Source organism: Chryseobacterium sp. R2ACT005, from assembly GCF_049949215.1.
GTDB lineage: Bacteria > Bacteroidota > Bacteroidia > Flavobacteriales > Weeksellaceae > Chryseobacterium.
Window position 1 is genome coordinate 5,131,124 of sequence record NZ_CP188192.1, and the last position, 57,671, is coordinate 5,188,794.

Below are 57,671 nucleotides of genomic sequence, written 5' to 3' on the forward strand. Positions count from 1 at the left end.
TCGTAACAGTAGTCTGGGAATAGAATACGCCCGAGAAGATGAAAAACACTAATAACAATAGGGAACGGATCAAAATCATTTTTTCTTTTTTATTTCATTATATCCTACCTTTAAGGATTCCTGCTGGTATTTTATTTCTATTTGCTGTTTGACAATATGAATATTTAATTTTTTTGTTTCCGAAGGGTTAAGCGTAAACTGAAATTTGTCGTTCGAGACTTTATAACGTTTATCAAGACCATTGCGATAGACTTTAACGGTCCAGTCTCCGGGTCTGAGGTAAGTAAAATCAAAATCTTCACCTATAAAGCATATTTTACGGTAGATCTGATCCTTACCTGTAGCTTCTATAATAATACTTTCTTTCTTCTTTTTCTCTTTTTTAGCAAGCAGTTCAGTAAGTCCGGTCTGATCTTTATCTTCTGTTTCTACAAACTGAATATGACCCTGAACATTAGCCGCTGTCGTTAATCCGAAATTAAAAATATTTTCCTTATTACTTAAAGAAAGAGCTGCCGGAATAGCCAATGTGGGAATATCATTGATCTCAGTTGTTGAACGGTCGATTTCCAGAAAATAATTTCCGGGAATCACATTTTTGAATAAATAATTTCCTTCCTGATCGGTAACTGAAAGGTAGCTTCCCAACATGAGTCTTATCCCTTCCGTCTTTTTTATTCCAAGATTACTGATATTTCCGGATAAAGAAATATATTCAGCGGTTTTCTGTACCGGAACATTGGGACGCCAGGTATAACGCATGGAGAATATAAAATCTTTATCCCCAATTTCTCCCCTCTGCAATGAATATCTGCCGGAAAGATCAATTTCATTTCCGGGAAACAGCTGCTGGTGGAAGAGAAGTTCAAATAAATTTCTGTCTTTAAAATATTCTTCCGGCATATAATTGTTCTGATAAAAAATACTTAAACTAGCCTTATCAGAAAAACGACTGTAAATTCTTGCCCCATAATAGAGCTGTTTCTGGTTCTGCAGCTGGTATCTCGAGCTGATAGCATAGCTTCCGAATACATTAAAATAGGTCCTGAATTTTTGAAATGAAAGATTGGCAGAATAAAAACTTGAATTCCCGCTGAAACCTGTCAGATAATTGTCTGTTTTACCAAACTGTCCTTCAATATTAACCTGAAACATCCCGAGCTGCTGATCAATACTCACTTTGAAAAAACGTTCATAGTAATCAAACTGTTTTGGTTCTAAACGATCCTGATACTTTTGATAACCGCTATTAACGATAACAGATCCATTGGAGCGGTATTTATATTGTACTCCATATTGCAGATACTGTCTGTAAGGAGCTGCTAAAAACAGCGTATCTCTCTGGAAATTTTTAACATCCTGTGTGTAGTTGACAAAAGCACTGAGCTTTCTGGAAATTTTGTAGCTAATGTTCCCGTTAAAGGTATTTGTATTCGTAAAATATCCTGCAAATTCCGGACTTGCTTTTACATACATTAAACTTCCGTTGAATTTTTCAAAAATAGCATCAGCCTGAAGCATGTAAGCTGTTCCATCCGTTTTTTTTGTGGTACTGTAGGCCAATTCTCCAGATACATTAATGTTTCTTGATATCTTGAATTTTCCTTTAGCATAAGGAAGATGTGCATCCGAATCCAGCCTTAGATCTCCATATCGGATTTCCTCCTTTCTTGGAGTTTTGTAAAGATATCCGACCGAAATTTCTGATTCCTTCCAGATTTTGAAACTGGAATAAAGGTTAAATTCATCCTTAATATCTCTGAAAAATCTTGGATGATTATAGAAGCCGCCCAGACTGAATTTGTTAAAATCATAGCGGATTTCTGCCCCGCGGCCATATCTTGCAAACTCCGTTAAATAAGATGAAGAATACGTTTTATCACCAAGATGAATAAAAAACTTATCCCGTTTATAATTCACAAAATATTCTTCATATTGGGTAAATGTATTGAGATCTACAGGATTGTGGGTTACCGCCCGGAATTCGATTTGGTTTTTGTTGTCTTTATCCAGAGTCCCTTTCCCATAAATTTCTCCCTGAAAGCCATCATTGTAAACCCCCATATTCTGCATTCCGATAAAAGATAATGAAACGGCAACAGGAAGTCTGTGGTAGATATCTTTTTCAGATGGTTTTACGGATATAATCTGAGTACTTACATAAACATTTTGAACTTCCTTAAGATTACCTTTTGAGTATACCGAAAGATTAAGGTTCTGAAATTCATTTTGACTGAGTTCAGGGTTTGTTACTTTGTGTATTGTAATGATTTTTGATTCATTGGGTTCCAGTACTAATGAAGTATTATTGTCAAGAATGGCATTTTTACTTTCAAGATGAATATCCTCTGTTATATTACCATTATTTTTTAAGAGAAAAGAAGCCCGGATCGTTTCTCCGGCCCTTACAAACTCAGGTGAATTCAGAGGAGTCAGGGAAATATTTCTATTTCCTGAAACTGTTATTTTTGATGTTTTTGTAAAGGATATTCCGTTATTGCGGTCAGTAATGTTCAATGTTACAGAATAATTTCCCTGGCTCGTTTCCGTTGCAATACGCAAAGGAACCAGATAAGCTGACATTTCACGGGCAGCAATCTGAAATTCTCCTTTTGCTAAAATGGGTGTTATAGACGGACTTGAAGTGGAAACTGATATCTCATAAGTCCTGTTTTCATCCGAATTATTTTCTAATGTAAAAGGAATAGAAGTTGACATTCCCGGTAATATACTATCTTTTTTACTGGACAATCGGTTCGATTGCTGTTGAGAAAAAATAAATATCGGGAATAATGATATGATAATAAATATAGTCCAAGTTCTAATCATTTTTTACTTCTAATTCCACATTGAGTGCAAATGCATTCTCCTCTTCATCCGTAGCTATTATGGCGGCTTTGTATTTGTCCGGCGGTATTTTACTGATATCGATGTAAAATGTTTTGGAGGTGTCAGGCAGCAGTCCCATCGTTAAACTTGAATACGTTCCTATTTTTTCACCTGTTTTACGGTTATAAATTTCAATGGCTGTTGTCGGTTTACAGTAAAGATTACCATTATTGGCTACAGTAATCTTCACGGTTTGCTTTCCCTCCTGTTTCTCTACTTTTACACTTTCAAACTTAAGGTCCGGTTTGGCCTTTTCTGTTTCAAAATCTGTAATGACCTGAATCGCGTAACGTATAACAGAGGTGATGTTCACTCCTGCCTTACTGTCGCTGGGCTTTATATCCTCTACCGGTTCTACAATAATGACACTCCAATAGCTTCCGGGATCTCTGTTTTGATTGGGAACTGTAATCTCATAAAAAACTTCAGTTTTCTCCTTACCTTTCAGGGTAATCAGGTTGGTATTGAGTTTAATCCATTCTCCATTGGTCCGTTTATTTGTACGCAAAGCCGAATAATTGATAGTTCCGTCAGCTTGGTAAGCAAAGTCCTGTAAAAATAATTTTACACTCTGAGGATTATTGCTTGTGTTTTCAATGGCTACTTTTCCCTTGTAAACCTTTCCGTTTTCAATTTTGTAAGAATGTGTAAGTCCATTGAGAATCACAATGCCCGCATGTAAAAAGCTAAACTGCAAAATCAAGGTGATCAACAGAAGAATACGCTTTATCATTATGTAAAGTTTGGAGTTAAATGATGAGTAATACAAAAACAGGAAGAAACTGAATGACAACTTCTTCTTGTTTTTGGAATAGAGAATAAAATTTTATTTAAATTCTAATTGTCGGATATCGTATAAGTAACGGTAGCTGCTACAGTGGCTGTTGCCTGTAAATCTGCGTAGGCTGCTACCCCTCCAGGACCACTTCCTGCAGCAATTGCGTACGTAAGATTGTGTCCGTTGTTGGCACCATTTCCTGTATAAGCACTTCCGATTCCTGAAATGATAGTCTGGTTGGCAGCGCTTAAAGTCAACAGACCTGCAGATGTTCCCAATGTTCCTGCTCCTGCTCCGGTAGCTGCTGCTGCTGTTACCTGAAGATCAACTCCGGGAATGATAGCATTCATGGTTACACTTATATTACGGGTAGGATCTGCAACAGATTTAATGGATGAATAATTAAGCCATAAAGTAGTGTTGGCTGTTGCTGGAACGATAGGATTTCCTGCTTCAGTAGGTGCTGTAAACTCAAGGGTAATGTTTTTGGTGGCAGATGGTTCAATATCTACCAATGCAACTTCGGGAATAGAAATGGTAACCGTATGGTTATCTGCAGCGAGGTCTTGGGCGCTCAGATTCCCGGATAGAGCCAATGCAAATACAGACATTGCAATAGTTAAATTTAGTTTTTTCATGATGCAAATAATTAGTTAAGTGAATATAACAAAATTCAGTGCATTGTGAAAAAAATATATTATAATTTTTATATTATTGCTTATTTGCACTATGTAATGCATTATATTTAAAGAATAACTCAAAAAAACCTGTACGTTTTTGGTACAGGTTTTTATTAAATTGTAAGCGTTTTTCTATGCCCAGTGTGGATCAGAAACAGAAACCTTTCCCGTTTCTACTCTTCCGGCAAAATGCCACAGACATTCATCTGACGTTAATTTCAAATCATACCAGCCTTTAAATTTATCAAGATCAATAATTATTTTTTCTTCTGTTTTTTGTACAGAAATTGTTTTTTTATTTTTTGTGTACAAATCTTCCAGATTGATGGAGAAATTTTTCTTTTTGTTATTTCTTATAGTCAGTTCCACTTGGTTTTTTGCGGTCATATTCTCTAAAACTATCTCCATTTCTGGTGAAATACTTCCCTGAAATCTCCTGAAAAAGCCATTGGGACCGAAAATTTCATAATAATAAGCTCCGGAATGTACAGCATGGGATAATTCCTGCTTTGAATATAAGGCATATGAAAAATAATAATCCTTACTGTCGAATTGAGTCCTGTCATACACCAAAAGCGGAACGCCATTCTCTTTTAAATTGGACATTTTTATCTGTTCACCTTCTAAATTGACATGGAAATGATACGGAAGCGGATTTGATGGCTTCAGACCTCTTTCCTGAATTTCAAGTAAATTACCGTTAAGTTCATTTTCAGAATACCATTTCAGATCAGGAACAGGTTTGTTTTTGGCTGCATTGATGGTTTTAGCATAGTCTTTCTGATCCAGATAATTTATTTGTGGAACTTTTACACTGGAAGAATTGAAGGCAGACGTAAGATCACCGCATACCGCTCTTCTCCAGTCACTGATATTGTCAACATGCACATCCTTTTTGAATTTTTTCATGATAAATTTCTCCAGAAACTGCAGTACAGAAGTGTGATCCGATACTTCGGAATTTACAAATCCTCCTTTCGTCCATGGGGAAGCGATGATCATTGGAACCCTGTAACCCAATCCAACGGTTCCTTCGATTTTTTCATAATTTTTTAAAGAAGGATTGCTCATGTATTCCTGAGATTGATCCACATATTCCACGCCTTCTTTGCCGTTCATATCAACAGGCTGGCTTGGATTTACGGGTGGCGCGAAAGGGAGTACATGATCGAAATATCCGTCGTTTTCATCATAATTGATGATGAATATGGTTTTTTTCCAGGTTTCAGGATCTTTGGTCAGAATATTCAGAACTTCAGAAATATACCACGCGCCATACCATGGTGATCCCGGGTGGTCTGAGAAATGTTCAGGAGCTACCAGCCAGGAAACCAGCGGGAGTTTCTTCTCTTCCACATCTTTTCGGAACTGAAACAGTACGTCACCTTCAGGAACAACCAGCCTTTCTCCGTTTTCATCCTTTCCGATTTCCAGTTTCCAGTAATCAGGATCATTGGAGTTGGTGGTGAAGGCTTTTTCGTGAAGGTTTTTTTCCTCTTTTGAAAGTTTTGAATAATTATCCGGATGGTATTTCACCTGATCTTCCTGAACTTCAGCGAGCATAGTTTCCAGCCTTTCTTTCTGTTGAGGATTTTTTTCAATTTCCTGCTTCAGATACGCTATGATATTAGGAATATTCTGATAATATCCTTTTGAAAATTTAACGTTGAATTTTGAAAACCATTCAATAGGGTTATCGGTAAAATTACTTAACCATGCTTCCTGTTCTCCGGACATTCCTTTTGGAAGACTGATTTCATTCTGATAAATTCTCCACGAAACATTCTGTTGTTCTAAAATTTCCGGGAAACTTTTCCATTTGGCCTGCCTTGCTTTGTCATAATCAATATTTTCATTCACAACATTAGCCTTTACCTTTCCGTTCTGCTGCGCTCTCAACGTTCCGGACCATAGAAATAATCTGTTTGGAGTAGTCCCGGTAAGTGAAGAGCAGAAATATTGGTCGAATATGGTAAATGCATCTGCCAGCTGATAATAAAACGGAAGATCTTCACGGTTGTAATATCCTAATGTCAGCGGAATATTTTTGTAATCTTTATTTCCTGAAGCTTTAGCCTGAAGCCACTGGTCGTATTTTCCCTTGTTCAGTGCTTTTTGCTGATCAGCCCATGAATGAGGCAGTGAGCTCATCCAGGTTGATTTGGTATTTCTTAAATCCAGGCGGGCTGGGGATGCATATTTCCCGTCATCATTCTTTTGAAAGAAAACGGAGTGCCCATCCTGTTTTACAAAGGCTCTTTTATCTAAAAAACCTCTCACTCCTTTGAGAGCACCGAATGCATGATCAAATGAACGGTTCTCCTGCATCAGGATTACAACATGCTCTGCATCATAAAATGTAGACTGGGCAGCCGGATCAATGGCTAAAGCTTTTAAAATGGAAGGATGCAGAACACTTGAAGTTCCCAATCCGGCTAATAAAAGACTTGATTTTTCTAAAAATTCTCTTCTGTTCATGTTCAATCGAAATAAGAAAGAAACCGCAAGTTAATAGGATTTTCCTGCGGTTTCTTTGTTTTATATAAAATTAATCAGATTTCTATTGTAACCACCAAGGTTTAGAGTTAATATTATCATTCCCTCCATACTGAGCAGCTAAAGCAGATTTTAAATTACTGCTGTTATAGTTGTACTCAGACTGTGGATATCTGAATCTAAATGGTGCAGCAACTCCAGCTTTTAAAGGATAGTTTGGATATCCGGTTCTCAGATAATCATAATAAGAAGTCCATTGTGCCTGGTGAAACATCGTCATGTATTTTTGAGTCATGATTTTTTCCAACTGTGTCTGTAGAGGATCAGCATTATTATAAACTACTAAAGGCGTTGCCAGATATTGATTCACATCAAATCCTGAGAAATATTGTCCCGGATTTTTCACATAAGTCTGATAAAAATTGAAACTGGCTTTGATTGCATTGTCGTAATGTGTTTTTGCAGATCCGGAAATCCAGCCTCTTGCAGCAGCTTCAGCCAGGATAAACTCAAGTTCTGAATAACTTAATACAGAAGCAGGTTCATTGGTAGGATCTTTATAAAAACGATCGTTTACTTTGGAAATATTCTTAGCCGTGATCAGAGCGGCATTGTCAGAATATGGAGAAGTAGGATTTCCACCGTTATATGCTGTATAATCAGTAATAGCTTTTCCTGCTTCTTTAGCTCCTGTAGTCTGTGCAGCAAAAGTAAACAAACGTGGATCATGCCTGTCTTTGAACATATTGATGAAATAATCCGCCATATATAAGCTGGAACCATATCCGCTGTTGTTAAACATTGTGTATCTGCTGTCGGCAGCATCAGCAAACTTAAGTTCACCATTATCTGCAATGGAGGTCATTAAAGACTGGCTTCCTGCAATAGATGCAAATTCTGTAGCAATATTATAACTTCCTATCGTAGTTTTTTTAGATAAAGTGATCAGAATTTTCAGACGGAAAGAATTGATCAGTTTTTTCCACTTCAAAGCATCTCCGTTGTAGACAATGTCACCCTCAATTTTATCATTGGTATTAATGAGATCATTGGCTTCTTTTAATTCTGATAAAATTCCGGACATAATCGCTTCCTGAGTGTCATACTTAGGCTGTGTAATTCCTGATTCACCCTTAGCAGCTTCAGAATAGGGAGCGCTTCCTACTTTTAAGCTGATATTGAAGAAATGATAAGCTCTCAAAAATTTTCCGATTGCCAGATAATTTTTATTTCCTCTCTTTTCTGCTTCCTGCATCATTTTTCCTGTATTCAAGAGGCCTTTTGTGTAAACTTCAAAAGAAGCATCATTCCATTTCATATACTGGTATGAATTCTCACCATCAGTACCAATCATCATTCTTGACGCATACATATTCTCACCATTTACCTGAAATGTATATTTTTCAACGTAAGTAAGAAGGTTTTTCGGATCAATGCTTGCCTGGTCATTAGGGTTCTCATTGATCGTATCAAGGCTGGTTTCGCATGAAGCCAGTGTCAGAAGTCCTGCCGCAAATAGAGACCTCATCAGCCACTTTGCCGTTTTACCCTTTTGCCCTTTTATATTGTTTATATTATTTTTCATTGTCTTGACGTACTTTTTAGTTAAAACTTAAGATTAAATCCGATTCCGAACCATCTGCTGGACGGATCCTGGATATCATTAGCGATATCTCCACTTCTACCTGATCTGATCTGGAAATCCGGATCGGAGTAAAGGTTCTTCGATTTTTTCCACATGGCTAAGTTGTAGGCAGAAATATTGGCAGTGAAACCTTTCACCATCCCTTTCGGATTAAGCAGCGAAGAAAAATCATACTCCAATACTACAGATCTCAGCTTGATGAAAGTTCTGTCAAAAACGTTGGCAAACTCTTCACTTTCATCCTGCGTTACCCTTGCCTGGTATGGATAATTCTGTGCCCAGTCCTGGAAACTGATAGCTTTTGTGTGCGGAGTATAAAGACCGGTAGCAGGATTGTAATTAACTCCATCCGGCACAAAATAATATGTTCCCGGATTGGCATATTCAAGATCTCTGTACGCTACAGAATTAGGATGTTTTCCTCCCCACCACATCTTCTCAACAACCTGCGACCTCATCACACCTCCGATGCTTCCATCAATTCCTATATTTAAAGAGAATTTTTTGTATTTAAACGTGTTGTTGAAACCAAAAGTCCAGTCCGGATTGAAATGTCCCAGGTTACTTGGGGTATTGGCTCTTGTCGGCATTCCTGAATTGGCATCAAGAATTACTTTTCCGTCCGGAGACTTTTGCCATGTATAGTCATAATAACTGTCCATTCTTTCGCCTAACTTAATATTTTTGTAGTTCGGCATATTATCATAAATGGAAGTAAGCTTTTGCTCATATGTACTCCAGTTGATCAAGGTTTTCCAGGTGAAATCAGAGGTTTTTATGGGAACTAAACCTAACGAAACTTCAAATCCTTTCGTAGTATATTCATTTCCGTTTACATATTGTGAAGTGAAACCTGATGATTCAGCAGCCGGGAATTCAAGAATGTTATTATAATCTAATGTTCTGAAATAAGTAGCATCTAAAGTAATCCTGTTGTTCAGGAAGCCGGCACTTAATCCTAGCTCATAAGATTTTGTCTGTTCAGGTTTCAGAGAGTTTTCTACATTCAGCGTGGTAGGATAATAAGAAGTAGGATTTCCGTTGAATGTAATTCCCTCATTATTCAGATAATAATTTCTGATGGAATAAGGCTGGAAATCATACGCCACTTTAGCCCATGAAGCAGAAAGCTTCAACATATTGATAGACTCAGGTAATTTTACCAGGTTTGAAATAACAGCACTGATGGATGCAGAAGGGTAGAAGTAAGATCTGTTGGCCTTAGGAAGGGTAGAAGACCAGTCATTACGTCCTGAAATATTGATGAAGAAAGCGTTGTACAATCCGATATCAATCGTTGAATAAGCACTATAAATCAACTTTTCCTTCAGATAGGTATAATTTTTAAGCGCTCCGATAGAGTTTTCAAATGTGTATACTTCAGGAGTTCTCAATCCGTCCGTAGATCTTTCATTGTTATTGTTTTTGAAATAAAAAGCTGAACCTCCGGCATTGATTGTGAAATCAAAGTTTTCAGATATCTTTTTCTTGTAAGTAGCCAGAACATCATAGTTAAGATTCCATGTTTTATTATCTTTCAGAATATATCCTCCACTTCTTGGCGCACTGTAATTGAAATAAGAATAAGGACTTAGTATTTCCGTTTTGCTGTGGTTTTCCACGAGGGATATTTTCCCTTTTACTGAAAGATCCTGAGTAGCCTTATATTCTAATCCTGTCTGAGCATTGATGATATTCGTTCTGTTCTGATTTTTATAATACTCAGCGCCGAACCATGGGTTGTTGTACCATGCATAGTTCCAGTTGGCCTGTGCTCTTCCTTCTTGTCCGGGAATCCACATATGATTTTTCAGTGCCTTTCCATCTACGTCGCCTCCCATCCAGATCAGAATGGTATACATATGTCCGCTTGGGTTGTAATCGTAGTTAGGGACATTAGGCGTAAAAGCCTGATTGAAATTGAATTTCGTATTAAAGATTAATTTATCCCCCAAATGGTTTTCAGACGAAAAGTTGAGCCCATATTTTTGAAGATAAGAATTCGGAACTCTGTCATCGTAGTTCATGAAGTTTCCTGAAAACCTGTAGATATCTTTATTATTTCTATAGCTTATGGCGAAATTATTGTTGTTGATAACCGCAGGCTTTAAGAATGTGCTTAAGTTATCGTGGTATTTCCAGTCAATGGGAACTCTTTCATACCTTGATTTATTATCATATTGAGTTCCTGTCACTGCTCCATACCATGGAACTACCTGTCCTGTTACTTTATCTCTGATCGGGCTGTTCCATTGGGCAATTTGTAAACCAGGAACGAATTTTGGTCCCCAGATCATATCCCCGTCATTCACCCCGCCATCGGCTCCGTCCCAGAATTCGTACTTTCCATGAGATCCGTTTCCGTATTCCGTTTGGGTTTTTGGAAGATTGGTAAATCCTGCCGTAATCATGGTGTTCTGAGAAAACTCTACAGAGAATCCTTTCTTCTTAGCTGTTTTTGTTGTTATCAAAACGGCTCCGTAACGGCCTCTTGAACCATACAGTGCAGAAGCGGTGGCACCTTTCAGTACATTGATATTCTCAATATTGTTTGGATCTAAATTCTGAAAAACTTCCTTTTCTACAATTACTCCGTCAATCACAAAAACTACATTGGAATTTCCTCTCAAGGTAAATTGTGGTGCCTGCTGCATTCCTGTCGGATTGGAAACACTCAGACCGGCAACCTGTCCTGAGAATAAATTACCAATACTCGGTGTTGTAATGGTTTCAAACTGTTTGGTTCCCACTTCCTGGGTAGAATAACCGATTTTTTCTTTCTTCTTGGCAATACCTAATGCGGTGATGACAACCCCTTCAATCTGCTTTTCGTTTGGCTTTTTTAAGACAACAGAATACTGTTTTTTTGAAGAAACCTCAACGGTATAAACAGAAAAATCAGGAGCAAAAAACTCAAGAATGTCTTTCGGGTTTGCAGAAATGGTAAAATTACCATTTTCATCTGTAGTGGCAGTCTTTCCTGTATTTTTATCAGTGATGTTTACACCGGAAACACTAGAGCCGTTTTCTGATTTTACATTTCCGGAAATATTGATTTCCTGTGCGGAAAAATATAGAGGAAGTAAAAAAACGGCAAAAGTAGCTAGAGTCTTCTTCATTTTTTTTGAAGGCAAATTTAGCGGAGCACTGTTACCTGTACTTTAATGATGTATTAAAATAAAAATACGATTTAATATTTTTTAACATGAAGAGTTAATAGAAAGGTAAAATGAAAAATATCCTTTGTATGGGAATTTTTGTTTTATTCTATAAGTATTACTATAAGGTAGGAAGCTGGAAGAGCGAGGCTGGAAGTTACTGTGGTGTTGTCAACTTCTTGCAATCCTTAGTAATAAATTTTGAAAAAACTTCGGTCTTATGAAAGAAATAAATTGCGAAACCAAGACTCCGATAACTTCTATCTTCCAGCTTCCTTCTTCTTTTCTTTTTTAAAACCTGCTCAGGATTCCCCAGTGAATTTTGGTATCATTAAACTTAAAAGGATTTCCAAACTCGTTACCATTAGACAGCTGAAAGCTCATCAGACCGATAGGAATGAAGAAATTGAAACCGAGTCCGACACTGTAGAGTTTGGGCCTTACATTCAGTGATTTATTATTAAGCTGTCCATATTGTCCAAAGATGTCGAAGAATGCCTGACTGCCAATCAGATACCGGTATTCCAGACTTCCATAATAGTAGAAATCGGCTGCCAGTGATTTTTCATTGAATCCCCGCATGGAGTTCCAGCCCCCGAAACGGTATAATTCGTTGGTGGTGAACTCTACTTTAGAATCCATCATGGCACCTTCTCCCTTAATGTTCAGGAAGTGGTTTCCGGAGATATGGTAATTGTGTTCTCCAAAGAAATAAAACTGGTTTTGGTTGGCTTTGATATTGTCTTTAGAATAGGTGGTTGTTAAAAAATCGTAACCAGCATTGATCCTTGTCTTATAAAGGAAAAGGTCAATATCAGTAGGCTCTGTCATTTCAAACCATACTCCGAGTCCCTTTTTGTTATAATCTTTCCCCTGCACATACAGCGTGTCAATAATGGTAGAGGATTCCAAAGTTGCCCTTAAACCTATTTTGTTACGGTTGTTGATATGGTAATAGAAGGCAGGCAGGAATTTTACATTGGCAAATGTAGAATCCTGGCGATAGATATTCACTTTTGCATTCATCCCGACATTCGATTTGAACAGATATGGGATATCCACCTGAAGATCGAAAGTCTGCCCTCTATCCGGGTTTCTCTGCCAGTATAAATTGACGGTTTCAAAACCGTTGAACATATTCCTGAAATTTACATTCATGGTTCCGTTTAACGTAAACTTGGAGGTTTTGTCATTCCCGAAACCGATTACTCCGTCAAAAGTATTGGTCTTTTTCTTTTCCAGGAACAGGTAAATACTTGTAGAGTCTTTTGTAAATAAAGTTTGCGGCTGCCGTTCAAGAGTCAGAAAAGGATGGCTCTGAAATGTTTTATTGATGGCCAAAAGATTTTTATCATCGTAGTTTTTGCCTTTAAATTCCTTTTCAAGATTTTTGATGAATCTTTTAGGAACTTTTTCATATCCTTTTACGACAAAATTATTGATCGTTCTTTTATCGTTCTTGTTAATGTCAAGTTCTACGATGGGGTAGCCGTTTTTCTGTCCCTTATATTTGGATTTGATTCTGCTGAAAGAATATCCGTCATCAATATAAGTTTTGTTGATGCTTTTCTTGGTGGAATCTAAGTTTTTAGTGAAAAAATCTTTCTGAATCTTTAGCTTCTGAACAAGAGAATCAGTAAGGTTTACATAGGTTTCATTGAAATTCTTGCCTTTGTCAAAGAAAATTTCAGTGCTGTCACCCTTTACTTTTACATCCTTAAGTTTGGTAAAGAAATAATTATTCTGAGCTAATGAATCCAGAAACTTTACTGCGGAAGTAGAATCTTTTACTTTTTTCCTGACATTGGTTTCTGTATCAATCAGCCAATACTGCTTTTTCTGCGCTTGTGTAAAAACGCAGAACAGCACAAAAAATATTTTTAAAAGTAATTTCAATTTATCATTCTGAATGTGAAGAGGATTGAGAAATCTTCAGTACAAAAGATTCTTCACTGCATCGCATTCTGTTCAGAATAACTATGCGCCCTATCAATCAACTAATTTTTATCCAGTTTATTATATTTTTTCATTAAATTCTCATAAGTTCCCTGTGGAAGAATCCATTTCAAAGGAACCCCGATTTTCTGCCCGAATTTACCAAAATAATAATGAGCTTTCCACTTATTTTTTGCTAAAAGTTTTTCAATGTATTCTGCAACTTCCAAAGGTTCAGTTCCATCGTTCACATGAGAGTTCATCAGAGCATATACTTTATCAAAAACATTTTTATAAGGTTGGGATACCTGGGCAATAACTCTGTTGTCTGCAATATTGGTTTTGATATCTCCCAAATGCAGTGAACATACTTCAATATTCCAAGGGTATACTTCATACCTCATTGCTTCCGTTACTTTATCCAGCGCAGATTTTGAAGCCGAATAAAATCCGCGGAAAGGCAGACCCATCTCACTTCCGATGCTGGAAACATTGATGATCTTCCCAAATTTGTGTTCACGCATTTTCGGAAGAACAGCGCTCATCATCTGTACAGGTCCGGCAAGATTCAGGCTGAACAATTTTAAAATATCTTCTTTCGTAGAATCTTCAACGGCTCCTACCATTCCCATTCCAGCATTATTGATCAGAACATCAATTCTGGATTCTGTTTTTAAAACCTCAGCGATAGCATTCTGAACGGCTGTGTTATCGGTAACATCAGTGGGTATAGATCTGAAATACTCACTTTCTGTATGCTTTCTGCTTAATCCGTATACTTTATGCCCTTTTTTACCAAAATATTCGGCCAATGCAAACCCGATTCCTGATGAGGTTCCTGTAATAATGATGGTCATTGAATTCGTATGATTTTTAATGTTTTTATTTTTCTTCTGATACCAGTGAGACGTTTTTAAAGGTCTGTGTTCAAAAGTAAAATCTATTTTCAGCAAATGTAAAAAAAGAAAAATGAACTCAGTTATTTATTATTCCTGAAATAATTTTAATGATTTACTGATCTATTGCTATCGGTTCATAATAAACTTAAGACAAACTTAATCTCAATTCTGCATGCAATATCAGAGAAATGATTACTTTTAATTACTTATGTAATTGATATACAGTGTTTTACTTACGTCGTGTGGTAGGTGGTGTCTTAAAAAAGCTAAAATTTATTAATAAAAACATAAGGAAACCTTAATGGGGCGGGGGAGCGGACTGATCTAATTTTGCACCTAATCAAAAAGGAGATCATGAATGTATTTAAAATCCCTGTCTCAGTAACGTATTTAACGGGAAGGGTATTACTTATTGGTGCAATATCAGCTTCACCGATGTTCCTCGCTCAGAAAAAAGACAGCTTAAAAGAAAAATCCATCGACGAGATTGTTGTTGTAGGATACGGAACACAGAAAAAAAGTAAAGTTTCCGGTGCTGTTTCGGAGGCTTCGCTGGATAAGCTTACTTCCAGATCTTTGTCTGGTGTAGGAGAGGTTCTTCAGGGTAAAGCTCCCGGAGTAACTGTAGTGAACGAAGGTGGAGATCCTAACGGCTCACCTAAAGTAAATATTCGTGGTCTGGGAGGAATCAATGGAGAAACTCCTCTTTATGTGGTAGACGGAGTAGTTTTTAATGGAACACCCTCTATTAACCCAAATGATATACAGGATATTTCTGTACTTAAAGATGCTTCTGCAGCCATTTATGGAGCAAGATCTTCCGGAGGGGTTATCCTGATCACCACTAAAAAGGGGAAAAAAGGAAATCTTACAGTAGATTTTGATGTAAAATATGGGGTGAACCAGGCATGGAGGCTAAAAGAGTCTCTGAATGCAGCGGAATTTCAGGATGTAATGTACAAAGCATATGAAAATGCCGGGAAACTGGGAAGCTTACCCATTGCTTTTAATCCTAACCAATATCCGGACGGAAGAATTACCAGAACAGACTGGATGAAAGAAATTTTCAGAACAGGAACTATTCAGGAATACAATGTTAACCTAAGCGGAGGAAGTGAGAAATCCAGATATTTTGTGGGAATGAACCATAGAAACCTGGAAGGGATCTTACTGAATACGCAGGCAAAACGATATAATTTCAGAGTCAATTCTGAACATAAAGTAAAAGACTGGCTGACGATTGGAGAAAATATGTATTATAATTACTCTGACGGCAATACAGCAGATACAAAAAATGGTTATACGGGAGCTTTAGTGGCTGCAATGTACTATCCACCGAATGTTCCGGTATACACACCAAGCGGAGCTTTTTCCGGATTACCAATTGATGTGGCAGGAGGTTATGGGGATATGATCAATCCGGTAGCTTATCTTAAAAGGATCAGTATCAGAAATCCTACGCATGAGATCTTGATCAATCCATATGCTGAGATTACGTTGGCTAAGGATTTAAAATTCCGTTCTAACTTTTCGCAGACTTTTAAACTGGGTGATGTAAAAAACTTTACCTATAGAGTATTGGAAGTCGGGAAGATTTTTGATACGAATAATTTAGAGTACCAGTCCAATAACTCATCTACAGCACTTGCAGAGCAATTGCTTACCTATAAAATTGCTGCAGGAAAACATAATTTTGATTTCCTGGGAGGGTTTACGTTCCAGAAAACAATTGATGATGGTTTTGTAGCAAAAGCCTATGATTTCAGAAGTGAAGCTGAGGTTTTCCAACATCTTCAGAATGCTGCAGATACCAATAAAGATGTTTCCAGTTACAGATTCAAGCAATCTTTGGTTTCTTATCTGGCGAGAGTAAATTATGACTATGCAGGAAAGTATATCATAAGTGTATTGGGAAGACGTGATGGTTCTTCACTGGTAGCAAAACAGAACAGATTTGCTAACTATTATGCGGTTTCCGGTGCATGGGTAGTTTCGAAAGAAAATTTTATGAAAGATATTTCATGGCTTTCCAGTCTTAAACTGAGAGGAAGTTATGGTATTCTGGGTAACCTTGGAGGGATTTCTCCACAAGCTGTTAATCCATTAATGACCAGAGATAATAATGTGATTTTCGGACAGGATCCTTCTCAAAATATTGCTTATTACGCCACTACACGTCCGAACCCGGATCTGAAATGGGGGAAATCTGAGCAGACTAACTTTGGGGTAGATGCTTCATTCCTTCACAACAGCCTTTCTTTACAGTTTGATTATTTCGTAAAGAATTCCAAAGATCAGATTTTCAATGTAAGCTTACCAAGTACGGCAACATATAATAATCAGTATGTGAATGCAGGATTATTTCAGGATAAAGGATTCGAGTTGGGAATCAATTACAACAAAGTAGTTTCTGATGATTTCACATTCTCTGTCGGAGCTACAATGAGTCAACTAAAAAACACGGTGAAGCAGCTTGCCAATGTGGATGAGATCTTTATCAATGATAATGGAGTAAGAGGTGTGCTGAAACCAACCCGCGTGAAAGTGGGTGATCCTCTCTATTCTTTCTATGGTTACAAGACCGGAGGAATTTTCCAGACTCAGGAAGAGATCAACAATTATAAAGATGCCAACGGAAACCTTATCCAGCCGAATGCAAAACCAGGTGATATCAAGTTCCTGAAGAAAGAAGGTAACACAGGAGTGCTTAATAATAATGACTTTGTTAATCTTGGTAGCCCATACCCTAAGTTTTCTTATGGATTTTCTTACAACATGACATGGAAAAACTTTGATCTGAACTTATTCTTCCAGGGCGTATACGGAAATAAAATATTCAACGGGATGAAGTTTATTTCTTTGAACCCGGGTGGTACAGGGCAGAACTACAACATGGATAAAGATATCCTGAATGCATGGACTCCTCAGAATACGAACACCGATATTCCAAGACTGGTACACGGAGACCCAAGCGGTAATTATTCCAAAGTATCGGATTTCTATGTGGAAGACGGATCTTATCTAAGGCTGAAGAACCTTACCATTGGTTACTCATTACCAAAAGAATTGTACAGCAAGCTGGATGTGAATAAGGTGAGAATCTATATGACTTCCAATAACCTGTTTACGATTACGAAATATACAGGATTTGATCCTGAAGTAGGAATGAATTCTTATGGTGTAGATACCGGAAGATATCCTCAGGCACGCTCATTCATCTTTGGGGTGGAGATCGGGTTATAATTTTTAACTAACAAAAAAGTAAAAAATGAAATTTTTCAATAAAATATTTTTAGTATCAGGAATATCCGTAATGCTTTTATCATGTACAGGAGAGTTGGATGTTCAGCCGGAAGGAACACCTACTGAAGCCAGTTTCTGGAAAACGGAAAATGACCTGATTACCGGTGCTAATGCCATGTATAAACCTTTGTTCGACGGTGAATTTTACGGAAGAGGACTATTTTGGTTTATCAACGCCAGTGATGATATGGTAACCGGAAGAGCAAAGAGCGAAGCGGATAACGCAAAAAACTTCAGCAGTAATTACATCGCAGCGGGAGATCTTGAAACTCAATGGAACAAAAGATATAATGTAATTGGGGTGGCCAACCGTGTGATCCGTAATATTGATAACATCCAGACTTCACAGACCATTAAAAATAAATACCTGGGAGAAGCTTTGTTCATGAGCAGCAGAATGTATTTTGAACTTTCTTATTCTTACGGAAATGAAAAAGCGGGAGTGCCTATTATCGACCGTTCTAAGGATCCTGATCCAAACCCGATTCCGAGAGCAGCCAATGTGATGGAGAATTACACCTACATTGTAAACGACCTGAAAAGAGCAGCAGAATTATTACCTACTCAGGCAGAACTTCCTGCAAAAGATTATGGCAGACCACATAAAGCTGCAGCATGGGCACTTTTGGCAAAAGTATACTTGTTTATGAAAGACTGGAAGAATGCAGAATTCTGGGCTAATGAAGTGATGACAAAAGGAAACAGAGCTTTGCTGGGTAATTTTGCTGACGTCTTCAAAGCTGAAAACAATTACAGCTCAGAATATATCTGGTCTGTCCCCGGGACACCTAAGTTTACAGCATGGGGAAGTATTCTTCCGGGCGTAATGCTTGAAAATAAAGGATGGGGCGAATATAACGGATGGGGATATTTTCAGCCTACAAAAGAACTTTATGACGAATATGAAACAGGGGATCTTAGAAGAAGTGCATCCATCCTGAAAATAGGTGACAAATTTACCTTTAACGGGAAAGAAAGAATATATGCTTCTACCAATTCACTTACCGGATATCAGTTCAATAAATATATGGATGCTTTCAAATATCAGCTTAACAGCGGTCATGTGAGTGCCAACGGAGATTATCCGTGTACGGATCTTGCCGTTCCGATCATGCGTTATGCTGAGGTTATCCTTATCAAAGCAGAAGCTGCATTGATGCAGGGGAAATCTGCAGACCAGGAAATCAATATGATCAGAGTACGTGCAGGTTTATCTCCGAAAAACGGATGTACAATGGCAGATCTTAAACATGAAAGACGCTGTGAGCTGGCAGGTGAATGGGCAGACAGACACAGAGACCTTGTACGTTGGGGAGATGCACAGGCAGCTTATGCCAAGCCTCTGCATGGTATTAACGGACAGGAGGTTTGGGCAGCAAGAAATTTTAATCCAGCTGTACATAATGTTTGGGCAGTTCCGCAGGCTGAAATCGTAAACAGTCATGGAATCATCAAGCAAAATGAAGGCTGGTAACATCTTAATCTTATATATTATCCACTATATCATTGCAGAAACTTCTGTGATGATATAGTTTTTTACAGAAATTATGAAACGGAAACTATCAAAAATTTTGGCTGTACTGGCCCTGGCTGTTTTTTCTGAAAATCAGGCACAGAATTATTTAAACTACAATGTTGGCAATGCACATTCACATAATGATTACATGCAGGAGATCCCTTTCTGGCAGGCTTACTATGCCAACTTTGGTTCCATAGAAGCAGATGTATTTCTGGTAAAAGGAAATCTTTGGGTAGCTCATACCGAAAAAGAACTTTCTGCAGACAGAACACTGGAAAACCTTTATCTCGATAATATTTCAAAACAGATTAAGCTGAACAAAGGGAATATCTATCCGGATGCCGGCAAGAAACTCCAGCTGCTGATTGATATTAAGCAGGATTATAAAACATCACTGGATGCTTTGGTGGCTACATTAAAAAAATATCCTGAGATCACGGGAAATTCAGGAATTAAAATTGTGATTACCGGCGGAAGACCCCAACCGACAGATTTTAAAAACTATCCAGACTATCTTTACTTTGATGGAGATCTTGACAAAAATTATTCTGCAGACCAGTTAAAAAGAGTAGGAATGTTCAGTGCAGATCTTCCCGGATTGGTAAAATGGAATGGAAAAGGAATCCCAAGAGACGAGGAAACAGCAAGGATTAGAACTGCTGTTGAAAAAGCACATTCCCAGCAAAAACCAGTGCGTTTTTACGGGGCTCCGGACTTTCCTAATGCATGGGTGAATTTTATGGATATGGGAGTAGATTATATCAATACCGACCATATTCCGGATCTAAAAAAATTCATGAACTCTATCCCGAAAAACTTTTATAAAAATACAAAAGAATACAGCACCTATACTCCGACTTACGCATCAGACGGAGTGGTTAAAAAGGTAAAGAATGTGATCCTTCTTATACCAGACGGAACTTCTCTTCCGCAATACTATGCTGCCTTTACAGCCAACAAAGGAAAGTTAAATGTTTTCAATATGAAATCTACAGGACTTTCCAAAACCAATTCATCCAATGCCTATATTACAGATTCAGCACCGGGTTCTACAGCATTTGCAACAGGAGTGAAAACTAAAAATACTTTTGTAGGAGTTGACAATATAGGAAAAGCACTCGCACAAATTCCTGATATTATCGCTGAGAAAGGAATGGTCTCCGGATTGATTTCTACGGGTGATGTTACAGATGCAACGCCTGCTGATTTCTATGCACACTCAGACAATAGAAATAGTTCCGAACCTATTTTGAAAGATTTCGCAGCTTCAAAAACGAGAATTCTTATCGGAGGCCCTACAAACGGATTGTCTCAGGAAAATGTACAGAAATTTAAAGATGCCAAAGTCGATTTGTATAAAGATTTGAAATCAGTTACTGCAATTAAGAACCGTACTTTGGTGATTGATCCTCTGGCTTCACAAAGAATAGCCAACGGAAGAGGAAACTGGCTTTCCGATGCGTTCGATCTTACCTTAAATGATTTAAAGAATAATAAAAACGGATTCTTTATGATGATAGAAGCTTCTCAGACTGATGGAGGAGGTCATAGCAACAATATTGAGCAGTTGGTTACAGAATTACTGGATTTTGATCATGTGGTTGGTAAGGCAATGAAATTTGCTGATGAAAATAAAGAAACCCTGGTAATCGTGGTGGGAGATCATGAAACAGGTGGTTTGACGCTATTGGACGGAAGCCTGAAGGATGGATGGATATTCGGAAACTTCAGTACGAATGATCATACCTCCATTCCGTCAAGTGTTTTTGCATACGGCCCGAACTCTAAAGAATTTACAGGATTATTTGAAAATACAGAGATTTTCAACAAGATATTGGCAGCCTACGGAATACAGAAATAACTTTTGATTTTAATACTTTTACTTTTACAAAGAGAGACCGTTTCAAAAAACGAAACGGTCTTTTTTGTGTATTGATTTAAAGCCAGAGATAAAACAAGAACAAAATTTAAAAAGGCTGCCTCAAAAAAGAAACAGCCTATAAATATATCTAACAAATAATGAATTAGAAATTGGTCTTCACGATTAATTCAGACAGTTCCGCATTTACAAAGTCAATCGGCATTATTCCATATGAACCCTGAGTATTTGTCTGGAAGAAGGTCTTAAGTTTTGGATTAATGGTATTGGATACTGTAGGAATACTTGGAATCCCAAAAATTCCCGGTTTATAACCGCTGGTGAAATTCACGAAAAGCTTTCCGTTAGTATCATTTTTGGCTTCATTAAGCAGGCTGGAAATTCCATTCCACTTATCATCATTGTTGGTAACCTTATAATAATCCTGAACTTTTAATTGTACGCCGGAATTGTTGATATCAAATGTCGTATTATCTGCCCACGGAGAAGCATTGATTCCTTTAGTTGTTCCTGAAGAAAACCTTCTCAACAATTTGATCTTTCCTCTTACAGCTCCTAATGTAGGAATGTTTGCCCCAAGATCCCATTTAGAAGGGTTTTTCTGTACATAAGAATCAAAGGTCTGCTCAAAACTTCTGGTAGTGTTGGATGCGTCATATTCTTCCTTTACAGACATGATAATTGTTTCTGATGGATGGCTGTTAAGGAACGTATAGCAGGCATTAAGCACATCATCAAAATTCAGATTTTGGTAAATCGCACCGTGATGAATGGTGAAAGAATTGTCAATATGTCTGCAACGGATATCCAGAAAACGGACTCCTGCATTCAGTTGTTCTGCAATGCTGAGGTCTTGGGTTTTAGCCGTACCTGATACAACAGGAGCATCTACACGTGCACCGGAATCATGAGTCCCGGGAATAGAGATTTTTGAAATTGAAATATTATCCTGAAGACCAGACATCCAGCTATTCATGGCAATAGGTAATAATGAAGCTTTATTACTTGTTTTTGCTAAAGAGGCTGCAAGAGTTTCATTATCTCTTTCCATCATGTTGTCATTTGAACAGGAAAAGAAGATCGACACAGTAACAACCCCAAGAGTGATGGCTGTAAAACGTTTCATGCTTTGTTTGAACATAGTTTTTTATTTTTTAATGCAGCTTAAAAATAAGAATATATCAAAATAGGAGGAGTTAATTTAATCTTAAGAGATGATTAAGTTGCTATAAAGCCAGGAAGTTGGGGGATGGATGGTGGAAAAAGAGAAATCGATAATAATTAAATAGTAATGGATTTACAGTAAAGCAGCTATGATAGATCAACCGCCTAACAGTAACCTCCAGCACCCAGCTTCAATCTTCCATCTTAAAACACAAAATCCTCCTTCGACCCGGGAACTTTGAACTTGTGGTCTCCGATAGGGAAATCATTCATTTTAATAAGAGCCGGGAATTTATGAGAAAACTCTTTGTGTGAGTTTTCAGGTACTTTGGTGTCATCATCACAGGATGAATATTCTCTATCAACAATTACTTGCCCTGTAGAAAAATTGATTTCATTTGTAAAACTGAATTCACAGGTGTCTTCAAAATGATCGTGCGAACCTATCAGATAAAAATCTCCGTTCTGAAATCTGAAGGTATGTTTATATTGCTGGGTATGCCTTGAATTGGTAAAAAACTGCTGTTCAATAATAAGACAGTTATTTTTTATATTGATTTCAAGAGTATTATCAGAAGGATAAAATCCGAATCCGCTTGAAAAAAGGAGAGTAGAATTTTCTTTCCATACTTTCAGACTTCGATTTTCATTTTTGAGAATATAGAAAACTCTTTTATAATCATTTGTGCCTTCCAGATTTTGCTTGTCTGATGCTTTTATATTCGTATTAAATATCAGGATAGTTTCATCTTTTCCATCTTTGTCAAGATCGCCCTTGGCTTCTGCAATTTGGGTATAACCTTTCGGAACCGAAAAATTTTTCAGATTCTGAGCAGATAAGCTCGTCACAGATAAGAAAATCAAAAAGTGAAAGGCGGATTTCATGATTATCAGTCTAATTAAAAATGTGGTAATCCGAAAAAACAATCATCTTCAAATTACCACACTTTATAGTTTAATTAATGAATCAGTATACTTTCAAGATCTTTCCAAAACATTGGATAAGATTTTTCTACTACATCTTCATCTTCAATATTCAGTTCTTTAATCAGGCAGAACGGAGCAAAACTCATTGCCATTCTGTGATCCTGATACGTTTTGATAGAAATATGATCCTGTGGCTCTCCAAAACGGATTGATTTAATCGTTAAATCTGTAATTTCTGTTTCAGTGCCCAGTTTTTCAAGCTCATTATATAAGGCAAGAAGTCTGTCGGTTTCTTTTACTCTTAAAGTTCCCAATCCGGAAATATCAAAAGGTATTTTTAAGGCTGCGGCTGTTACACAAAGAGTTTGTGCAATATCAGGACAGTCATTCATATCCAGGATAATTTTTTCCGGAAAAGAAAAACCTGGCTGAGGTTCCAGCGTTAGTTGATGCTCATCTTCAGAGAATGTTGTTTTGATTCCGAAGAACTTCTCATAGATATTGGCAATTGCAGAATCTCCCTGCGTTGACTCTTTGTAAAAACTTTTCAGGTGGATGGTTTCTCTTCCCAAAGCACAGATAGAGTAGAAGTAAGAAGCCGAACTCCAGTCACTCTCCACTTCATAATGTACTTCTGCATTATGGTCAGGAGTGAAAGGTTCTACTTTGATCGAATTTCCTTCAAAACTGCTTTGGATACCAAATTTTGTCAGAATATCAAGGGTCATTTCAATATAAGACCTAGATGTAACCTTCCCTACAAGATTAATTTCCATTCCGTTTTCAAGTTTTCCTGCAACAAGAAGCAGAGAGGTAATAAACTGGCTGGAAATATTGGCCGGAACATTCACAGAAGTCTGGGTGATCTTTTTTCCTGTAATTTTTAAAGGAGGAAAGCCTTCATTCTCCAAATACTCAATTTCTACCCCAAGATCCCTCAAGGCACTTACCAGATTTTTGATCGGTCTTTCTTTCATTCTTCCTGAGCCGGTAAGAATAGTAGTCTTTCCTTCCTGGATAGAATAATAAGAAGTAAGAAAGCGCATTGCCGTTCCTGCATGGTGAATGTCTACCACTTCTGTATTTTCAGATAATGCTTTTTTCAGCAACCGAGTATCCTGAGAATTGGATAGATTTCCGATTTTTATATTGCTAAACAGACTTTCCAGAATCAATAAACGATTCGAAATACTTTTCGAACCGCTGATCTGTACTGTTTTTCCTCCTGATAACTTTGATTTTTCTAGCTTCTTCATTATTATCTACATGATATTAAAAAAATTATGAGTTACAAATTCATCTATAATTCATAACTCATCATTTATAATTATTTCAATTTTTCATTATTCTGATGCCGGTCTTTATCCCGGTCAGTCTTGATTTTCATTTTTCTGTCAAAAGCGTCCTGTAAATTAACTCCCGTCTGATTAGCCAGGCATAATGTTACAAAAAGTACATCAGCCAGTTCTTCGCCAAGATCTTTTGTTTTATCGCTTTCCTTTTCGCTTTGTTCACCATACCTTCTGGCAATGATTCTTGCTACTTCACCTACTTCTTCTGTCAGCATCGCCATATTCGTAAGCTCATTAAAGTATCTTACGCCAATGGTTTTGATCCATTCATCAACCTGCTGTTGTAACTGGGTAATTTCCATTATTGATAAGCTCCCAGCGTTGGGTTTGTAGTTCTGGATACATTCACAATATCGAAAGGTACTGTTGCTGCAACAGCCGCATTTCCTTTTCCAAGAGCTGGAGAACCTGGTTTTACCCTTAAATTCATTTTAGCCATAAAATAGTTGACAAACTGTGGATCAGTATTCTTGGTTGTTTGTATCACGTTTGGATTATTGTCAAAAGTGAAACCTGCTCCTGTTGCACTGGTATATTTTATTAATGAATTTTGAAGTAAGAATTCAAACTGCTGTCCCGGAGTCTGTTCAAAATGAATAGCATCATCCCTATCAGAATATATGATACTGTTTTTAATATCAAGCAGCTGTAAAGCACCCTGTTCTGATTGTCCTGCATCATTCTTCCATTCATTGGCTGCAAAAATTCCGCTTCTGTCAAAAGAGCTCATTGTTCTGGAATAATTGGCAATCGTAGCGTGAGTATAGCTGTGTTTTCCTCCTCTGAAAATACCGATACATGATAAACCGCAATTGTTCATCACAAGGTTATTGGCATTCACAGTAGAACCTACCGCATAGATACCGTATTCAAAGAAAGTATGAATGAATGAATTGGTGATGGTAGCATTGGTTTGTCTCATATCAAAACCTCTTGTTCCTCCGAAAAGTCTTGCATGGTTCATCTTGAGCGTAGAATTTGCTTCCATTTTAATAGAATTCCAGTTTTTAGGAATCGTATCATAATAAGGATCATTTCTGTCTCCACGAAGAATAACCTGATCGGCCTGAGTTCCATTGATATTTAAAACAGCTCCCGAAGAAACTTTCATTCCACTGTTTTTGTGGAAGTATACCTTAGTTCCAGGATTTATGTCCAGTGTTACACTTGGGTTGATGGTAAGATTCCCGTAGATGATCTTTGCTTTATTGTTATTCCATGTAGTGGAATTGGTAATTTCATTAGGGTTGCCGGGAGTCTGAATAAAAAATTCAGCATCCTGAACTACAGAAAATAAGGTCACATGCTGCTGTCCTGCAGGCCCTGTGAAAATAACTTTGTCCTCAGCAATCGCTTCTGGTCCGGTAGCTTCAGGGGCAATTTCAACAAAAATATAAAGACTGTCTTTCTTTCTTAAAGGAACATTTTGAAAATCATATCCAGGTTTTCCATCTACATTGATTCTATATAATGATGCGGCACCTTTCTCAAGATTTACTCTTGGGATCATGATATCCTTATCTTCATTATTATATACTTTTACTACATAGGTTTCTGAACGTACCTGATGATATACCGTATCACAGAATACCGTGTCTCTTGAGAAACCTAGCTGCTGCGTAGGGCTGTCAAACGTAATATCATCCTTATTACATGATACTGCTACAAGTAATATCCAGAAGGAAAAAGCCAGTAATAATTTGAATTTCATTGAAATTAAGGTTTAAGTAAGTTCCAAATTTAACGAAAATACTTTAAATTTCTTACCAATAAAAAAAAATGAATTCAGTATTTGGAATTTTAAAAAAATGTTGTATTTTTGCAACCTAAAATTTAGCAGAGAAATATCCATTACTATTTCGAAAGCAAACTTAATTTTTTTAAAAATAGTATTATGAAAAACGGAATCCACCCAGAAAATTATAGACTTGTTGTTTTCAAAGATATGAGTAACGACGAGGTGTTTCTTTGCAAGTCTACTGCAGAAACAAAAGACACTATCGAGTACGAAGGACAAGAGTATCCACTAATCAAAATGGAAATCTCTTCAACTTCTCACCCTTTCTACACTGGTAAAGTAAAACTAGTTGACACTGCAGGTAGAGTTGATAAGTTCATGAACAAATACAAAAAATTCGCTAAGTAATTTTTGTATACTTAAAAATATAGAAGTCTTCCAATTTTTTGGAAGACTTTTTTTATTGTAAATTTGTTAACCTTGAATTTTAAACTTTAAACCAAAAACTGAATGATGCAGTTAGTATTTTCAGACGCACAATATTGGGAAGATTTTCTTCCGCTTACCTTTACCCGCCCCGTTGCTGCCATGCGATGCGGAATTCTTACATTCTCCGAAAGATGGCAGAAAATCCTTGAAAACACGGAAATTTCTTACTTCACGGAAACGTATCTTCAGGATAAATTTAAAAGTCCGGAGGAAAAAGAAAGTCTCTTTTTAGTTCCGAATTTCATTCCTACAGAAACCGTAATTCAACAGATTAAAGATCTTAAACTGGGAGAAGCGTTGGTTTATGAAGATGAATTGATCGCCGCTAAAATCAATATGAAAGATTTCTCTCTGAATCAGATTGAAAAAATGACAGACATTAAGGAGGATCTTATTTTCTTTAAAAGACCAAAAGATCTGTTTACCTATAATCATCATGCTATTGATTTTGACTTTGATCTGCTTACCAAAGGAAGAACTTCACAGGAGTTATCTTCAACCAATGGTTTTTTAGGAGATAAAAAAGATCTGTTTATTGAAGAAGGTGCAGAAATTGAATTCTCTACTTTAAATACTAAGACCGGGAAAATTTATATCGGTAAAAATGCTGAAGTAATGGAAGGTTGTCATCTTCGCGGACCGATTACTCTTGGAGAAGACTCTAAGTTTAATCTAGGAGCTAAAATATACGGAGCAACGACTATCGGTCCACATTGTAAAGTGGGAGGAGAAGTGAATAATATTATCATTTTTGGCTACACCAGTAAAGGACACGAAGGTTTCGTTGGAAACTCTGTAATTGGGGAATGGTGCAATTTCGGTGCTGATACCAATTCTTCCAATCTTAAAAATAATTACAGCCATGTAAAACTGTGGAACTACAGAACAAAAGCTTTTGAAGATACGGGCTTACAGTTTGCTGGTCTGATCATGGGAGATCATTCCAAAACAGCAATTAACACTCAATTGAATACCGGAACGGTGATAGGAGTAGCATCCAATATATTCAAACCTGGTTTTCCACCCAATCTTGTGGAAAACTTTTCATGGGGAGGATTGAAAGATGATGAAAGATTCAGGCTGGATAAAGTATATGAAGTGGCAGAAAGAGCTATGGCGAGGAGAAAAATCCCTTTAACAGAAGAGGATAAAGCAATTTTGAAACATATTTTTGATACGTATTAATTCGATTATAATAAAAAACTTCAATTTTTTTTGAAGTTTTTTTATTTTTGATGTAATAGATATGTAACGGCAGTTGTCTTACCTATAAGAAACAAAACTCATGACCCAAGAAACTTTCAAGAATACGGTGTTTATTCTCAAAGACGAGATGTATCGTTTTGCGAAGCGGTTTGTCATGAGCAGTGATGAAGCAGAAGATGTAGTGCAGGATCTCATGATAAAGTTTTGGCAGAAGAGGGATGAGCTGGGGCAATTTGGGAATTTTAAATCCTATGCGCTGAAGTCTGTCCGGAACGAATGCCTGAACCGGCTGAAACATCACGATGTAAAGATCGGCTTTGCGGATATGCAGCTTCACCGCTCGGAGCTTTATAGTATGGAAGTTGATAACCTTAAGGAACATATTATAGGATTTATCAATCAGCTCCCCGAAAAACAGAAGATGGTCATCCACTTGAAAGATGTAGAAGAGTATGATGTTTCTGAAATTTCTGAAATGCTGGAAATGGAGGAAAATGCAGTAAGGGTAAACCTGATGCGTGCGAGACAAAAAGTAAAAGAACAAATCTCACAACTGATGAGCTATGAAAAAAGATCAATTACAAGATAAATACAACGAAGTCTTCCGGGATATTAAGGAAGAAAAAATGGACTGGAGTTTTGAAGACTTTCTTCAGACTGCAGAAGGTGCGGAGCCTGAACAGAATGCAACACCTGTTATTCCATTGCAAGAAAAGAAGAAACCCTCCTTTCCTAAATGGTTCTGGATGGCCGCCAGTGTAATGCTGGTCTTAAGTATCGGATTTTTCCTGAATAACAGTAATAAGAATGCGCAGGATAAAGAAAAGCTGGTAAAAGATGAAATCTTAAAGCAGAAGTCCGGATTCATTGAAGAAAACAGTGATCACCAGGAACAGGTTGCCATAAATCATACAGATTCTATTTCCGGTGTGAAAAAAGATTCTGTTTTTCAGGATAACCAGGTAGCGGAAAAAGATGTAATGGATGAAATCCTTCCAAAAAGAGGAAGACTTAAAAAGGAAACAAGACCCAGATACGTAAGTAATTCCTCAAACAGTAAAAGTGTAAATGATTCTGCATCAGCTTACAATGAATCTTATGTAATTGTAAACGGCAAAAGAATCAGCAGTGAAAAAGAAGCCATAGATGTTGCTAAATATTCCTTTATGAAATTAGGAACTGAGTTTAAAAAAACAGTAGCATCTTCTCAAAAAAATGAAAATCTTGACAGCGAATACTAAAAATCAGAACAATCCCATGAAAAAAATATTTTTTATAATAGCCGTAATGCTAAGCAGCTTTGCAACTTATTCTGCACAGACTGAGAAATTAGACAAGCTTTTTCAGGATTTTGAAAAAAAGGGTAGAGTGACCTCTATCAATATTAAAAAACCGATGTTCAAGCTATTGAATACCATTGATGTTGATGATGCCTATGTCGGAAAAATAAAACCGATTTTGAACGATGTGGATGGGCTTAAAATTTTAATTATTCCTAAAATTACCTTCCCAGATCGTTTAAAAGATGAGAATCTTGCCAATATAAAAATGAACGAGGATAAAACGGCGAGAATAAATGATGCCTTAAAATCATTAAACTTCAACGAGCTGATGTCTATGAGCAGCGATGGAACTTCTATGAAATTTCTGGCTGAAGATGAGAAAGATAACTATCTTGAAAATTTGGTGTTCAATGTTGATTCCAAAGAAGAAAATATTATTTTTATCCTTAATGGAAAAATGAAATTATCTGATGTTAACAAGATTATTAATTCCGGCGAAACAACCACTTCTTCTGTAACAACTTCCGTGAGAAATGATCTTACTTCGGGTAATACATCGTCTTACCTGAATGGAGATAACAGAAATGTGGGTGAATTTTCCAAGATAGATGCCAGCGTAGGAGTAAATGTTACCTATAAACAGGAAAATACAAAAAGTGTAAAAGTTATTGCGGATGCTGATAAGCTTCAATATGTGATCACAAAGGTGGAAAACGGAGTTTTAAAAATATATGTTGACAATAAAGGAGTTCGGAACCTGAGATTTAAAAATCTTAACGTCAATGTTTCTGCTCCTAGTATTAACGCTATAAAAACATCATCAGGAAGTGTCTTTACAGCTGTGAATCCGGTTACAGAAAACAGTTTGGCAATTGAAGCAGATTCTGGTTCTATTATTAAAGGAACATTCAATGTAAAAGATGCTACAGCAGTGCAGGTAAGCTCAGGATCTGTACTGGATGTTGATATTAAAACGCCAAAGCTTGCATTGGATACTTCCAGTGGCGCAAGTGTTAGTATATCCGGAGAGGCGGCCTCTGCCGTAATTGATATCAGCAGTGGAGCCTCTTGTAAAGCAGATGATCTTAAGATCACTACAGCAGTGGTAGAATCTACTTCAGGAGCAAGTCTTTCCTTACTGGTAACAGATAAGCTGAAAGTAAGTGTTTCATCTGGAGCAGCAGTAAAATTGAGAGGAAACCCTGAACTGGATGCCAAAGTAGATAAAATTTCAGGAGGAAGTTTCAGACAAATCAAATAAAAAACTAAACGATGAAGACTCTTAAAAACATTTTTCTCGCTATTCTGACAATAGGTATGCTTCAGTCGTGTATTGTATCAGAAAAGCCGAATATCGATTTTTTTCAAAATTCAAAATATGATTTCAAAGGAGCGCGGTTTGCAAGTATTAATGTACCCATGGCTCTTGCTAAATCGTATATTAAGAAAGCGTTAAGGGAAGAAGGAGAAAGTGAGGAAACAGTCAACCTGGTAAAGAAAGCTTCAAAAATAAAAGTTCTTACCGTAACAAACGGGAGTAAGGAAATGCTGAATGATTATAGCCAATATTTGAGTGATAATCACTACGAAGAATGGGCTACCATTAAGCACGATGGAGATAATGTCAATATAAAGGTAAAACAAGACGGAGAAGCTATTAAAAATATGCTGATCACTGTAGGTTCCAATAGCCAGGATATGGTTTTTGTGGATGTGAAAGGGAACTTTACTCCTGATGATATTTCAAAAATGATTAATTCAGTTTCTGCTAAATAATCCTTGCACTAATCTCAAAACTTTCGCAGCCTGGAAAAACTAATACATTATACATCCATAAAAATAATTTAGGTGAAAATGAAAACCAGGTCAAGTAAGCCTTTTAACAACCAGTTTAATCAGATTTAACAAGTAGTTTCTACATATTCAATTATTTTGTACCGTAACCGTTCTGATAAAAGAACGGTTTTTTCGATTTAAGTTATTGATTATTAAATTTTATTTAAACTATTAAAAAGGATTTTCATATCTCACTAAAATAACCTAATTTTGCAAAGAAAGTAAAGATGTCTATTCATAACAAAATTGTAGAGACAGCCATCACTTTCGATGACGTTCTTCTAGTCCCTTCTTATTCAGAAGTTTTACCTAACCAGGTTTCATTAAAATCAAGACTTACCGACAAAATCACGCTGAATGTTCCGATAGTTTCCGCTGCGATGGACACTGTTACTGAAGCTGATCTGGCTATTGCTTTAGCAAGAGTTGGAGGATTAGGTTTTATCCACAAAAACATGACGATCGATGAGCAGGCAGCTCAGGTAAACCGTGTAAAGCGTTCCGAAAACGGAATGATCTCAGATCCGGTTACATTATCTAAAGATCATACTTTAGGTGAAGCTAGAGATCTTATGTCAAGATATAAGATTTCCGGTCTTCCGGTGGTAGATCCTAATAATGTTCTGATCGGAATTATTACCAACAGAGATGTAAAATATCAGGAAAACCTTGATATGAAAGTGGAAGAGATCATGACCAAAGAAAATCTGATCACTTCAGACAAAGATACCAACCTTGAAAAGGCAAAAGAAATCCTTCTTAAAAACAGAGTTGAAAAACTTCCTATTGTAGATAAAGATAATAAACTTGTAGGATTAATCACCATCAAGGATATTGATAATCAATTGGAATATCCAAACGCTAATAAAGACCAGAATGGTCGTCTTATCGTAGGAGCAGGAGTAGGAGTAGGAGAAGATACATTGGCAAGAATTGAGGCTTTGGTACAGGCAGGAGTTGATATTGTAGCAATTGATTCAGCTCACGGTCATTCTAAAGGAGTTTTAGATAAAATCTCAGAAATCAGAAAAGCATATCCAAACCTTGATGTTGTAGGTGGAAATATTGTAACTGCAGAAGCTGCTAAAGACCTTATTAAAGCTGGAGCTAACGTACTGAAAGTTGGAGTAGGCCCGGGTTCTATCTGTACAACAAGAGTAGTTGCAGGAGTAGGGGTTCCTCAGTTATCTGCGATCTATAACGTTTACGAATATGCTAAGTCACAAAATGTAACGGTAATTGCTGATGGTGGAATCAAACTTTCAGGAGATATCGTTAAAGCGATTGCAAGTGGAGCAGGAGCAGTAATGCTTGGTTCTCTTTTAGCGGGTACAGATGAAGCACCAGGGGAAGAAATTATTTTCCAGGGAAGAAAATTCAAGTCTTACCAAGGTATGGGAAGTCTTTCTGCTATGAAGAGAGGAGGCAAAGAGAGATATTTCCAGAGTGAAGCTAAAAAATTCGTTCCGGAAGGAATCGAAGGAAGGGTTCCGCATAAAGGAAAATTGGAAGATGTAATTTTCCAGTTGACAGGAGGTCTAAGAGCCGGTATGGGATACTGTGGATCTAAGGATATTGAAGCACTGCAAAGAGATTCTAAACTGGTAATGATTACAGGAAGCGGATTGAAAGAATCCCACCCTCATGATGTAATTATTACACAGGAGGCTCCGAATTATTCTTTATAAAATTATAATTGAATTTATATATTAAAAACCGCACAATTAGTGCGGTTTTTTTATTTTGCATTTGTATTTTAACTTATTGATTAATAGTAATTTGCTTTTATATGTTTGGTTTTTAAAATTATATATTTCTCTTTATTCTGTATATTTTTTTAAGGAAAATTTAAATAAAGTAATAGTAGTTTGAAGTGGTGTTAATTTTATTTTGGTTTAAAAATGTAACAATAATGAACTTTTTTCTACTAACTGAAGTGAAATTTAAAATTTTACATTGATTTTGATGATAAATATTGTTGATTGATATGTGAAATTAATGAATTTTCAACTTGTTTAATTTTTTTAAATTATTGTAATGAAGAAAACTATCCTTTGTGGGGCATTGCTACTATCCCTTTCAATATCAGCACAGCAAAAAAAAGAATGGTGTGACTTTGATAATGAACAGAGAGTACACCAGAAACAGAATGCGGAAATTGATGAAATGGTTCGCAATATGCGTAACAAAATTATTAGCAGTAATCAAAATACTACTGCTAAAGGTGGAAGTGCATACAAAATTGTAAATGGAGTTTATGAAATTCCTGTTGTAGTACACGTAATAGCACCTACAGGAGCTGCTATTGGAACTACTTATAATAAGAGTGATGCACAAATTCAGGCGTGGTTGGATCATTGCAATCAAATGTATGCAGGTACTTATCAGTGGGCTCAGGGAATTCCCGCAGACTTTGGTACTGCAGCTACAATGCCGATTAAATTGGTGTTGGCTAAAAGGGATCCTAACTGTAATGCTACTACAGGTATTGTCAGATATAACGGGGGAGCTCTTACAGGATATGATACTTATGGGGTGAAACGTAGTGGTACAAATGGTGTTACTACAGATCAGATTAAATCAATTGCTCCGCACTGGTCTGAGGCATCTTACTTTAATATTTATATTATGAATAAAGTAGATGGTGGTGGAACATATGGTATTATGGGATGGGCAGGTCTGCCTCAAAATTCTGATGATAACTACGAATCGTTTATGAAATCTTTTGTAGTTACTTTACAGGATGATATTACTTTGGCTCACGAATTTGGACATAGTATGGGATTACTTCATACATTTGGTAATGCTAACGCTCAACCGCCACAAGGTACTACTTCTACTACTTACTGCCCGGCGATGACTTATAATGATTGTAATAAAGATGATGATCAGGTATGTGATACAGAAAGATCAAGAAGCTTACTGAATGATCCTGCACCTACTAACAATGATATGAATTATTGTACAGGAGCAAACTATCAGGGAGTACAGTATAACATGATGAATTATACCAATCCACCAGCATTTAAGTTTACCAATGGACAGCATGACAGGGCTGCTCTTTACTTCTTTTTAATGAGAGGATCTTTGAGTTCTTCATTAGGAGGAACAGCTCCATCTACTGCTGCTGCGATTGGAACGCCTATTGCTGCAACATGTAATCCCGCAGGTATTACTACAGCAGATGATTATTTTGTAGGACCAACTCTTGTAAAACTGGGAAGTATTAATAATGCAACTACTGGATATTGGCATAATAATGCTAATTTTTATGAAGACTATACTGGAGCAAGCTGCCTGAAAGCTACATCAACTGAACTTTCATCAACGGGAACACATAACCTTCAGGTAAATGTATCAGGTTCAAATAATGAAATAAGAGTTTGGATTGACTATAATAATAATGGAACGTTTGAAGCTTCTGAACTTGTAGCTTCTGCTGATAATATTATAGCAGATCCAGCTACAGAAATAGGTACTTACAGTACTACAATTACAGCTCCAGCTTCAACGGTATTGAATACTCCATTAAGAATGAGAGTTCTTGTAGATGATGAGAATCCTAACATGACCCCTTGTGGACAATTAATGTACGGACAGGTTGAAGATTATACAGTGAAATTTGTTACTAATTTAGGAACAAACGAAGTGAAAGCTGATAATAGTGATTTGACAGTGTATCCTAACCCGGTAGCAACCGGAGATAAAATCTTCATTAAAGCTAAAAATGGTAAAAACCTGAAAGTTTCTATTTCTGATATGGCAGGAAGATTGGTAGCAAGCCCGTCTGCAACTGAAGAAGGAAATGGTATTTTCAAAGTAGATCAGCAGTTAGGAAAAGGAGTATATATGATTCAGGTTTCTAACGGAAAAGACTCTAAAACTTCAAAATTGATCATCAAATAAATTGATCAAATTTTAAAATAATATAAATGTCTCCATTTCAATGGGGACATTTTTTTATTCAATCCTAATATATTTAAATCTGGGCTTTATGACTTTGTTCAGGAACTGTCCTTTAGATTTTGCCTTTCCGAACTTTTCTATGATATCAGAGGGTACTTTAAAATAGTCATAAACCGCTCCTGACTGATATATAATCCTCAATATTTCAGTACCCGGGAAATAGATGAAATGATGTACAACACTTGAAGGCATGCTACAGTTCATACAATAAATGTTCCTTATCATCAAAAATAAAAAGCTTCCGGTAATTCCGAAAGCTTCAAAGATGTGTTCCTGTAAAATAGTAGTTTATTTTTTCACGAATTTAAATTGATGAGTTTGGAAATTCCTGGTATTTATTTTTAATATATAACCACCTGGAATAAGTTGTGAGACATCAATTTTTGAATCAAACATTTCAGTTTTTACAAGTCGTCCGTCCATATTATAAATTTGGATAGATAATCCGTCATCAATGCCGGAAATACGAATGAAATCTGTCACAGGGTTCGGGAAGATCTGGATTTTATGTTTAGAAAGATCTGAAGTTCCCAATGTTGTGGTCTGTACGTCACCCGTCATGGTGGAATTTATTGCAGTAAGATTTCCACCACATTGTCCGTTAGTCATTGCTGTATTTTCAACCCAAGTTCCGACGCTGTTGCCTGGTGGTATCGGAACAGAATTGTTTCCTGTTGAATTATAATAAATCAGATAAGGAGTCGTAAAAGTTCCATTGCCTTCATCACCAAGAAATTCCCATCTTGTAAGGGTATTGTTCCATTGGATTTTAAATTCACAGGTGCCTAATCCATCACAATCTTGTCCGCCGTCAACAGGAGTTGTCATATAAATGTTTTTGTTGAAAGCATCTACTCCGGTTTTGTTAAAAGTATATGTATTCGGCGGGCTGCTAAACAGATTAGGACATCCATTAAACGTTATGGTCTGTGCAAAAGTTGAGCTTCCGGCGAGCAGACATAATAAGTAAAGAATTTTCATAACCGTTAATTTTGTGATGGATAAACTCCAGCCAATGCAATAATGCATTTCAGAGTGATGAAAGGAGGTCTGTTTTCATGAGGCTGGCTTCCTCCTGTGTTTCCTACCATTGTGCTTTTCATCGTAGTATTGGCCGCTGCGTCGGAATATTCTTTATCGAGAATTTTGGTGTCTGCCGGAAGATTATTTGTTGGTGAATTTTGATTTCCTTCCGCTGTTACGGCATTTACAGTATGATTGTGAGCTGGCATTTGTGTTATCAATAATGTTACACTTTCAGTTCCACCGGTTTCTCCCATAGTGTAGTTTGTTGGCCCTCCAGGAGCCTGTCCGTTATGAACAAGAACTCTTCCCCTCATATCGGGTAAAGCAAATGTGGTTGTTCCATTTCCTCCATAAGTAGTTCCTAACAATGAAAAAAGTGCTTGATTTTGAGCGATAGGCAGGATCTGCCCATTACATTCTGCCCAGTATTTTGGTGCAAAATTATAAGGTACAAAGGCTATTTGCCCTAAAAATGGTTCTGATGCCTGAGCTTTTAAAGCAGGGGCAAATGCACCGCAGATCAGCAGTGTACATACAAGAAATAAATTTTTCATGATGACAAGATTTTAAGTAATATAAAATTAGAAAATATTTCACATATAATCAATTATAAAAACAAAAACCTTTCATTAATTTAATGAAAGGTAGATTTTATTAATGAAATATTAATTTTTTATAGATTTTTTCTCTAATGTTTAAATTGCTCAATAGCCAATGCAGATGATCATTAATTTTTCAGATTATCCTTAAAATCTTCAATTCTGAAATCTGTCAGAGCGTTTCCTTTTTCAATTTTCTCTTTGGAATACAACCTGAAATCATTTTCTGTTTTTTCTAAAAGATAGTCGTAGGGTCCTATATGAGAAATTAATTTTACCAGAACCGGAGAGATCTCAAGACAGATGAACAGTCCCATAATAAAAGCTGCTGCCAATCCTATAATCGCTGAATTCTTACCCAGTTCATCCAATGCCTGAAGCCTTGCTGCAAACCCATTGAATTTGTCCTCAAAAGTCTCTGTAGATTTTCTTTCTGTTTCCAGATTCGTGTATACCTTGGATATTTCTTTGTCTAAATATTCCAGTCTGGGAGCAGCTTGTTTTTGATAATTCTCAAGATCCTGTCTGCGTTGCTCTTTTAATTCCTGTTTACGTTTAGCATTCGGTCCGTAACCCTCTTTTCCACTGGTTAAACCCGATTGTTTTCCCAGGATTTCTTTTTCAAGTTCTACTGAAGCAGAATCATAGGATTTCTGATACTGTGCTATTTTTCCTGAAATCTGCTGTTTTTCGGTTTCAAAAGGCCCGCTCTGTTGAAGAATCCTTCCATTCATTTCACCCTGAAGCTGCTTTTTATTCCTTTGAATGATGGTATTCAACTGTTTATTTACCTCTTTCTCAAAAATTTTAAGCTCTAATGGTTTAGAAATAATAATCCCTAAAAATGTGGCTAGGATAAGACGGGGAATAGCCATCAGAATCTGATTCCACCATGTTCCTGTTTTTTTAATGGAAGAAACGATATAACGGTCAAGATTAAAAATCATCAATCCCCAAAGAATTCCAAATCCTACAGCTGCCCAAATGTTGTCAAAAACTGTATACATCGCGTAGCCTGCAGATAAAGTGGCAAATACTGCAGTGAAAAGTACAATCCCTCCAATCCCTGAAAATTTATTCCATTCACTCGGAGTCTTTCTTAAGATATGGATGTTCCCGCCGGAACACACCATCAGAAACTTTTGGAACCAGTTTATTTTATGAGTCCCTTGATTTATAGTTTGTTGGTTTGTTTTCATAACTGAAAATTTATACAAAGGTAATACTAAAAATCATACCAATGTAAAAGATAGTATTATGTTTTACCAAGTAATTGAATGTGTTTTCGTAAAAATCTGTTTTTAAGACGATTAAATTTACTTTTTTGAAATTTTCAAGGAGAAGATCAAAATTACTTCAATCTATCAGGATTCTGTTTCAAAAAACTATCCCATCCGGAATATGATTTGGTATCTGCTATTGTTCCGGAATTAAAATGATGACATACAGCAACGGCAAGCCCGTCAGAGGCATCCAGGTATTTGGTAGGGAATTCTTTTAAATTAAGAAGATTCTGAAGCATCCCTGCCACCTGTTCTTTACTGGCATTTCCGTTTCCGGTGATGGCCATTTTGATTTTTTTAGGAGAATATTCGGTGATAGGAATATTTCTGTAAAGGCTGGCAGCCATAGCAACTCCCTGTGCACGGCCAAGTTTAAGCATACTCTGTACGTTTTTTCCAAAGAAAGGAGCTTCAAGAGCAACTTCATCAGGATGAAACTCATCAATAAGAGACAGCGTTCTTTCAAAAATATATTTGAGCTTTGTTTCGTGATTGGGATATTTCTTTAAGATCAGTTCATGGATAGAAACCATCTCCATTTTTCCTTTTTTTACGGAGATAATGCCAAACCCCATCACAGTTGTTCCCGGGTCAATACCTAAAATTATTTTCTCTGAAATCATTGCCCCAAAGATAGGACTTTCTGTGTTTTAAGCTGAAAAAAGTATTTGTAATGATTTTCGTTCATATTTAAAACTTTAGTAACTTTAAACAAAAATGATTATGAAAAATGTATTTAATGTACTTATTGTTCCTGTTTTTCTGTTCTGCAGCTTTCAGAAAGAAAATGGATTAACTCAAAAAAGGCAATCGCTTTCAGAAACTGTGGCAAGAAAAGGCGATAGGATTATTTATTTGTTTTTCAAGGCAGATAAAGATCAATCAGGAAATGCAAAAATTACCCTGCAAAGTTCTAAAATTACAGATGGCAGGTTGAAACACACCCCTTCTTTTGAAAGAAATGGAGTGGATAAGGGAGATCTTATCATCACATTGACAGAGTCTGGAGGGAAAGAAGTTGCCAAGCAGCTTGTAAAAGATCCTTTTAATCCTGAATTGGAAGTGTATGAAAAAGAAGGTATTTCCAGACATAAAGCTTCCCTTCAAAGCACGGAATTCAGTGCCCGTTTTTCCTATTCTGAAAATGTTCAGACTATAAAGATTGAAAAGGCAACTGATGATGGAGCACAACTATTATTCACACAAAAACTATAATTATGAAAAAAGTTTTATTATCCCTTTTAATAGGAAGCAGCTGTTTTGCCCAGTCATTTGAGACTGTTCCTCTTTTACAGAACGGAGACAACAGTAAGCGGGTTGTGATTGCTGTGTTAGGAGACGGCTTTACCGCTGCACAGCAGGCTGCTTTCACAACATCAGCTCAGAATACGGTCAACTATCTTTTTACAAAAAGTCCCTATACAGAATATAAAAATTACTTTAATGCCTATGCGGTAAAAGTGATTTCTACAGAATCAGGAGTGAAACACCCGGGGACTGCCACAGATGTTACTGAACCCGTAATTCCTGTAACCAATCCCAATAACTATCTTGGTTCTACCTTCGATGTTGGAGTTCACAGATGTATATACAGTAATACAACCAATAAAGTAGGGCAGGTTTTGGCGGCCAATATCCCGGATTATGATATCACCTATGTATTGGGTAATTCTACGGAATACGGAGGTTGTGGAGGTACCTATGCCTTTGCTTCCTTAAATGGTTCTTCTAATGAAATTGTGGTACATGAGCTAGGACATTCCTTTGGTAAATTAGCTGATGAATATTGGTTTTCAGGTACATTGGAATCCGCAAATAAAACCCAAAACTCCAATCCTGCGACGATCAAATGGAAAAATTGGGTAGGATTAAACGGGGTAGGTGTCTATGCTCATGCTGAAAGCCCAACCTGGTTCCGTCCGCATCAGAGTTGTGAGATGAGATATCTTAACCAGCAGTTTTGCTCCGTATGCAAAGAAGCAATTATCGAAAAAATCCATAGTTTAGTGTCTCCTGTAGATTCCTATACACCGGCAAATAACACTTCAGTAGATGCCACATCAAATGTTACTTTCACGGTCACTGAAATTCTTCCTATTCCTAATACATTGGTGAACACCTGGACATTAAATGGAACAGCTTTGGGGGCTACAGGAAATAGTGTTACCATTACTCCCGGACAACTTAACAATGGAAATAATACTTTGACATTTTCGGTCGTAGATAATAATCCGCTTTTAAAAGTTGATAATCACAGCACACTTCATGTTACCAATGTTTCCTGGACTCTGAGTAAATCAACTCTTAAACTTTCAGAAGTAAAAGCTGAAGAAAGACGTTTCAGTATTTATCCGAATCCTACAGATGGTGAATTTTTCATTAAAGGGAAACAGGATTTTTCAAAAGATGTAAAAATAGAAATCTATGATACTTCCGGAAAATTGATTCCATCCAGATTTGAATTCAAAGATGCCGGGATAAGAATTGATATTAAAAACTTTCCGGCAGGTACTTATCTGCTGAATGTAAAAGAAAACAAAAATCTGATTCTCTCTCAGAAAATCATAAAAGAATAAATTTGAACTTAACCGGCTCCTGCAGCCGGTTTATTTTTCCAGTTTCTTCTCTGCTATAGGCACCCATTGTCCATCGTGGCGGAGAAGTATTATTTTATCAACTAAGAATTTAGTTTTGTAATCCTTTGTTTCATATTTTTCCCAGGCTTTAAGATAATTTTCCCAACTCAGATCTCTGTAGCCTACAGTCATATGCGGGCTAAAAGAATACGGGACAAAATTAAAATACTCTTTTACCCTATGATAAAGCTCAGTTAAATGAATATTTGCTTTTGGCTGAATATAGAGTACAGGATTTTTAGGATTAGGAAAGTTTCCAAAGCCATCCAGTTCTACTTCAAAAGGATTGATTTCCGTATTGATCTTCTGAAAAGCAATATGAATATCGTCCTCCATTTCAATTTCTCTGGAAAAGGGAGGGAATAGTGTAATATGGGCTTCATTTTTCAAAGCCTTGGAATTGGCATAATTCATTACCAGATCTCTTTTAAAGGCTTTTATTTCTTCAATAATCTCCTGAGGAGGATAAATGGCTATGAAGTACATTTTTTTCATAAGACAAATTAAAAGTTTTTATATTAAATTTATATACATAAGAAAATTATGCATATGTTTGCAATGTATAAATCATTCTATGAAAAAGAATAGTCTTTATAAAGGTACCCTGCAGAATATTATTTTGAAGCTTCTTTCAAAAGAAATCAAAATGTATGGATATCAGATTACTCAAAGGGCAAAAGAACTCACGGAAGGTGAGCTTGAAATGACGGAAGGAGCACTTTATCCATTATTGCACAAACTGGAGGGTGACGGGATGATTATTTCTGAAATTCAGAAAATCAACGGAAGAGACCGTAAATATTATCTGCTGACTGAAAAAGGGAAAAAACAACAGGAAGAAAAAGAGACTGAGATGAAAAGCTACTTATTAAACCTACAAACCATATTCAATTTATGATAACGGAGGAACAGGAAAATAAAATTACAGATTATCTGGTAGCTCAACAGCTCTCATTGGATATTCTGGTAGAAATCAGAGACCATATGATCAGCCAGATTTCAGATCTTCAGTATAAAGAGAATATCAGTTTCGAGGAGGCTTTCTTACAGATAAAAGAATCCTGGAGTGGAGAATTTAAATTAGTTAACTATCTGCTATTCTATCCAACGACAATCCCTTTGATTGCCAAAAAGATTATACAGGAAAAATATGCCGGACTTTTCAGAAAATCTTTAATAATAGGATTGCTGGCTTTAGGAATTAATTTATTGCTGATTTTTACAGCACAAAACCAGGAAGTTTATAATATATTTTTTAAACTGCTTAACGGATCATTTTTATTTGGATCAGTATTGATATTGATTTTTAATTATAAGATCTGGAAATACCTGAAAGCGGATTTCAAATACAAGGAAAAAAGCCTTTATACAATGTATCAGCAGAATATAGGATTATTGGTTGTTTGTGCTTCTTCAATGGTACAGATTGTAATGAAGAACGGGACTTATGCTTATCAGTTTTTCAGAGAACACAATCATTCTGAAGTTGCTCTGACCTTAATTACATTGATCTTCCCTTTCATATTGCAGACGGCACTTGTTTTTGCTGTATTCAATTTTATGGAACACAAAAAGAATTTAGTGAAAATGCAGGAATTCCTTAAACCCGCATAAATAGCACGTTATTCAACTAGTGTTGTGATCTGAGCTGCGTAAGAGTGTTCTCAAGATGATCTGTAATCTTTTTTACTTCAATATGAGGTCTGAAGATAACTCCTTTTCCCTTTTCTTCATCGGCAATATTAGAAAGGATGATTACTGAAGTTTTGGTGTCGGGATAATAGATGTTTAATGAAGGGGAACCTTTTATATAACCGCTGTGGAAATAAGAATTGGGTTGGCCAATATTAAGCATGATGCCGTAAGCGTAGCCCATCTTTCCAAAGATTGCATGACGTCTTTCTGCGCTTTTTGCCATGAATAGCTTCAGCGTTTCTGGTTTTAAAATTTTCCCACCATACAAAGCATTGTTCCATGAATGAAGATCCTGAATAGTGGATAATATTCCACCAGCCGGAGTTCCTATTTCCTGTCCGCCTAATCTTTTCGGCATATTGGGAACTTCCTGAAATCTAGCAGGTGTACCGAGATAAGCACTGGCAAAGTTATTTCCTTTAAAAGTATCTCCGGTTGAAGAATGGTTCATTCCTGCTTTTTGAAAAAGTTCCTGAACGTTTTCAGCATATGATCTTCCGGAAACTTTTTCCACAATCTTTCCAAGGGTATTGAATCCGTCGTTGGAATAGAAGAAGTCAGAACCGCTTTTAAACATAAGCTTTCCTCCCACCATATTTAATCCTGAAGTATGGTTCAATAGCTGATGAATTGTAATATTTTCATATTCTTTGATCTGGAATTCCTTTAAATATTTTGAAACTTTATCTGTCACGTTCAGTTTTCCCTGTTCCATTTGAAGTAATACCAAAACAGCGGTAAACTGCTTGCTTACAGAACCTATGGCAAAAATGGTATTACTGTCAATTTTAGTTTTCTTTTTAAAATCAGAATATCCGTTTTCTCTTCTGTAAAGGGGTATGGTGTCTTTAAAAACAGCAATACTTCCATTGAAATGGTACTTTTTGAAAGCAGAATCAATCTGTTGTTCTAAAAGTGTTTTCTGAAAAGCCGCAACAGTAGAATCGATAATGGCTTTTTTATCAACAGGAGAAGCCTTTGGAGCCTCAGTTGTTGTACAGGAAAATAAAAAACAGAATAGAGTCAGGAATACTAAATTTTTGATCACAGGTGTTGTATTTTTATATGATGGTTGTTACCCTTAAATATACTAAAATATCCAGGAGCATTTAGGGATACAAATTGCGTGCTAGGACGGGCTTTGGATCAATTTAATATTAAATTTAATAATTCTTTAGCGGGTATTTTAATACATTTGATATAGAAATGCATCACAAAGTATGAATGAACACTTGAAAAATGATTCAGCAAACATTGGATACCTGCTGAATATCATCAAAGAACAGGGAACGGATTATCTGAACTCTATTGAAGACAGATCAACATCGGTAATCAATAACAATCTAAATACTCTATTGGAAAAACAGGAGCTCCCGGAATCAGGATTAGGAGCAGAAGAGGCTTTGCGGATTTTCAACGAAAAATTTGAACCGATCATGGTTGGATCAGGAGGACCGAGATATTGGGGATTTGTAACAGGAGGAGCTACACCGGCTTCAATAGCTGGAGATTGGCTGACAACGGTTTATGATCAGAATCCCCAGTCAGTAACAGAGCAGGGAGATGCTTCTGCAAAAATAGAGATGGAAACCATACAGCTTTTACTGAAACTTCTTCAGCTTCCGGAAAGCTTTCTGGGAGGTTTTGTATCGGGAGCTACGATGTCTAATTTTACCTGTTTGGCTGTGGGCCGTCAATGGCTGGGAAAAGAGCAGGGAAGAGATATTGCGAAAGAAGGCATTTCGGGAACAGTAAAGATACTCACAGCGACTCCTCACTCTTCTTCTATAAAATCATTGTCATTATTAGGACTGGGAAGCGCCAATATTATTAAGATCAAAACGGAAGAAGGAAACCGTGAAGCAATCCATATCAAGGATCTGGAAGAAAATATTCTAAAGCTTGATGGGGAGCGATTTATATTGATTTCAAGTGGAGGAACAGTAAATACGGTGGATTTTGATGATTTCAAAGCGATCAGCAAATTAAAAGAAAAATACAATTTCTGGTGGCACATCGATGCCGCTTTTGGTGGTTTTGCAGCTTGTTCGGAAACCCATCATCATCTTGTGGAAGGTTGGGAATATGCCGACAGTATCACAGTAGATTGTCACAAATGGCTGAATGTACCTTATGAAAGTGCCGTATTTTTCATTAAAGAGCAATATAAAATTTTACAGATAGAAACTTTTCAGAATTCAAACGCCCCTTATCTGGGAGATCCGTTGGATAATTTCAACTATTTAAATTTCCTTCCTGAAAACTCAAGAAGATTAAAGGCGCTTCCTGCATGGTTCTCTCTTATGGCTTATGGTAAAAAGGGGTATCAGGAGATTGTGGATAAGAATATATCATGGGCGAAACAGTTTGGACAGCTGATTGAAAACAGTCATGATTTTAAACTGCTGGCTCCGGTAAGACTGAACACAGTTTGCTTTACATTGAAAGATGATGCAAAGCAGGATGCGGTAGGACGATTTCTTGAAAAGCTAAATAATACAGGAAAAGTCTTTATGACCCCTACTTTTTATAATCAGCATAAAGGAGTAAGAGCTGCTTTTGTAAACTGGATGACTAGTGAAAACGATATCAGACAGGTATTTGATCTGATGAATGAAATCATTACTGAAATACAATAATCTATTGAAAAGCCTGTGAAGATTTATCCACAGGCTTATTTTGACAGCAGATCACAAAACCAGAAAACATATTCGCCGTCTTCTTCTTCAGCAGAGGTTTTAGGTTTAGGATAAGTTTTTTTAACTGTTTCCCCGATTTCAAAGTGTACCGGATTTTTGAAAATAGGTCCATCAAAAGTGAAGGTGTGAAACTCACCGTTTTCTCCGCATGGATCTACATTTTCAGGAAGATCATCTATAAATTTCTGATCAATGATTCGTCCTGCAAAGCTTTTATCCAGATAAGTTCCGTTTACACAGGTTACAATGGTTTTAAAACCAAGCTCTAAAAATTCATGGATGAGGTTGGAGGTATCTTGTTTCCAGAGGGGAAATAGAGCCTTCATACCGATGGCATTTAATTGGTCTTCCCTGTATTTTCGCAGATCTTCCAGGAAAATATCACCAAAAACGGAATGGGTAATCCCCTGAGCCTGAATTCCGGCCATTGTTTTGCTCATGATTTGCTGATATTCTTCCATTGATGGTTCTTTGGGAAGCTCCATTTTAATTAACGAAATCCCGAGGCTTTCGGTCTGTTTTTCCAACAGAGAAACATGAACACCATGCATGGAAATCCTTTGAAACTCCTGATTAATGCTGGTAAGCAGAGTAGTGATCTCATATTGATCCTCCTGTAGTGTTTTATAAAGGGCAAGAGCAGAATCTTTTCCGCTGCTCCAGTTGAATAAAGCTTTTGGTTTCATTCTAAAAATAAAAATCTCCCAAAAGTAAGGAGATTTTGTGGGTTAATAATTTTTGTTTTGAATTTCTTTGATCGGAACAAATCCACCATTGAAGTAATCAATTTTCATTTCAAAAGGGTAGGCTGGGTTGGTCATGATCAGAACACCAATGGCACCAAAGAATGCAGCTCCAGTCAGCATCATACTTCCCGCATTGGGATTCGACCTTATTTTTCCGATAAAATAGTAATCATTATCTTTCTTTACCGCCTTGGTAAAAAGGTTTTCTATGGAAAGATAGATGTATGGTTCTCCTTTATACACGATAGCATAGATATTGTCTTTTTTGATTTCTTTTTCTTTGCCGTCTGCCATTTCATAGATTCTTACAATTTTTGGAGCATTACCGTAGAATTTGACATTTGCGATTTCTTGGTCCGGCTGTTGATTCTTTAAAGAGTTATAGTTTTTATATACTCCATCTTTCAGTTGAGGTGAATTGTAAAAACTGATTGACTGCTTGGCGGTATTATCAAAGTTCTTTACTTGTTCAATGGTATAAGAATTGGTTGTTTCTGGCTTTTTAGATGCGTTTTTACTGATGAAATCTACGAGCATTTCGCTTCCTTTTTCAAGTGTTTTTGTGGTAACATCAGTTGCTTTGATATCAATTACTGTATCGGTCTGATCCATCAAAGAGTAAGTTCCATCATTGTTTTTTGAAAACAGAAACCCCTGAAAATAGCAGTAGCCATGCTCGCTGAGTTTGGCAGTAACCTCCGCAAAATATAATTGTTTCAGGTACAGAACCATTGTTCCATCTTCGGTATCATCTCCATTGATGCTGTTCAGGATACTTTGAAATTGGCTTGATATACTGGAGGTGGGAATCACTTTAGCTTTGGCATTCAGCATTCCCTGCTGTACAATTCCTAAAGAAGTGGTATCTTCTCTTTTATCAATAAGTGTTATCGTTTTATAATAGCTCTTCTCTACTTTGTGGCGGGGAAGGCTTATAGTAAATGGTTCGGTACGTTTCTGGCTCCATAAAGCAGATGTAAGACAAATGAGGATTAAGAGCAGGGTTTTCTCAAAATTAATGTTCATGGTTATCTTTTTCATTGTTAATTAGTTTTTAAAATTAAAAATACAAAAAAACCTCAAAGAATTTCTTTGAGGTTTAATTTATAAAAAATGTATGCCCAATTACGGTTTACATATTTCTTCTGTATTTACCACCCACTTCAAATAAAGCGTTGGTAATTTGTCCTAGAGAGCAGTATTTTACAGCATCCATCATTACTTCAAATAAATTTTGCTGGTTGATGGCTGCATGCTGAAGTTGTTTCAGAGCTTCTTCAGATCTGTCGTCATTCGCTTGCTGGAAGTTGTGTAGAGATTCAATCTGTGATTGTTTTTCTTCTTCAGTAGAACGGATAACTTCTCCTGGTAAAACAGTTGGTGAGCCATCTTTCCCTAAGAAAGTATTTACCCCGATAATCGGATATTCACCGGTGTGCTTCAGCCATTCGTAATGCATAGATTCTTCCTGGATTTTTGAACGCTGATACATTGTTTCCATAGCTCCAAGAACACCACCTCTTTCAGTAATTCTGTCAAATTCTGTATATACAGCTTCTTCCACAAGATCCGTTAATTCTTCAATGATAAATGATCCCTGAAGCGGATTTTCGTTTTTAGCCAGTCCTAATTCCTTGTTGATGATCAACTGAATTGCCATGGCTCTTCTTACAGATTGCTCAGTAGGAGTCGTGATCGCCTCATCATAAGCATTGGTGTGAAGTGAATTACAGTTATCATAGATCGCATAAAGCGCCTGAAGAGTTGTTCTGATGTCATTGAAATCAATTTCCTGAGCGTGAAGAGAACGTCCTGAAGTTTGAATGTGATATTTCAGCATCTGGCTTCTTTCGTCAGCTCCGTATTTTAATTTCATAGCTTTTGCCCAGATTCTTCTTGCCACACGTCCGATTACCGAATACTCAGGGTCGATACCATTGGAGAAGAAGAAAGATAAGTTTGGTGCAAAATCATTGATGTCCATTCCACGGCTTAAGTAATATTCCACATAAGTGAAACCGTTGGCCAGGGTGAATGCCAATTGAGAAACTGGGTTTGCTCCTGCTTCAGCAATATGATATCCTGAAATGGAAACAGAGTAGAAGTTTCTTACTTTCTCTCGGATGAAATATTCCTGAACGTCACCCATGAGTCTAAGGGCAAATTCAGTAGAGAAGATACACGTATTCTGAGCCTGGTCTTCTTTTAAGATATCAGCCTGAACGGTACCACGAACGGTAGCAATCGTTTTAGCTTTAATTTCTGCGTATACATTTGCAGGAATTACTTCATCACCCGTTAATCCTAAAAGCTGTAATCCTAAACCATTATTGGATGGAGGAAGTTCGCCTTTATATTTTGGTCTTTCTAAACCTTTATCGTCAAATTTCTCCTTAAGTTTAGCCTCTACTTTAGCTTCTAAACCGTTTTCTTTGATATATTTTTCAACATTCTGATCAATGGCAGCATTCATAAAGAAAGCCAATAGCATCGGTGCAGGACCGTTGATCGTCATGGAAACCGAAGTCAGTGCATTAACCAGATCAAATCCGGAATACAGTTTTTTAGCATCATCCAATGTTGCAATAGAAACTCCTGCATTTCCGATTTTACCATAAATATCCGGTGGTAAAGCAGGATCCTGACCATATAAAGTTACCGAGTCAAATGCTGTGGATAAACGTTTTGCAGGCATTTCTGCAGAAACATAATGGAATCTTCTGTTGGTTCTTTCGGGACCTCCTTCTCCAGCAAACATTCTTGTCGGATCCTCACCGGTTCTCTTGAACGGATAAATTCCTGCTGTATAAGGGAAACTTCCCGGAAGGTTTTCCTGTCCTTTCCATTGGATCAGATCACCCCAGTCATTGTATTTTGGTAATGCAATTTTTGGAATTCTCAAATGAGATAAAGATTCTGTAGAAGTTTCCACCTTAATCTCTTTTCCTCTTACAAAATAAGAGTAGAATTCTTCCTGGAAAGCTTTTTTAGTATCATCCCAGGTTTTCAGAAAGTCGATATTATCTTGTTGAAGATGTTTTTCTGCCTTTTGATATTCAGCCTCTAACACCTCATTGGAAATTATTTTTTTTACGCCTTCAATATGATACATTGTTCTGGCCAGTTCAGCCTGTTTTTCGATATTGATGTCGTATTGCTTGTTGTTTTCAACAATTTCAGAAAGGTAACGAACTCTTTTTGGAGGAATAATTGTTACTTCGTCTGTGATTTCCTGTTCTACAAATGTATTTAGTTTTAAATCAGCAAACTTTTCGTTTACTTTAGAAACCAATCTGTTGTAGAGTTCTGTTGTTCCGTGATCATTAAACTGAGATGCTTTTGTAGCATATACAGGCATGTCTTCTAATGGGCTTTCCCATAAAAGGTGGTTTCTCTGGAACTGTTTTCTTACCGCCTGAAGAGCATCAAGAGCCCCTCTTTTGTCAGATTTATTTAATGCGACCAGATCCGCATAGTCTAACATGTCGATTTTTTCCAGCTGTGTAGACGCTCCATATTCAGGAGTCATTACATACATAGAAACATCGGCAAAATCTGATACTTCTGAACCAGACTGCCCGATCCCTGAAGTTTCAAGGATGATAACATCAGGATGAGCCAGTTTCAGTACATTCAAAGCAGAATGAATGAATGGAGAAACGGAAACGTTATTTTCTCTCGTTGCCATAGAACGCATATACACTCTAGGATCATTGATCGCGTTCATACGGATTCTGTCTCCTAATAAAGCCCCTCCGGTTTTCTTTTTTGATGGGTCAATAGAGATAATGGCAATTTTCTTATCAGTATTTGAACGTAAGAAACGTCTTACCAATTCATCTGTTAAAGAAGACTTACCAGCTCCTCCGGTACCTGTAATACCAATAATTGGAATGGTTAAATCTTTAGACTTTTCGTCAATTGCTTTTACAAGCTCAGGTTTTTCTTCTGAGAAGTTTTCAACAGCAGAGATAATACTGGCGATGCTTGTTGAGTTTTCAAAACTGATGGCATCCAGGTCTTCTGCAGTTACATCTTTTCCTGTCGCAAAATCTGATCTGTGCACAAGATCATCAATCATTCCCTGAAGACCAAGTTCACGACCGTCATCCGGAGAATAAATTCTGTCTATTCCATAAGACATCAGATCTTTGATCTCTTCCGGAAGGATTACACCGCCACCACCGCCAAAAATTTTGATCTGTGGTGAATTTTTTTCTCTCAACAGGTCGTAGATATATTTGAAATATTCTGTGTGACCTCCCTGATATGAAGTTAATGCAATAGCATTGGCATCTTCCTGGATTGCTGTATTTACAACTTCCTCTGCTGATTTATCGTGTCCTAAATGGATCACTTCGCATCCTGTTCCCTGAATAACACGACGCATAATATTGATCGCAGCATCATGCCCATCAAATAATGAGGCAGCAGTTACGATTCTTACCTTGTTGGTTGGAGTATATTTTTGGGTTTCCATAAAAATTCTAGAAAGTTTCTAAGTTTTCAAATATAACAATAAAAAAAGAACCATGTGTTTGATTTTATTCTTTTGATTATCAATTGATTGTTTGTGTTTATTTAATTATATATCCCCTTTTTGAGCAGGATACTTTGAAAGTTGGGAAACCACAGAGTTAAAACAAGTTGCAGTGACTTCGCTTTCAAAGCTCCTCATCTTTACATTCTCAAATTAAATTCTCTACTTTTGCAGAATATTTTTACAGACATGCAAAAAGCTTTGATGTACTTTGGATTAGGAACCGTAATTAGCTTCCTAATCAACTATTTCTTTTTAAGTTCAGAGAATATCGGACTGGATATTTATTATGCTGTTGCCTTTGGTTCTGCCTGGGGACTTGCTTATTATTTGGATACACCCAATTTTTCACTACCTAAGAAATTAGGACTGTCTTTTATAGGAATGGGAATTCTTGTTCTTGTAGGAGCTTTAATTTTTAATCTTGAATTGGCAATTCCATCTATCCTGAAATTTTCTACCGTTTTCGTTGCGTATTATTTATTTGCGAGTTTCAGAGGGAATAAATCTCTTAGAAATTAATGAAGCATAATAAAGCTTAAGTACATCAGTATCATAAACATCAGAAGTAATCCGATATAGTTAATAATAAATAATAAGGAACCTTTGAGTATGCTTATTCTTTTTTTTGTTTCATATACCCTGTGATGTGCTACAAAGAAATAGATCGTCATATAGACTGCCAGTGCTATACAGGCTAAAACATATAACAGGGTAAGTATATTATTGTCCGGAAGAAAGCTTACTATCTTTTCTCCTACTATAAATACTAATATTCCTAATAAAAGGAAAGAGAAATAGTGAAGGGTAAATATACCGTGGTCAAAGTACCACCATTTTTTCTTGTTATGGAACAGCCATAAAAAGAATGCAAATATAGGAAGGTATACAAAGAGCGCTTTAGGAATCGTATGAATGAAATTGTCTTTATATTTTTCCCAGATCTGATGTTTGCTGTATCCTTCTTCCTTTAAAGAAAAAGCTTTTTCTGCCAGGGGTCTCGCTAATGAATATATCCCTGTTTTATCCTTTGCAAGTATAGAATCATACTGTTTTATTGTATAGGCATTCATAATAGACTCTTCTTTCGTATCGAACGTACGGTCAAAAAGTTCAGTCTTTTCTCGGGTATCTTCAATTTTTAGGGTATCCAAAGTTTTTAAAGTATCCAACACCTTTTGAGTATTTGTTGCTACTTCATGGGACAGAACACCTTCTTTTTGTAAATCTTTTACAATGTCTTGTGAAATTTCTTTTGGTTTTTTTGCCTTTGTTTCTTTTTTTATCTGGCTTGGTCTTTCTGCTTCTTCTTTGGCGTGAGGTAAGATGTTGGGTAGAAAAAATGTAATGAAGCTTATGAATATGTACAGCTTTACAGGAGCAACATACAATTGTCTTTTACCAGCCAGATATTCTTTGGTAAGTGTCCCCGGACGGGTAAACAGATACTGCATAGTTTTCCAGAACTGCCCGTCATAATGGGTGAAATCCTCAATGAAATGAGTAAAGAGAAAATGAAAGGGCTGTCTGCTTTCAATATTTTCCTGTCCGCAGTGTGGGCAAAATCTTTCATCAACCTGATGTCCGCAGTTCAGGCAGGTTTTATCATCTCTTAGTTTTCCGTGGCTCATGGATTATGAAATATGATTGACACAAATATAATTATTTCAGCGAAACTGTAATTATATTAATGTCTTTTACGGAAATCTTTAAAGTAAATTTAATAAAAGAAAGAGTTGAGGGAATGAACTCTTTGCTGTATCACTTGTGTTTTTAGAATCTTCTGAGCGTTTTTTTTCATCGCCACAACATTTTACAAGATGCATGCCAAATTATAATAGTGTTAAAATCTATTGATATAGGGGGGTGTAGCCATGATTATATAGATAAAATAAAATATGTTTTTGGGTTACAAAAATAATGTGTACCTTTGCACACCCTTTTAGGGGTAAATTATGTTTAATCTTTAACTAAAACGTGTGAATACATTAAGTTACAAAACTGTTTCAGCGAACAAAGCTACTGCGAATAAAGAATGGGTTGTGGTAGACGCTGAAGGACAGCCGTTAGGTAGACTAGCTTCTACGGTTGCAAAGATTTTGAGAGGTAAGCACAAAACGAACTTTACACCTCACGTAGATTGTGGTGATAACGTTATCGTTTTGAATGCTGGGAAAATTACACTTTCCGGAAACAAGTGGGCTGATAAGACTTATATCTGGCATACAGGATACCCTGGTGGACAGAAGTCTATGACTGCGGCTGAACTTCAAAAGAAAGATTCTTTAAAGGTATTAGAGAAGTCTGTAAAAGGTATGTTGCCTAAAAACAGATTAGGATCTGCTATCCTTAAGAACCTTTATTTATATGAAGGAACTGAGCACAAACATGAAGCTCAACAGCCTAAAACAATTAATGTTAACGAATTTAAATAATTAATTATGTCTATAGTTCACAAAATCGGAAGAAGAAAAACTTCTGTAGCAAGAGTTTATGTAAGACCAGGTTCTGGTGTTATTACAGTAAACGGTAAAGATGCTAAAGAATATTTCTCTACAGACGTGATGGTTTATAAATTGAACCAACCGTTTATCCTTTCTGAGACTGTTGGTCAGTATGACGTTACCGTAAACGTATTCGGTGGTGGTAATACAGGTCAGGCAGAGGCTATCAGATTGGGTATTTCAAGAGCTTTATGCGAAATCAACGCTGAATTCAGATTAGCATTGAAACCAGCTGGTTTACTTACAAGAGACGCAAGAATGGTGGAAAGAAAGAAGCCAGGTCAGAAAAAAGCAAGAAAGAGATTCCAATTCTCAAAACGTTAATTTCGGGATTCAGGATATCAGGCACAAGATTCAAGACTTTGCTCTCAGATCTTGGCTCATGGTTCTTGGTTCTATTTTATCTAAACAAAAAAATTGCCCGTTACGTTTAGCATCCAAACGCTTCTCCCATCTAAAGAAGTTGTTGATTGTTTAAAAGACGGAAAGTAAACTAACAAAAACAGAAAACATGGCAAAAGCAAATGTAAAAGACCTTTTAGAGGCTGGCGTACACTTCGGTCACATGACTAGAAAGTGGAACCCAAATATGGCTCCATACATTTTTATGGAGAAAAACGGTATTCACATTGTAGACTTACATAAAACAGCAGTTAAATTAGATGAAGCTTGCAGCGCTTTAGAAAAATTAACTTCTGCAGGTAAAAAAGTTCTTTTCGTAGCTACTAAGAAGCAAGCGAAAGAAGTTGTTGCAAAACACGCTTCTGAACTTAATATGCCTTATATTACAGAAAGATGGCCAGGAGGTATGTTAACGAATTTCGTTACTATCAGAAAGGCTGTAAAGAAGATGAATGCTATCGACAAAATGAAAAAAGACGGTACGTTCGAAACTTTATCTAAAAAAGAAAGATTACAAGTTGACAGACAAAGAGCTAACTTAGAAAAGAACTTAGGTTCTATCTCTGACATGGTTCGTCTTCCTTCTGCAATCTTCGTTGTAGATATCTTGAGAGAACACATCGCTGTAACTGAAGCTAAAAAATTAGGTATTCCAGTTTTCGGTATTGTTGATACAAACTCTGACCCTAGAAAAGTTGATTTCGTTATCCCAGGAAACGATGATGCTTCTAAATCTATAGATATGATCTTGAGCATTGTTTCAGAATCTATCAAAGAAGGTCAGTCTCAAAGAAAAGCTGATAAAGAAAAATCTAAAGAAGAAGGAGAAGTAGTATCTGCTGATAAAGATGCTGACTTCGATGCAGAATAATTAAAGATTTTCTTTACTATAGGAAAAACGCTGGATCGAAATCCAGCGTTTTTTTGTTTATAACTAAGGTTTTTTAGGGCATACCGTTAATTCAGGGAAATCAGGATCTGTTGTTGGTACAACAACTCCAATTCTGCATACGCCGCTGCAGCACATTTCTCCCATTTCTATATTACAGCCGTCTATACAACTTCTGTATCCTCCTTTGATGGTTCTTAGCTCACTTCTTGAGACTTTTTTTAAATTTTTCATGGTTTTAGTTTTAGCTTTAGCTTTTTTCCTACTCTATATGCTTTTCGGATACCGCAATTATATTTCTAAATATATGGAAATGTTTTTATGTGTATGATTTACAATGAGATATTTTTTATTTTACTTCGTTTAAACTTTTAATAACGGGATTTTGTGATCGCTTTTAAAGCGATGAAATGAGTCTGTTCAGACGACTTTAACGTTTTTATTTGGTTTAGAATAAAGAATATTAAAAATAAAAACCCACAGAAATCTGTGGGTCGTATTTTAGTTTGAAAGCTTTATAGAATATGAGGTTGTGACAAACTTTGTAGACTGATAGGTCGAGTTACAAATAAGTCCGGATAATCTGTAGTTTTGATTTTTAGGAACCATTGTATATCCTACTTTTCCAGAGCCGATAGGGATTTTCTTGAAGAAATTATTTCCGCTTACCGTAAGTACCATATTGCATGGAGATTTGTTTTCTACCGAAATGGAGGTTCTGGGATTTTTCGGATCATCATTGTTAAGAAGATCATTAAGAACGTCTGCCGTTTCCGGTTTATAGGTCTTTATAAGCTCATTATATTCACTTTCCGTGTTTGCTCTGTTACCAGTGTTGCTTGTAGGGTAAGGGTAGGAGGTTCTTCCGGGATAGCTGCCATAATTTACATTACAGCTGGTAAGAATCAATGAAATTCCGGTAAAAACTATTAGTTTTTTCATCCTATTTTACTTTTTGATTTTTGTTTTTTCGAAGGTTTTTCCGGAACCGGTTCTTTTTGGACAGATTTCAGTTCAGTCCCGGCTTGTTTCGGATTGTCTATCGTTACAAATATACTTTTTTTAATGTTTTTCTGTGAGGAATATTTCATATCACAAATATTGCTGCTGAGTGCATATGAATCCTTTTTGAGTACAATAAAGTTTTCAGCATGCGCAGGAACAGCAAGGTTGTAAAAGTCTTTTCCCTCTATTCGCAGCACGATATTGCAGTCTGAATTATTTTTGAATAATAGAATAGCCTCATTACGATTGATATCCTCATTAAACATTGCATTCAGAAGCTTTACTGTTTTCTCCTTATGTTCAGCTGATGTTTCAGCAATGAGTTTTTTAAACTCTTCAGCATCGTCTGAATTGGGATTTCTCATGGCACTTTTGGGGATATCCGCAATTACCGGCCTTGCTTCCATAGGTTTGGCTGTACGGGCACCTTTAGTCCATTCAGAATTTTTTAAAGCAATAAGCTTTGGTTTGAGCACACTTTTTTTAGGATCGTCAGGGTGTGCGTTCTTCAGGTATTCTTCAATTTCTTTGATATTTGTGCTTTTTAGAATGTCTTTACTGCTTTTTTGAGCGTCTGTAAAAGTGGGGATAAGAAATGTGAAGAATAAAATCGTTAAAAATTTTTTTTTCATCAAGGTTTTTTATTTCATCAGCTGATCCGGAATTTAATGTATGTAATTGTTTTTCCTTTCGCTGAGAATAGCTCTTCGTAATACGTTTTAATATCTCTCAAATGTTCCGTATTAGGATCGTATTCAGGAGCACCATAGATATCGTGGTGAGCAGAAATGATTTCATAGCCTGCTCCCTGCAGATATCCAAGCGTATATCCGTGCAGAAATTCTGAATCGGTTTTCAGGTGGATAATACCTCCTGGCTTCAGGAATTTTTTATAACGGTCTAAAAAGTCCGGATGTGTTAATCTGTGTTTTGTTCTTTTATATTTTATTTGTGGATCCGGGAAAGTAATCCATATTTCATCTACCTCATTTTCAGCAAAGAAATAATCTACAAGTTCAATTTGTGTTCTCAGAAAAGCCACATTAGTCATATTACTATCTACAGCTTCTTTAGCACCAAACCAAAATCTTGCGCCTTTAATATCAACTCCGATAAAGTTTTTTTCAGGAAATGTTTTGGCAAGCCCTACAGAATATTCTCCTTTTCCACAACCTAATTCCAATACAATTGGATTGTCATTTTTAAAGAAGTTTTCTCTCCATTTTCCCTTAAGTTCGAAACCGTTTAAAGCATCTTCTCTTGTTGGTTGGATTACATTTGGTAATGTTTTGTTTTCTGCGAATCTTGCTAATTTATTCTTGCCCATTGAGTTATAAAATGAGTGCAAAAATAGTGAAAATTTATGGAGTATCTTTGTCTTTTTGGGGTAAAAGACATAGAGATAATTCGTTTTTGATCGAAATTATTGGCCTCCTAAAGCGACCATAATTGCCCTTTCAATTGTTTTTTGTGAAGCATATTGAGCTCCGCAAACAAGGCTGGTGAAAAGATACTGTCCTTTTTCTATAACAATTGAACCTTCACCATGAGCAGGAACAGCCAGTCTGTATTTCGTAGTGCCTACGCCTTCCATTCTTACAATGATATTACAGTCTGACTTATTTTGAATCAATATTATAGCTTCTTTAGCATTTGGGTCATTATCAAATAAAGAGTTAAGGATTTTTACAGTTTTGTTTTTATGCTCTACAGGGGAGACAGCCATAAGCATGTTGAATTCCTCAGCTTCAGCATTAGGAATTGCCGTATTAGCAGCAGTATTTACAACATAAGTATTCTGGGCGGTACTTGGTGTATAAACATCGGTAGGTTGTTTGGCGGCCAATTCGGCTTTGTATTTTGCAATTTGTTTCTGTTTGATGATCGCATTCATTTCATCAAAAGTAATCTTCGTGGAAGGCCTTCTCCTCAGCATGGCAAGCATTTCCTGCATATCTTTTACTTTCTGATCGGCCGGATGGGCATTTTTGATGTATTCTTTCATCATATCCATTACCCTTGGTTTCAGAACAGATCTTCTGGGGTCATCAGGATGGGCATCTCTTAAGAAGGCATTGATTTCATAGATATTCTTACTTTTCAGAATATTACTATAGTCTTTCCCTTTTTTTTGAGCAGACATAGTAAAGAAAAACATACAGCAAAGAAGTAAAAGTACTTGTTTCATTAATTAATATTAAGTTAAAAAATAGGTGCTTCTCTCTTAATTTGCGTTTTGGGTTGGTTAGTTTTTATTTGAATAACGAAATACAAGTGTTTTTATTTTTAAACACCTGTTTGTGAGATAAAATTAAACATATTTTTGAATATTGAAGAATGATATGTAATAAAAGTTGAATAATCTGTATTGGATGTAGTGTGGAAGGGGTATACCACGGAATTTCTGTTTATTTCAAAAAAAATAATCCATGTGAAAGACATGGATTATTTATATATTGGAATTATTTCTTTAATTACTGCTTACAACTTCCTGAAGATGTGAAC

51 protein-coding genes (2 of these 51 running past the window's edge) are annotated in these 57,671 nt (G+C 36.6%); 20 read left to right on the top strand and 31 right to left on the bottom strand.

The window, feature by feature from the left end:
• The 9 genes from ACPF63_RS23535 to ACPF63_RS23575 form a co-directional block, all read right to left on the bottom strand.
• On the bottom strand, positions 1-79 hold the beginning of the coding sequence (locus ACPF63_RS23535; RefSeq protein WP_426481508.1) for a hypothetical protein. The gene continues 446 nt to the left of window position 1, outside the view; only the first 79 of its 525 coding nucleotides appear in the window; its start codon is at positions 77-79; the stop codon falls past the left edge of the window.
• Entirely contained in the window at positions 76-2,718 is a 2,643-nt protein-coding gene (locus tag ACPF63_RS23540; RefSeq protein ID WP_426481509.1) for a hypothetical protein, read from the bottom strand. The genes ACPF63_RS23535 and ACPF63_RS23540 overlap by 4 nt, the downstream gene beginning before the upstream one ends.
• A 103-nt stretch (positions 2,719-2,821) precedes the next feature.
• Positions 2,822-3,622: a WxL protein host-binding domain-containing protein gene (locus ACPF63_RS23545; RefSeq protein ID WP_426481510.1), complete on the bottom strand. Its 801-nt coding sequence runs from the start codon at positions 3,620-3,622 to the stop codon at positions 2,822-2,824.
• A gap of 104 nt (positions 3,623-3,726) precedes the next feature.
• Entirely contained in the window at positions 3,727-4,305 is a 579-nt protein-coding gene (locus ACPF63_RS23550) for a hypothetical protein (protein WP_426481511.1), read from the bottom strand.
• Positions 4,306-4,479: 174 nt separating this feature from the next.
• Positions 4,480-6,825: a phosphocholine-specific phospholipase C gene (locus tag ACPF63_RS23555; protein ID WP_426481512.1), complete on the bottom strand. Its 2,346-nt coding sequence runs from the start codon at positions 6,823-6,825 to the stop codon at positions 4,480-4,482.
• Between the two features lie 82 nt (positions 6,826-6,907).
• Complete coding sequence (locus tag ACPF63_RS23560; protein WP_426481513.1) at positions 6,908-8,428, bottom strand: SusD/RagB family nutrient-binding outer membrane lipoprotein; 1,521 nt, start codon at positions 8,426-8,428, stop codon at positions 6,908-6,910.
• Positions 8,429-8,448: 20 nt separating this feature from the next.
• Positions 8,449-11,607, bottom strand: coding sequence for a SusC/RagA family TonB-linked outer membrane protein (locus ACPF63_RS23565; protein ID WP_426481514.1), 3,159 nt, complete (start codon positions 11,605-11,607; stop codon positions 8,449-8,451).
• Positions 11,608-11,937: 330 nt separating this feature from the next.
• On the bottom strand, positions 11,938-13,515 hold the full coding sequence (locus ACPF63_RS23570) for a hypothetical protein (RefSeq protein WP_228408894.1): 1,578 nt from the start codon (positions 13,513-13,515) through the stop codon (positions 11,938-11,940).
• A gap of 128 nt (positions 13,516-13,643) precedes the next feature.
• Positions 13,644-14,438, bottom strand: a complete 795-nt coding sequence (locus ACPF63_RS23575; RefSeq protein ID WP_180564723.1) for an SDR family oxidoreductase — start codon at positions 14,436-14,438, stop codon at positions 13,644-13,646.
• Between the two features lie 396 nt (positions 14,439-14,834).
• Here ACPF63_RS23575 and ACPF63_RS23580 point away from each other — a divergent pair, with 396 nt between their 5' ends.
• From ACPF63_RS23580 to ACPF63_RS23590, 3 genes are all read left to right on the top strand, one after another.
• Complete coding sequence (locus tag ACPF63_RS23580; RefSeq protein ID WP_426481515.1) at positions 14,835-17,723, top strand: SusC/RagA family TonB-linked outer membrane protein; 2,889 nt, start codon at positions 14,835-14,837, stop codon at positions 17,721-17,723.
• Positions 17,724-17,748: 25 nt separating this feature from the next.
• Positions 17,749-19,257: a RagB/SusD family nutrient uptake outer membrane protein gene (locus ACPF63_RS23585; protein ID WP_426481516.1), complete on the top strand. Its 1,509-nt coding sequence runs from the start codon at positions 17,749-17,751 to the stop codon at positions 19,255-19,257.
• Between the two features lie 73 nt (positions 19,258-19,330).
• Positions 19,331-21,163 carry an alkaline phosphatase gene (locus ACPF63_RS23590; RefSeq protein WP_426481517.1) on the top strand — a complete coding sequence of 611 codons (1,833 nt, stop codon included), beginning with the start codon at positions 19,331-19,333 and terminating at the stop codon, positions 21,161-21,163.
• 163 nt (positions 21,164-21,326) lie between these two features.
• Here ACPF63_RS23590 and ACPF63_RS23595 read toward each other — a convergent pair whose 3' ends face one another.
• From ACPF63_RS23595 to ACPF63_RS23615, 5 genes are all read right to left on the bottom strand, one after another.
• Positions 21,327-22,322, bottom strand: a complete 996-nt coding sequence (locus tag ACPF63_RS23595; RefSeq protein WP_426481518.1) for a phosphatidylinositol-specific phospholipase C — start codon at positions 22,320-22,322, stop codon at positions 21,327-21,329.
• A gap of 227 nt (positions 22,323-22,549) precedes the next feature.
• The gene (locus ACPF63_RS23600; RefSeq protein WP_426481519.1) at positions 22,550-23,230 is read right to left on the bottom strand and encodes a hypothetical protein; all 681 of its coding nucleotides are present in this window, start codon (positions 23,228-23,230) and stop codon (positions 22,550-22,552) included.
• A gap of 74 nt (positions 23,231-23,304) precedes the next feature.
• Positions 23,305-24,528, bottom strand: coding sequence for a 3-phosphoshikimate 1-carboxyvinyltransferase (locus ACPF63_RS23605; RefSeq protein WP_426481520.1), 1,224 nt, complete (start codon positions 24,526-24,528; stop codon positions 23,305-23,307).
• A 71-nt stretch (positions 24,529-24,599) separates the two neighbouring features.
• Positions 24,600-24,926 carry a nucleotide pyrophosphohydrolase gene (locus ACPF63_RS23610; protein ID WP_047385875.1) on the bottom strand — a complete coding sequence of 109 codons (327 nt, stop codon included), beginning with the start codon at positions 24,924-24,926 and terminating at the stop codon, positions 24,600-24,602.
• The gene (locus ACPF63_RS23615; RefSeq protein ID WP_426481521.1) at positions 24,926-26,335 is read right to left on the bottom strand and encodes a hypothetical protein; all 1,410 of its coding nucleotides are present in this window, start codon (positions 26,333-26,335) and stop codon (positions 24,926-24,928) included. Before ACPF63_RS23615 ends, ACPF63_RS23610 begins: the two co-directional genes overlap by 1 nt.
• A 183-nt stretch (positions 26,336-26,518) precedes the next feature.
• Here ACPF63_RS23615 and ACPF63_RS23620 point away from each other — a divergent pair, with 183 nt between their 5' ends.
• The 8 genes from ACPF63_RS23620 (at position 26,519) to ACPF63_RS23655 (ending at position 35,082) form a co-directional block, all read left to right on the top strand.
• Positions 26,519-26,770, top strand: a complete 252-nt coding sequence (locus tag ACPF63_RS23620; protein WP_002976190.1) for a type B 50S ribosomal protein L31 — start codon at positions 26,519-26,521, stop codon at positions 26,768-26,770.
• A 105-nt stretch (positions 26,771-26,875) separates the two neighbouring features.
• Entirely contained in the window at positions 26,876-28,036 is a 1,161-nt protein-coding gene (locus tag ACPF63_RS23625) for a GlmU family protein (protein WP_426483242.1), read from the top strand.
• A 100-nt stretch (positions 28,037-28,136) separates the two neighbouring features.
• Complete coding sequence (locus tag ACPF63_RS23630) at positions 28,137-28,646, top strand: RNA polymerase sigma factor (protein WP_047385893.1); 510 nt, start codon at positions 28,137-28,139, stop codon at positions 28,644-28,646.
• On the top strand, positions 28,621-29,298 hold the full coding sequence (locus tag ACPF63_RS23635; protein ID WP_426481522.1) for a hypothetical protein: 678 nt from the start codon (positions 28,621-28,623) through the stop codon (positions 29,296-29,298). The genes ACPF63_RS23630 and ACPF63_RS23635 overlap by 26 nt, the downstream gene beginning before the upstream one ends.
• A 16-nt stretch (positions 29,299-29,314) precedes the next feature.
• Positions 29,315-30,601, top strand: a complete 1,287-nt coding sequence (locus ACPF63_RS23640) for a GIN domain-containing protein (RefSeq protein WP_426481523.1) — start codon at positions 29,315-29,317, stop codon at positions 30,599-30,601.
• 11 nt (positions 30,602-30,612) lie between these two features.
• Entirely contained in the window at positions 30,613-31,116 is a 504-nt protein-coding gene (locus ACPF63_RS23645) for a DUF4252 domain-containing protein (RefSeq protein WP_077418771.1), read from the top strand.
• Between the two features lie 287 nt (positions 31,117-31,403).
• On the top strand, positions 31,404-32,864 hold the full coding sequence (guaB, locus tag ACPF63_RS23650) for an IMP dehydrogenase (RefSeq protein ID WP_426481524.1): 1,461 nt from the start codon (positions 31,404-31,406) through the stop codon (positions 32,862-32,864).
• Between the two features lie 349 nt (positions 32,865-33,213).
• Positions 33,214-35,082 (top strand): GEVED domain-containing protein, encoded by a 1,869-nt coding sequence (locus ACPF63_RS23655; protein WP_426481525.1) that lies wholly within the window; start codon positions 33,214-33,216, stop codon positions 35,080-35,082.
• Positions 35,083-35,136: 54 nt separating this feature from the next.
• On the opposite strand, the gene ACPF63_RS23660 is transcribed toward ACPF63_RS23655, so the two are convergent.
• From ACPF63_RS23660 to ruvC, 5 genes are all read right to left on the bottom strand, one after another.
• Entirely contained in the window at positions 35,137-35,367 is a 231-nt protein-coding gene (locus ACPF63_RS23660; RefSeq protein WP_426481526.1) for a KTSC domain-containing protein, read from the bottom strand.
• A gap of 63 nt (positions 35,368-35,430) precedes the next feature.
• Positions 35,431-36,123, bottom strand: a complete 693-nt coding sequence (locus ACPF63_RS23665) for a T9SS type A sorting domain-containing protein (RefSeq protein ID WP_426481527.1) — start codon at positions 36,121-36,123, stop codon at positions 35,431-35,433.
• A gap of 5 nt (positions 36,124-36,128) precedes the next feature.
• Positions 36,129-36,722: a phage tail protein gene (locus tag ACPF63_RS23670; protein WP_426481528.1), complete on the bottom strand. Its 594-nt coding sequence runs from the start codon at positions 36,720-36,722 to the stop codon at positions 36,129-36,131.
• A 173-nt stretch (positions 36,723-36,895) separates the two neighbouring features.
• A complete protein-coding gene (locus ACPF63_RS23675; RefSeq protein WP_184557930.1) occupies positions 36,896-37,966 on the bottom strand; it encodes a DUF4407 domain-containing protein in 1,071 nt (356 codons plus the stop codon).
• A gap of 152 nt (positions 37,967-38,118) precedes the next feature.
• Complete coding sequence (ruvC, locus tag ACPF63_RS23680; RefSeq protein WP_426481529.1) at positions 38,119-38,673, bottom strand: crossover junction endodeoxyribonuclease RuvC; 555 nt, start codon at positions 38,671-38,673, stop codon at positions 38,119-38,121.
• A gap of 100 nt (positions 38,674-38,773) precedes the next feature.
• Between ruvC and ACPF63_RS23685 the strand changes: the two genes are divergently transcribed.
• Together ACPF63_RS23685 and ACPF63_RS23690 are read left to right on the top strand one after the other, a co-directional pair.
• Positions 38,774-39,265, top strand: a complete 492-nt coding sequence (locus ACPF63_RS23685) for a hypothetical protein (RefSeq protein WP_426481530.1) — start codon at positions 38,774-38,776, stop codon at positions 39,263-39,265.
• A 2-nt stretch (positions 39,266-39,267) separates the two neighbouring features.
• Positions 39,268-40,626 carry a M64 family metallopeptidase gene (locus ACPF63_RS23690; RefSeq protein ID WP_077418780.1) on the top strand — a complete coding sequence of 453 codons (1,359 nt, stop codon included), beginning with the start codon at positions 39,268-39,270 and terminating at the stop codon, positions 40,624-40,626.
• 30 nt (positions 40,627-40,656) lie between these two features.
• Here ACPF63_RS23690 and ACPF63_RS23695 read toward each other — a convergent pair whose 3' ends face one another.
• Complete coding sequence (locus ACPF63_RS23695; protein WP_426481531.1) at positions 40,657-41,181, bottom strand: 2'-5' RNA ligase family protein; 525 nt, start codon at positions 41,179-41,181, stop codon at positions 40,657-40,659.
• 79 nt (positions 41,182-41,260) lie between these two features.
• Here ACPF63_RS23695 and ACPF63_RS23700 point away from each other — a divergent pair, with 79 nt between their 5' ends.
• On the top strand, positions 41,261-41,584 hold the full coding sequence (locus ACPF63_RS23700; protein WP_047385914.1) for a PadR family transcriptional regulator: 324 nt from the start codon (positions 41,261-41,263) through the stop codon (positions 41,582-41,584).
• Positions 41,581-42,300 carry a hypothetical protein gene (locus ACPF63_RS23705; RefSeq protein ID WP_426481532.1) on the top strand — a complete coding sequence of 240 codons (720 nt, stop codon included), beginning with the start codon at positions 41,581-41,583 and terminating at the stop codon, positions 42,298-42,300. Before ACPF63_RS23700 ends, ACPF63_RS23705 begins: the two co-directional genes overlap by 4 nt.
• Positions 42,301-42,316: 16 nt before the next feature.
• Here the strand turns inward: ACPF63_RS23705 and ACPF63_RS23710 are convergent, their stop codons facing one another.
• Positions 42,317-43,429, bottom strand: coding sequence for a serine hydrolase domain-containing protein (locus tag ACPF63_RS23710; protein ID WP_426481533.1), 1,113 nt, complete (start codon positions 43,427-43,429; stop codon positions 42,317-42,319).
• Between the two features lie 172 nt (positions 43,430-43,601).
• Here ACPF63_RS23710 and ACPF63_RS23715 point away from each other — a divergent pair, with 172 nt between their 5' ends.
• The gene (locus tag ACPF63_RS23715) at positions 43,602-45,020 is read left to right on the top strand and encodes a pyridoxal phosphate-dependent decarboxylase family protein (RefSeq protein ID WP_426481534.1); all 1,419 of its coding nucleotides are present in this window, start codon (positions 43,602-43,604) and stop codon (positions 45,018-45,020) included.
• Between the two features lie 35 nt (positions 45,021-45,055).
• On the opposite strand, the gene ACPF63_RS23720 is transcribed toward ACPF63_RS23715, so the two are convergent.
• From ACPF63_RS23720 to ACPF63_RS23730, 3 genes are all read right to left on the bottom strand, one after another.
• Positions 45,056-45,766, bottom strand: coding sequence for a diphthine--ammonia ligase (locus ACPF63_RS23720; RefSeq protein WP_426481535.1), 711 nt, complete (start codon positions 45,764-45,766; stop codon positions 45,056-45,058).
• Positions 45,767-45,808: 42 nt separating this feature from the next.
• On the bottom strand, positions 45,809-46,867 hold the full coding sequence (locus tag ACPF63_RS23725) for a hypothetical protein (RefSeq protein WP_426481536.1): 1,059 nt from the start codon (positions 46,865-46,867) through the stop codon (positions 45,809-45,811).
• A 91-nt stretch (positions 46,868-46,958) separates the two neighbouring features.
• Positions 46,959-50,306: a methylmalonyl-CoA mutase family protein gene (locus ACPF63_RS23730; RefSeq protein ID WP_077418786.1), complete on the bottom strand. Its 3,348-nt coding sequence runs from the start codon at positions 50,304-50,306 to the stop codon at positions 46,959-46,961.
• 249 nt (positions 50,307-50,555) lie between these two features.
• On the opposite strand from ACPF63_RS23730, the gene ACPF63_RS23735 reads away from it, so the two are divergent.
• Complete coding sequence (locus ACPF63_RS23735) at positions 50,556-50,888, top strand: hypothetical protein (RefSeq protein ID WP_077419348.1); 333 nt, start codon at positions 50,556-50,558, stop codon at positions 50,886-50,888.
• On the opposite strand, the gene ACPF63_RS23740 is transcribed toward ACPF63_RS23735, so the two are convergent.
• Positions 50,885-51,997 carry a DUF3667 domain-containing protein gene (locus tag ACPF63_RS23740; RefSeq protein WP_426481537.1) on the bottom strand — a complete coding sequence of 371 codons (1,113 nt, stop codon included), beginning with the start codon at positions 51,995-51,997 and terminating at the stop codon, positions 50,885-50,887. The genes ACPF63_RS23735 and ACPF63_RS23740 overlap by 4 nt on opposite strands.
• A gap of 348 nt (positions 51,998-52,345) precedes the next feature.
• On the opposite strand from ACPF63_RS23740, the gene rplM reads away from it, so the two are divergent.
• The 3 genes from rplM (at position 52,346) to rpsB (ending at position 54,143) form a co-directional block, all read left to right on the top strand.
• Complete coding sequence (gene rplM / locus ACPF63_RS23745) at positions 52,346-52,801, top strand: 50S ribosomal protein L13 (RefSeq protein ID WP_047385928.1); 456 nt, start codon at positions 52,346-52,348, stop codon at positions 52,799-52,801.
• Between the two features lie 6 nt (positions 52,802-52,807).
• Positions 52,808-53,194 carry a 30S ribosomal protein S9 gene (rpsI, locus tag ACPF63_RS23750; RefSeq protein ID WP_047385930.1) on the top strand — a complete coding sequence of 129 codons (387 nt, stop codon included), beginning with the start codon at positions 52,808-52,810 and terminating at the stop codon, positions 53,192-53,194.
• A 187-nt stretch (positions 53,195-53,381) separates the two neighbouring features.
• Positions 53,382-54,143, top strand: a complete 762-nt coding sequence (gene rpsB / locus ACPF63_RS23755; protein WP_047373581.1) for a 30S ribosomal protein S2 — start codon at positions 53,382-53,384, stop codon at positions 54,141-54,143.
• Positions 54,144-54,206: 63 nt separating this feature from the next.
• On the opposite strand, the gene ACPF63_RS23760 is transcribed toward rpsB, so the two are convergent.
• The 6 genes from ACPF63_RS23760 to ACPF63_RS23785 all read right to left on the bottom strand — a co-directional run.
• Entirely contained in the window at positions 54,207-54,395 is a 189-nt protein-coding gene (locus ACPF63_RS23760) for a bacteriocin-like protein (protein WP_139348586.1), read from the bottom strand.
• Positions 54,396-54,662: 267 nt separating this feature from the next.
• On the bottom strand, positions 54,663-55,103 hold the full coding sequence (locus ACPF63_RS23765) for a DUF6759 domain-containing protein (protein WP_426481538.1): 441 nt from the start codon (positions 55,101-55,103) through the stop codon (positions 54,663-54,665).
• On the bottom strand, positions 55,100-55,798 hold the full coding sequence (locus ACPF63_RS23770; RefSeq protein WP_426481539.1) for a DUF6759 domain-containing protein: 699 nt from the start codon (positions 55,796-55,798) through the stop codon (positions 55,100-55,102). Before ACPF63_RS23770 ends, ACPF63_RS23765 begins: the two co-directional genes overlap by 4 nt.
• A gap of 17 nt (positions 55,799-55,815) precedes the next feature.
• The gene (trmB, locus tag ACPF63_RS23775; protein ID WP_426481540.1) at positions 55,816-56,493 is read right to left on the bottom strand and encodes a tRNA (guanosine(46)-N7)-methyltransferase TrmB; all 678 of its coding nucleotides are present in this window, start codon (positions 56,491-56,493) and stop codon (positions 55,816-55,818) included.
• A 96-nt stretch (positions 56,494-56,589) separates the two neighbouring features.
• On the bottom strand, positions 56,590-57,354 hold the full coding sequence (locus tag ACPF63_RS23780) for a DUF6759 domain-containing protein (protein WP_426481541.1): 765 nt from the start codon (positions 57,352-57,354) through the stop codon (positions 56,590-56,592).
• A 282-nt stretch (positions 57,355-57,636) separates the two neighbouring features.
• Positions 57,637-57,671: the 3' portion of a hypothetical protein gene (locus ACPF63_RS23785; protein WP_219071845.1), read on the bottom strand. 760 nt of this gene lie beyond the right edge of the window; 35 of the gene's 795 nt are visible here — the last part of the coding sequence; its start codon lies beyond the right edge, outside the window; it ends in the stop codon at positions 57,637-57,639.

Excerpts from the sequence above, each read along its gene's own strand:
- guaB (WP_426481524.1), top strand. The coding sequence starts at position 31,404 with ATGTCTATTCATAACAAAATTGTAGAGACAGCCATCACTTTCGATGAC.
- ACPF63_RS23540 (WP_426481509.1), bottom strand. The coding sequence starts at position 2,718 with ATGTCAACTTCTATTCCTTTTACATTAGAAAATAATTCGGATGAAAAC.
- ACPF63_RS23545 (WP_426481510.1), bottom strand. The coding sequence starts at position 3,622 with ATGATAAAGCGTATTCTTCTGTTGATCACCTTGATTTTGCAGTTTAGC.
- ACPF63_RS23565 (WP_426481514.1), bottom strand. The coding sequence starts at position 11,607 with ATGAAGAAGACTCTAGCTACTTTTGCCGTTTTTTTACTTCCTCTATAT.
- trmB (WP_426481540.1), bottom strand. The coding sequence starts at position 56,493 with ATGGGCAAGAATAAATTAGCAAGATTCGCAGAAAACAAAACATTACCA.
- ACPF63_RS23555 (WP_426481512.1), bottom strand. The coding sequence starts at position 6,825 with ATGAACAGAAGAGAATTTTTAGAAAAATCAAGTCTTTTATTAGCCGGA.
- ACPF63_RS23605 (WP_426481520.1), bottom strand. The coding sequence starts at position 24,528 with ATGAAGAAGCTAGAAAAATCAAAGTTATCAGGAGGAAAAACAGTACAG.
- ACPF63_RS23610 (WP_047385875.1), bottom strand. The coding sequence starts at position 24,926 with ATGGAAATTACCCAGTTACAACAGCAGGTTGATGAATGGATCAAAACC.
- ACPF63_RS23625 (WP_426483242.1), top strand. The coding sequence starts at position 26,876 with ATGCAGTTAGTATTTTCAGACGCACAATATTGGGAAGATTTTCTTCCG.
- ACPF63_RS23725 (WP_426481536.1), bottom strand. The coding sequence starts at position 46,867 with ATGAAAAAGATAACCATGAACATTAATTTTGAGAAAACCCTGCTCTTA.
- ACPF63_RS23715 (WP_426481534.1), top strand. The coding sequence starts at position 43,602 with ATGAATGAACACTTGAAAAATGATTCAGCAAACATTGGATACCTGCTG.
- ACPF63_RS23670 (WP_426481528.1), bottom strand. The coding sequence starts at position 36,722 with ATGAAAAATTTATTTCTTGTATGTACACTGCTGATCTGCGGTGCATTT.
- ACPF63_RS23560 (WP_426481513.1), bottom strand. The coding sequence starts at position 8,428 with ATGAAAAATAATATAAACAATATAAAAGGGCAAAAGGGTAAAACGGCA.
- ACPF63_RS23685 (WP_426481530.1), top strand. The coding sequence starts at position 38,774 with ATGAAAAATGTATTTAATGTACTTATTGTTCCTGTTTTTCTGTTCTGC.
- ACPF63_RS23615 (WP_426481521.1), bottom strand. The coding sequence starts at position 26,335 with ATGAAATTCAAATTATTACTGGCTTTTTCCTTCTGGATATTACTTGTA.
- ACPF63_RS23645 (WP_077418771.1), top strand. The coding sequence starts at position 30,613 with ATGAAGACTCTTAAAAACATTTTTCTCGCTATTCTGACAATAGGTATG.
- ACPF63_RS23640 (WP_426481523.1), top strand. The coding sequence starts at position 29,315 with ATGAAAAAAATATTTTTTATAATAGCCGTAATGCTAAGCAGCTTTGCA.
- ACPF63_RS23700 (WP_047385914.1), top strand. The coding sequence starts at position 41,261 with ATGAAAAAGAATAGTCTTTATAAAGGTACCCTGCAGAATATTATTTTG.
- ACPF63_RS23585 (WP_426481516.1), top strand. The coding sequence starts at position 17,749 with ATGAAATTTTTCAATAAAATATTTTTAGTATCAGGAATATCCGTAATG.
- ACPF63_RS23740 (WP_426481537.1), bottom strand. The coding sequence starts at position 51,997 with ATGAGCCACGGAAAACTAAGAGATGATAAAACCTGCCTGAACTGCGGA.
- ACPF63_RS23760 (WP_139348586.1), bottom strand. The coding sequence starts at position 54,395 with ATGAAAAATTTAAAAAAAGTCTCAAGAAGTGAGCTAAGAACCATCAAA.
- ACPF63_RS23630 (WP_047385893.1), top strand. The coding sequence starts at position 28,137 with ATGACCCAAGAAACTTTCAAGAATACGGTGTTTATTCTCAAAGACGAG.
- ACPF63_RS23765 (WP_426481538.1), bottom strand. The coding sequence starts at position 55,103 with ATGAAAAAACTAATAGTTTTTACCGGAATTTCATTGATTCTTACCAGC.
- ACPF63_RS23690 (WP_077418780.1), top strand. The coding sequence starts at position 39,268 with ATGAAAAAAGTTTTATTATCCCTTTTAATAGGAAGCAGCTGTTTTGCC.
- ACPF63_RS23665 (WP_426481527.1), bottom strand. The coding sequence starts at position 36,123 with ATGAAAATTCTTTACTTATTATGTCTGCTCGCCGGAAGCTCAACTTTT.
- ACPF63_RS23735 (WP_077419348.1), top strand. The coding sequence starts at position 50,556 with ATGCAAAAAGCTTTGATGTACTTTGGATTAGGAACCGTAATTAGCTTC.
- ACPF63_RS23620 (WP_002976190.1), top strand. The coding sequence starts at position 26,519 with ATGAAAAACGGAATCCACCCAGAAAATTATAGACTTGTTGTTTTCAAA.
- ACPF63_RS23550 (WP_426481511.1), bottom strand. The coding sequence starts at position 4,305 with ATGAAAAAACTAAATTTAACTATTGCAATGTCTGTATTTGCATTGGCT.
- ACPF63_RS23580 (WP_426481515.1), top strand. The coding sequence starts at position 14,835 with ATGAATGTATTTAAAATCCCTGTCTCAGTAACGTATTTAACGGGAAGG.
- ACPF63_RS23705 (WP_426481532.1), top strand. The coding sequence starts at position 41,581 with ATGATAACGGAGGAACAGGAAAATAAAATTACAGATTATCTGGTAGCT.
- rpsI (WP_047385930.1), top strand. The coding sequence starts at position 52,808 with ATGTCTATAGTTCACAAAATCGGAAGAAGAAAAACTTCTGTAGCAAGA.
- ACPF63_RS23730 (WP_077418786.1), bottom strand. The coding sequence starts at position 50,306 with ATGGAAACCCAAAAATATACTCCAACCAACAAGGTAAGAATCGTAACT.
- ACPF63_RS23675 (WP_184557930.1), bottom strand. The coding sequence starts at position 37,966 with ATGAAAACAAACCAACAAACTATAAATCAAGGGACTCATAAAATAAAC.
- ACPF63_RS23770 (WP_426481539.1), bottom strand. The coding sequence starts at position 55,798 with ATGAAAAAAAAATTTTTAACGATTTTATTCTTCACATTTCTTATCCCC.
- ACPF63_RS23600 (WP_426481519.1), bottom strand. The coding sequence starts at position 23,230 with ATGAAATCCGCCTTTCACTTTTTGATTTTCTTATCTGTGACGAGCTTA.
- ACPF63_RS23780 (WP_426481541.1), bottom strand. The coding sequence starts at position 57,354 with ATGAAACAAGTACTTTTACTTCTTTGCTGTATGTTTTTCTTTACTATG.
- ACPF63_RS23695 (WP_426481531.1), bottom strand. The coding sequence starts at position 41,181 with ATGAAAAAAATGTACTTCATAGCCATTTATCCTCCTCAGGAGATTATT.
- ruvC (WP_426481529.1), bottom strand. The coding sequence starts at position 38,673 with ATGATTTCAGAGAAAATAATTTTAGGTATTGACCCGGGAACAACTGTG.
- ACPF63_RS23590 (WP_426481517.1), top strand. The coding sequence starts at position 19,331 with ATGAAACGGAAACTATCAAAAATTTTGGCTGTACTGGCCCTGGCTGTT.
- ACPF63_RS23660 (WP_426481526.1), bottom strand. The coding sequence starts at position 35,367 with ATGATAAGGAACATTTATTGTATGAACTGTAGCATGCCTTCAAGTGTT.
- ACPF63_RS23595 (WP_426481518.1), bottom strand. The coding sequence starts at position 22,322 with ATGTTCAAACAAAGCATGAAACGTTTTACAGCCATCACTCTTGGGGTT.
- ACPF63_RS23635 (WP_426481522.1), top strand. The coding sequence starts at position 28,621 with ATGAAAAAAGATCAATTACAAGATAAATACAACGAAGTCTTCCGGGAT.
- ACPF63_RS23720 (WP_426481535.1), bottom strand. The coding sequence starts at position 45,766 with ATGAAACCAAAAGCTTTATTCAACTGGAGCAGCGGAAAAGATTCTGCT.
- ACPF63_RS23655 (WP_426481525.1), top strand. The coding sequence starts at position 33,214 with ATGAAGAAAACTATCCTTTGTGGGGCATTGCTACTATCCCTTTCAATA.
- rpsB (WP_047373581.1), top strand. The coding sequence starts at position 53,382 with ATGGCAAAAGCAAATGTAAAAGACCTTTTAGAGGCTGGCGTACACTTC.
- ACPF63_RS23575 (WP_180564723.1), bottom strand. The coding sequence starts at position 14,438 with ATGACCATCATTATTACAGGAACCTCATCAGGAATCGGGTTTGCATTG.